This is a genomic window from Paenibacillus dendritiformis, from assembly GCF_015845845.1.
GTDB lineage: Bacteria > Bacillota > Bacilli > Paenibacillales > Paenibacillaceae > Paenibacillus_B > Paenibacillus_B dendritiformis_C.
Genome location: NZ_LDIG01000274.1, coordinates 56390 through 114060, shown reverse-complemented (window position 1 = coordinate 114060; position 57671 = coordinate 56390). Strand labels below are relative to the sequence as shown.

General features: G+C 56.9%; 53 protein-coding genes and 1 riboswitch (2 of these 54 running past the window's edge). Of the genes, 6 read left to right on the top strand and 47 right to left on the bottom strand.

The window, feature by feature from the left end:
• Window positions 1–84, bottom strand: partial view of a putative holin-like toxin gene (locus ABD76_RS31115; RefSeq protein WP_197260041.1) — the 5' portion only. Its footprint begins 30 nt before the window's first position; the window shows 84 of its 114 coding nt (coding positions 1–84); the start codon lies at window positions 82–84; its stop codon lies beyond the left edge, outside the window.
• Between the two features lie 470 nt (window positions 85–554).
• On the opposite strand from ABD76_RS31115, the gene ABD76_RS27255 reads away from it, so the two are divergent.
• The gene (locus ABD76_RS27255) at window positions 555–929 is read left to right on the top strand and encodes a hypothetical protein (RefSeq protein WP_197260040.1); all 375 of its coding nucleotides are present in this window, start codon (window positions 555–557) and stop codon (window positions 927–929) included.
• 82 nt (window positions 930–1011) lie between these two features.
• Here the strand turns inward: ABD76_RS27255 and ABD76_RS27250 are convergent, their stop codons facing one another.
• The 4 genes from ABD76_RS27250 to ABD76_RS27240 form a co-directional block, all read right to left on the bottom strand.
• Window positions 1012–1443, bottom strand: a complete 432-nt coding sequence (locus tag ABD76_RS27250) for a type II toxin-antitoxin system HicB family antitoxin (RefSeq protein ID WP_197260039.1) — start codon at window positions 1441–1443, stop codon at window positions 1012–1014.
• Between the two features lie 12 nt (window positions 1444–1455).
• On the bottom strand, window positions 1456–1785 hold the full coding sequence (locus tag ABD76_RS30040; protein WP_242069842.1) for a tyrosine-type recombinase/integrase: 330 nt from the start codon (window positions 1783–1785) through the stop codon (window positions 1456–1458).
• Window positions 1786–1823: 38 nt separating this feature from the next.
• A complete protein-coding gene (locus tag ABD76_RS30035; protein WP_242069836.1) occupies window positions 1824–2462 on the bottom strand; it encodes a tyrosine-type recombinase/integrase in 639 nt (212 codons plus the stop codon).
• A 222-nt stretch (window positions 2463–2684) separates the two neighbouring features.
• Entirely contained in the window at window positions 2685–3044 is a 360-nt protein-coding gene (locus tag ABD76_RS27240) for a HesB/IscA family protein (protein WP_168179793.1), read from the bottom strand.
• Window positions 3045–3442: 398 nt separating this feature from the next.
• Between ABD76_RS27240 and mqnE the strand changes: the two genes are divergently transcribed.
• Together mqnE and ABD76_RS27230 are read left to right on the top strand one after the other, a co-directional pair.
• A complete protein-coding gene (gene mqnE / locus ABD76_RS27235) occupies window positions 3443–4549 on the top strand; it encodes an aminofutalosine synthase MqnE (RefSeq protein WP_197260038.1) in 1107 nt (368 codons plus the stop codon).
• A 177-nt stretch (window positions 4550–4726) separates the two neighbouring features.
• On the top strand, window positions 4727–5800 hold the full coding sequence (locus ABD76_RS27230; protein ID WP_197260037.1) for an NAD(P)/FAD-dependent oxidoreductase: 1074 nt from the start codon (window positions 4727–4729) through the stop codon (window positions 5798–5800).
• 29 nt (window positions 5801–5829) lie between these two features.
• On the opposite strand, the gene ABD76_RS27225 is transcribed toward ABD76_RS27230, so the two are convergent.
• Entirely contained in the window at window positions 5830–6084 is a 255-nt protein-coding gene (locus ABD76_RS27225) for a YuzB family protein (RefSeq protein ID WP_197260036.1), read from the bottom strand.
• A 90-nt stretch (window positions 6085–6174) separates the two neighbouring features.
• Between ABD76_RS27225 and ABD76_RS27220 the strand changes: the two genes are divergently transcribed.
• Window positions 6175–6420 (top strand): NifU family protein, encoded by a 246-nt coding sequence (locus tag ABD76_RS27220; RefSeq protein WP_006285354.1) that lies wholly within the window; start codon window positions 6175–6177, stop codon window positions 6418–6420.
• Window positions 6421–6511: 91 nt separating this feature from the next.
• On the opposite strand, the gene ABD76_RS27215 is transcribed toward ABD76_RS27220, so the two are convergent.
• The 22 genes from ABD76_RS27215 to ABD76_RS27110 form a co-directional block, all read right to left on the bottom strand.
• Window positions 6512–7369, bottom strand: coding sequence for a carbohydrate ABC transporter permease (locus tag ABD76_RS27215; RefSeq protein WP_197260035.1), 858 nt, complete (start codon window positions 7367–7369; stop codon window positions 6512–6514).
• Complete coding sequence (locus ABD76_RS27210) at window positions 7359–8270, bottom strand: carbohydrate ABC transporter permease (protein ID WP_242069841.1); 912 nt, start codon at window positions 8268–8270, stop codon at window positions 7359–7361. The genes ABD76_RS27215 and ABD76_RS27210 overlap by 11 nt, the downstream gene beginning before the upstream one ends.
• Window positions 8271–8326: 56 nt before the next feature.
• Window positions 8327–9652, bottom strand: coding sequence for an ABC transporter substrate-binding protein (locus ABD76_RS27205; protein WP_197260033.1), 1326 nt, complete (start codon window positions 9650–9652; stop codon window positions 8327–8329).
• 300 nt (window positions 9653–9952) lie between these two features.
• Window positions 9953–10894, bottom strand: coding sequence for a carbamate kinase (arcC, locus tag ABD76_RS27200; RefSeq protein ID WP_197260032.1), 942 nt, complete (start codon window positions 10892–10894; stop codon window positions 9953–9955).
• Window positions 10876–11805: an oxamate carbamoyltransferase subunit AllH family protein gene (locus tag ABD76_RS27195; protein WP_242069835.1), complete on the bottom strand. Its 930-nt coding sequence runs from the start codon at window positions 11803–11805 to the stop codon at window positions 10876–10878. The genes arcC and ABD76_RS27195 overlap by 19 nt, the downstream gene beginning before the upstream one ends.
• A gap of 37 nt (window positions 11806–11842) precedes the next feature.
• Window positions 11843–13102 carry a YlbE family protein gene (locus tag ABD76_RS27190; RefSeq protein ID WP_197260031.1) on the bottom strand — a complete coding sequence of 420 codons (1260 nt, stop codon included), beginning with the start codon at window positions 13100–13102 and terminating at the stop codon, window positions 11843–11845.
• A gap of 28 nt (window positions 13103–13130) precedes the next feature.
• On the bottom strand, window positions 13131–14891 hold the full coding sequence (gene fdrA / locus ABD76_RS27185) for an acyl-CoA synthetase FdrA (protein WP_197260030.1): 1761 nt from the start codon (window positions 14889–14891) through the stop codon (window positions 13131–13133).
• Window positions 14892–14968: 77 nt separating this feature from the next.
• On the bottom strand, window positions 14969–16018 hold the full coding sequence (gene allD, locus ABD76_RS27180) for an ureidoglycolate dehydrogenase (protein WP_197260029.1): 1050 nt from the start codon (window positions 16016–16018) through the stop codon (window positions 14969–14971).
• A 132-nt stretch (window positions 16019–16150) separates the two neighbouring features.
• A complete protein-coding gene (gene allE / locus ABD76_RS27175; protein WP_197260028.1) occupies window positions 16151–16915 on the bottom strand; it encodes a (S)-ureidoglycine aminohydrolase in 765 nt (254 codons plus the stop codon).
• A 24-nt stretch (window positions 16916–16939) separates the two neighbouring features.
• Window positions 16940–18178, bottom strand: coding sequence for an MFS transporter (locus tag ABD76_RS27170; RefSeq protein WP_197260027.1), 1239 nt, complete (start codon window positions 18176–18178; stop codon window positions 16940–16942).
• A gap of 64 nt (window positions 18179–18242) precedes the next feature.
• A complete protein-coding gene (gene allC, locus ABD76_RS27165) occupies window positions 18243–19475 on the bottom strand; it encodes an allantoate deiminase (protein ID WP_197260026.1) in 1233 nt (410 codons plus the stop codon).
• Window positions 19476–20402: 927 nt separating this feature from the next.
• On the bottom strand, window positions 20403–22073 hold the full coding sequence (locus ABD76_RS27160) for a PucR family transcriptional regulator (protein WP_206765822.1): 1671 nt from the start codon (window positions 22071–22073) through the stop codon (window positions 20403–20405).
• A 229-nt stretch (window positions 22074–22302) separates the two neighbouring features.
• Window positions 22303–23448: a glycerate kinase gene (locus ABD76_RS27155; protein WP_197260025.1), complete on the bottom strand. Its 1146-nt coding sequence runs from the start codon at window positions 23446–23448 to the stop codon at window positions 22303–22305.
• Window positions 23449–23511: 63 nt separating this feature from the next.
• Window positions 23512–24780: a GntP family permease gene (locus tag ABD76_RS27150; protein WP_197260024.1), complete on the bottom strand. Its 1269-nt coding sequence runs from the start codon at window positions 24778–24780 to the stop codon at window positions 23512–23514.
• 145 nt (window positions 24781–24925) lie between these two features.
• Entirely contained in the window at window positions 24926–26092 is a 1167-nt protein-coding gene (locus ABD76_RS27145) for a sugar diacid recognition domain-containing protein (RefSeq protein ID WP_197260023.1), read from the bottom strand.
• 190 nt (window positions 26093–26282) lie between these two features.
• On the bottom strand, window positions 26283–27068 hold the full coding sequence (locus ABD76_RS27140; protein WP_197260022.1) for an SDR family oxidoreductase: 786 nt from the start codon (window positions 27066–27068) through the stop codon (window positions 26283–26285).
• Between the two features lie 89 nt (window positions 27069–27157).
• Window positions 27158–27499, bottom strand: a complete 342-nt coding sequence (locus tag ABD76_RS27135; RefSeq protein ID WP_197260021.1) for a VOC family protein — start codon at window positions 27497–27499, stop codon at window positions 27158–27160.
• 188 nt (window positions 27500–27687) lie between these two features.
• Window positions 27688–28536 (bottom strand): MetQ/NlpA family ABC transporter substrate-binding protein, encoded by an 849-nt coding sequence (locus tag ABD76_RS27130; protein WP_197260020.1) that lies wholly within the window; start codon window positions 28534–28536, stop codon window positions 27688–27690.
• A gap of 129 nt (window positions 28537–28665) precedes the next feature.
• Window positions 28666–29334 carry a methionine ABC transporter permease gene (locus ABD76_RS27125; RefSeq protein ID WP_197260019.1) on the bottom strand — a complete coding sequence of 223 codons (669 nt, stop codon included), beginning with the start codon at window positions 29332–29334 and terminating at the stop codon, window positions 28666–28668.
• Entirely contained in the window at window positions 29334–30359 is a 1026-nt protein-coding gene (locus tag ABD76_RS27120) for a methionine ABC transporter ATP-binding protein (protein ID WP_197260018.1), read from the bottom strand. Before ABD76_RS27120 ends, ABD76_RS27125 begins: the two co-directional genes overlap by 1 nt.
• 128 nt (window positions 30360–30487) lie before the next feature.
• Window positions 30488–30638, bottom strand: a riboswitch (SAM riboswitch).
• Window positions 30639–30709: 71 nt separating this feature from the next.
• Entirely contained in the window at window positions 30710–31411 is a 702-nt protein-coding gene (locus tag ABD76_RS27115; RefSeq protein WP_197260017.1) for a Cthe_2314 family HEPN domain-containing protein, read from the bottom strand.
• 15 nt (window positions 31412–31426) lie between these two features.
• Window positions 31427–33211 (bottom strand): UbiD family decarboxylase, encoded by a 1785-nt coding sequence (locus tag ABD76_RS27110; RefSeq protein ID WP_197260016.1) that lies wholly within the window; start codon window positions 33209–33211, stop codon window positions 31427–31429.
• Between the two features lie 259 nt (window positions 33212–33470).
• Here ABD76_RS27110 and ABD76_RS30315 point away from each other — a divergent pair, with 259 nt between their 5' ends.
• Window positions 33471–33605: a hypothetical protein gene (locus ABD76_RS30315; protein WP_261944548.1), complete on the top strand. Its 135-nt coding sequence runs from the start codon at window positions 33471–33473 to the stop codon at window positions 33603–33605.
• A gap of 110 nt (window positions 33606–33715) precedes the next feature.
• Here ABD76_RS30315 and ABD76_RS27105 read toward each other — a convergent pair whose 3' ends face one another.
• Window positions 33716–34666: a COX15/CtaA family protein gene (locus ABD76_RS27105; RefSeq protein ID WP_197260015.1), complete on the bottom strand. Its 951-nt coding sequence runs from the start codon at window positions 34664–34666 to the stop codon at window positions 33716–33718.
• A 224-nt stretch (window positions 34667–34890) separates the two neighbouring features.
• Window positions 34891–35229 carry a thioredoxin family protein gene (locus ABD76_RS27100; protein ID WP_197260014.1) on the bottom strand — a complete coding sequence of 113 codons (339 nt, stop codon included), beginning with the start codon at window positions 35227–35229 and terminating at the stop codon, window positions 34891–34893.
• A gap of 153 nt (window positions 35230–35382) precedes the next feature.
• Between ABD76_RS27100 and ABD76_RS27095 the strand changes: the two genes are divergently transcribed.
• Window positions 35383–36654: a DUF2515 family protein gene (locus ABD76_RS27095; RefSeq protein WP_197260013.1), complete on the top strand. Its 1272-nt coding sequence runs from the start codon at window positions 35383–35385 to the stop codon at window positions 36652–36654.
• Between the two features lie 113 nt (window positions 36655–36767).
• Here ABD76_RS27095 and fabG read toward each other — a convergent pair whose 3' ends face one another.
• From fabG to ABD76_RS27010, 17 genes are all read right to left on the bottom strand, one after another.
• On the bottom strand, window positions 36768–37511 hold the full coding sequence (gene fabG / locus ABD76_RS27090) for a 3-oxoacyl-ACP reductase FabG (protein ID WP_197260012.1): 744 nt from the start codon (window positions 37509–37511) through the stop codon (window positions 36768–36770).
• Window positions 37512–37629: 118 nt separating this feature from the next.
• Window positions 37630–38550, bottom strand: a complete 921-nt coding sequence (phaZ, locus tag ABD76_RS27085) for an intracellular short-chain-length polyhydroxyalkanoate depolymerase (protein WP_197260011.1) — start codon at window positions 38548–38550, stop codon at window positions 37630–37632.
• The gene (locus tag ABD76_RS27080; RefSeq protein WP_197260010.1) at window positions 38547–39593 is read right to left on the bottom strand and encodes a 3-oxoacyl-ACP synthase; all 1047 of its coding nucleotides are present in this window, start codon (window positions 39591–39593) and stop codon (window positions 38547–38549) included. The genes phaZ and ABD76_RS27080 overlap by 4 nt, the downstream gene beginning before the upstream one ends.
• Entirely contained in the window at window positions 39583–39822 is a 240-nt protein-coding gene (locus ABD76_RS27075; protein WP_242069834.1) for a hypothetical protein, read from the bottom strand. Before ABD76_RS27075 ends, ABD76_RS27080 begins: the two co-directional genes overlap by 11 nt.
• Window positions 39819–40835, bottom strand: a complete 1017-nt coding sequence (locus ABD76_RS27070) for a branched-chain amino acid ABC transporter permease (RefSeq protein ID WP_197260009.1) — start codon at window positions 40833–40835, stop codon at window positions 39819–39821. Before ABD76_RS27070 ends, ABD76_RS27075 begins: the two co-directional genes overlap by 4 nt.
• Window positions 40832–41701, bottom strand: coding sequence for a branched-chain amino acid ABC transporter permease (locus ABD76_RS27065; protein WP_197260008.1), 870 nt, complete (start codon window positions 41699–41701; stop codon window positions 40832–40834). The genes ABD76_RS27070 and ABD76_RS27065 overlap by 4 nt, the downstream gene beginning before the upstream one ends.
• A 29-nt stretch (window positions 41702–41730) precedes the next feature.
• On the bottom strand, window positions 41731–42435 hold the full coding sequence (locus ABD76_RS27060; RefSeq protein WP_197260007.1) for an ABC transporter ATP-binding protein: 705 nt from the start codon (window positions 42433–42435) through the stop codon (window positions 41731–41733).
• On the bottom strand, window positions 42407–43213 hold the full coding sequence (locus ABD76_RS27055; RefSeq protein WP_197260006.1) for an ABC transporter ATP-binding protein: 807 nt from the start codon (window positions 43211–43213) through the stop codon (window positions 42407–42409). The genes ABD76_RS27060 and ABD76_RS27055 overlap by 29 nt, the downstream gene beginning before the upstream one ends.
• Window positions 43214–43229: 16 nt before the next feature.
• Window positions 43230–44549 (bottom strand): ABC transporter substrate-binding protein, encoded by a 1320-nt coding sequence (locus tag ABD76_RS27050; RefSeq protein ID WP_197260005.1) that lies wholly within the window; start codon window positions 44547–44549, stop codon window positions 43230–43232.
• 79 nt (window positions 44550–44628) lie between these two features.
• Window positions 44629–48018 (bottom strand): ATP-binding protein, encoded by a 3390-nt coding sequence (locus ABD76_RS27045; protein WP_197260004.1) that lies wholly within the window; start codon window positions 48016–48018, stop codon window positions 44629–44631.
• A gap of 93 nt (window positions 48019–48111) precedes the next feature.
• A complete protein-coding gene (locus ABD76_RS27040; protein WP_197260003.1) occupies window positions 48112–49668 on the bottom strand; it encodes an AMP-binding protein in 1557 nt (518 codons plus the stop codon).
• A complete protein-coding gene (locus ABD76_RS27035; protein WP_197260002.1) occupies window positions 49637–50818 on the bottom strand; it encodes an acetyl-CoA C-acetyltransferase in 1182 nt (393 codons plus the stop codon). The genes ABD76_RS27040 and ABD76_RS27035 overlap by 32 nt, the downstream gene beginning before the upstream one ends.
• Window positions 50819–50997: 179 nt before the next feature.
• Window positions 50998–52974 carry a methyl-accepting chemotaxis protein gene (locus ABD76_RS27030; protein ID WP_197260001.1) on the bottom strand — a complete coding sequence of 659 codons (1977 nt, stop codon included), beginning with the start codon at window positions 52972–52974 and terminating at the stop codon, window positions 50998–51000.
• Between the two features lie 986 nt (window positions 52975–53960).
• Window positions 53961–55595, bottom strand: coding sequence for a putative polysaccharide biosynthesis protein (locus ABD76_RS27025; protein ID WP_197260000.1), 1635 nt, complete (start codon window positions 55593–55595; stop codon window positions 53961–53963).
• 61 nt (window positions 55596–55656) lie between these two features.
• A complete protein-coding gene (locus ABD76_RS27020; RefSeq protein ID WP_197259999.1) occupies window positions 55657–56142 on the bottom strand; it encodes a DUF456 domain-containing protein in 486 nt (161 codons plus the stop codon).
• A gap of 24 nt (window positions 56143–56166) precedes the next feature.
• Window positions 56167–56904, bottom strand: a complete 738-nt coding sequence (locus tag ABD76_RS27015; RefSeq protein ID WP_197259998.1) for a Cof-type HAD-IIB family hydrolase — start codon at window positions 56902–56904, stop codon at window positions 56167–56169.
• A 594-nt stretch (window positions 56905–57498) separates the two neighbouring features.
• On the bottom strand, window positions 57499–57671 hold the 3' portion of the coding sequence (locus ABD76_RS27010; protein ID WP_197259997.1) for an SGNH/GDSL hydrolase family protein. The gene runs 478 nt beyond the window's last position; only the last 173 of its 651 coding nucleotides appear in the window; the start codon falls outside the window, past its right edge — the gene reads right to left on this strand; the stop codon is at window positions 57499–57501.

Sequence of the window (57671 nt, the reverse complement as noted above, 5' to 3'; positions counted from 1 at the left end):
CGTTATTACGAACATCAATAACGCGAATATCCATATTCCAAACTGGAACATAACGAATAGCGCTTCATATACGCTCACAAGCATCGCCTCCCTCCCGGGAGACTAGCCGACCGCCCATCAAGCCATTCTATTGCATGGAAATTATATCCTATTTTTCCCACCTACCTAGTCTTACTCGGAAGAGAGAAGACGGCTAAAATGGCGGGGGCGGGGAATGCAGGACAGCGTTAGGGCAAACTGGTCTGCGCTTGCAGCGAGCTGGTCCCGCATGAAAATGCTGCACAGGCGCAGCTTTTTTAGCCTCAAGAGGCGAAATTCCGAGAAAATCCTGAAAAACTGCAGCATTTCGCCACTTTGAACGCTCTCTACGCCTTGCCGTTGAGGAATTGCTGTATTTTTGCAGCAGTCCTATTTTTCGCAACCTCGTGTCAATAGAATTGCTGCATTCTTGCAGGATTGGTAGAGCAAGATGATCAGAGGTGCGAGAAATGTTGCAGCTTTTGTGGAGCCAAGGAGCTAGAGTGGTGGGTGATACTGCAGCTTAGGCGGAGTGAATGACCCGGAGCTGCAGACGTTCTGCCCGGGAACGGCGGAAGAATATATGGAGATGTATTGGCGAACCGAGCCTATCAGACCTTGAACGGCGTCTTGGAGCGGCTGCGCATCGGCGCGCCGGGCGGATCATCGCCATTGGCTCGCTGCGGTTGAATGATGAATTTTTTGGGTTCTCCGCAGCACCGTCTTTGCCGGACTTCATTCCGCTTCATTTCTATCCGCATGACTATATCGAGAAGGTGCTTCACGCCGAACTGGCCGCTCCGCTACGGCTCCCGTTGCATCCGTACCACCGAATTTTGGTGGGGTTCATGCGGATCTCTCCGAATCCGGATGATTTGCGGGACATGGAAAACCGGCCGCCCATCTCCTAATTTGTAAATATGGATAAAAATGAAAAGTACGCCCGCGGTTGCAGTATTTCGCGGGAGTTTGTCTTCAATCTCAAGCCCCGTGTTATTCAACGGGCCCTTTTTCATATGACTTGCGATCGGTTACGCCAAGATACGATTTCAATCCATCCTGGAGAATTCGCGAGAAATTAACATTCGCCTCTTCCGCGGCGTCGTTAAGCCATTTCGGAATGGTTAACGTTTTCTTCACAGCCTTCTCCGCCATATAGTCACGGAATGGCGGCATCCATACGTCGATGAGAACGGCGGATTGATTACTCTCGAGACTAAGATTGATTGCGCGAGTAGGTTCCGGAATTACCTCGCCGTCCTTTTCCATGCCGTATAGATGTAACGCGAGACATTCCTTTGCCATGTTTAATGCTTCTTCGTCAGTATCTCCGTAAGTCAATGTTCCGGGTAAATCTGGGAATTCAACCGAGATGCCGTCGTCCGCATAGTCGAAGATCGCCGGAAAGATATATCGGTCTTTCATTTACAAGCCTCCTTATATATCTAATATAATACGTATTATAACACGTGTGAATAGGAGTTTCGTTACGGAAAAAATTATCGGTACGTACCGGAAAAAACTGCGTAACAAAGAAACGGCCCCGCCAGCAACGGCAGGGCTTTTCGCGTCATGGTCGTTTCTTATGAGCGTATTCACTGGCGAGTAGCTATCGTGGCTTTTGCGCATGTCGCTCGTATCCATCTGGATGTATCTCCGCATGGTTCGTATGTCCTTCCATCCGCCCATCTTTTGAAGTGTGAACGGGTCGCAGCCGTTAAATATCATGTTCCGCGCCCACGTATGGCGGTAAACGTGCGCTGTCATCATTTTACCAATGATCCCGGCTTTTTCACCGTAAAACTTCAACCGCTATCCGTTCTCCCGGCAATGTAAGATAAAGTTTGGAAGTCGATGTCTGCCGCTCGTAGACTCAATAATTCGGAGACACGCAATCCGCAGTCAAGCATCAGTACGATTGCGACATAGTCCCGAAAGCCGACATACTCGCGCTGATTTATCTGCGCAAGAATTGCCTTTATTTCTTCATCGCTTAGACAGTTTGTCAAATCGACGTCCTGCCGTAGTGTCCTAACGCCCGTAATCGGGTTCTCCCCAATGAGGTTGTCGCGCTCTAATTGGTTAAATATCGCTTTGAGCACGCGAAGGCGAATGTTGATCGTCGTGTCCGATAAGCCAACGCCGTGATCGCGGTGGCCGTTGTATTTATGGCCTGCGTAACGCTTGGCGTCATATTTCATCCAATTAAGATGATCGCGGAAAATAGACGGGGATAATTCGTGTACGTACTCGATATCCGGATGGTGCTCCTTCAACCACTTTAGGAAGTAACCGTAATCCTTCGCGTAATCTTTCAACGTCCGATCACGAAGCCCCTCGGCGCGTTTGGCACTGACGACCATATCCAATGCCTGATCGAGTGTAAGCTCGGGATATGTCACCTCATCGATAACAATTCGCTTTTTCCGCTTTTTCAAAGACAAAATAAAAACCTCCCTAATGGTATAATTTTCAACATTAACCATTAAAGAGGCCGGAATTAACAATCCTAAGTCGCGTAAATTAGGGTTGTTATTGTTCATCATCGGGATTGATAACACGCAATTTTCGCATGTTATTAACAGTACCGAACATGCTTTCGCATGGCTCCCGTAAATGCTGACGAAAAGATATCAACGTCACAAAAACAGCTTAACGGCGCCAACTTAATCGTCGCACTTCTGCGCCTTGCCTTCCGCCAGAGCGGTACGGAAGCTCGCGCCGCAGCCGCAGGTGGCGATGGCGTTCGGGTTGTCGATCGTGAAGCCGCCGGACATTCCCGACTCCTTGTAGTCAATAACGAGTCCGTTCAAGAAAGGGATGCTCTCTTTGTCGACGACGACCTTCACCTGGCCGAACGTCATATGCACGTCATCGGCGCTCTCCTGATCGTCCAGCCCCATGCCGTAAGAGAAGCCGCTGCAGCCGCCGGCATGCACGCCGATGCGCAGGAACAAAGCCGGATTCTCCTCCTGGGCTATCATTTCCTCTATTTTCTCAACCGCCTGATCGCTGATTGTAATCATTCTAATCCCTCCTTGTAGTATTAAGTATACCCATCGCGCCGCATCGTTACAAGAGAACGATTCCCCGTTCCCGCTATCCCGCATCATGTATTGCCCCTTCTGGAAGGCAAGAGTATAATGAAGGTGACTACGGAAGCTGTGATATGTTTCACTGAAAGCTCCGACGGAATTTACATTTCGCCGAGGAGTTTTTATTTTGTTCGGAAATGGATCGCGCCGGCCCTCCGGCTGGCGCAAGACTGCTCTGCCGGGCAAGGCGGCTCTATGCGCACGCCTGGCGGCAACCGGCCTCTCGGATCCGGTGCGACGCTCCCGCATTCGCGTAAGTGCCGAAAGGGATGCCCGCTGCCGGATGCCGGTGACGGACAGGAGCAGATGAATGAGAAGGAGGCCTGTGCATGACAACGGTCATCGCCCGTCATGCGGATACCCGCATGGCCGAAATAGTGGACAAGGTCGAGCGTGGGGAACGCTTGACGCTGGAAGACGGTGTATATTTGTATGAGACGGATGACTTGTTGACCTTGGGTCAATTAGCGAATCTCGCCAATTTGCGCAAGAACGGGAAGAAAGTATACTTCATCGAGAACATGTCTCTCTACTTTACCAACGTCTGCGAAGCGCACTGCGCCTTCTGCAATTTCCGCAAGGATCAGGGAGAAGAAGGTGCGTACACGCTGTCGGGGCAGGAAATGATCGATTATGTCGACCAGCACATTCATCCGGGTGTACGGGAATTCCACATCGTCGGCGGCCATAACCCGCATGTGCCGTTCCAATACTATGTCGATTCCTTGCGCGTGCTGAAGGAGAAATATCCGCAAGTGACGCTCAAAGCGTATACGGCTGCCGAAATCGACTTCTTCACCCGCATCAGCGGCTTGAGCATCGAAGAAGTGCTGCGCCAGCTGATGGACGCCGGTCTGGAGTCGCTGACGGGGGGCGGCGCGGAGATTCTGTCGGATGAATACCGCAAAAAGATGCGCGTGGAGAAGGCCGGTGTCGACCGGTATTTGGAGGTGCACCGCACAGCCCATCAATTAGGCATGAAGACGCACACCACGATGCTCTACGGCGCGATCGAATCCCATGAGGATCGGGTGCGCCACATGATGAAGATTCGCGAATTGCAGGACGAGACGAACGGATTCCAGGTATTCATTCCGCTCTCGATGCAGCCGAAGAGTCCGAAAGCGAGCATCAAGCGGCGCAACTCCGCATACGAGGACTTGAAGACGATCGCGATCAGCCGTCTCATGCTGGACAATGTTCAGCATATCAAGGCGTACTTCATCAACATCGGCACGCAGCTCACCCAGGTCGCGCTCACCTTCGGCGCCTCCGACGTGCACGGCACGCTCGTCAAGGAGCGGATCAGCCATGCCGCAGGCGCGCTGACGCCGGAAGGACTGACGCGCGACGAGCTGATCTGGCTCGTGAAGGGCGCAGGCCGAATTCCGGTAGAGCGAGACACCTTCTACAATGAAGTGAAGGTTTACGAATAGCCTGGGATCGCAGGCCAAGCTATGAATTTGGGAGATAGGAACAAAGACAAATAGATAAAATAGAACAGGCATCATTGCGCGAGCAACCCGTTTTCAGGAGAGGAGCCATACGACGTAGGCGCTGTCGATGACGGCACTTTATCTATTATTCCGGCATCATAGGGGGAAGTCGAACGGATGAAACGATACGTCATATTAGGTGGCGGTTACGGAGGATTGGCCATTATTCAACGGTTGTTGGAGGGCGAGCTGCCCTCTGACGTACAGCTTGTATTGATTGACCGCATGCCATACCAGGGATTGAAGACCGAGTATTACGCGCTGGCAGCCGGAACGGTTCCGGATATCGATATTCGCGTATCCTTTCCGATCGATCCGCGCGTTCAGCTTCATTACGCCAATGTCCAAGCCATCGATTTGGACAACCGGCTGATTCACTTCGAGCATGATGACGCCATGGCATACGATTATTTGGTGATTGGCCTGGGCTGCACGGACAAGTTCCATGGCATTCCCGGCGCGGAACAGTTCGGCTGCAGCATTCAATCGCTCTCCAGCACGAGGCAGACCTATCAGTGCTTGAACGACGTCAAGCCATACGGGCAGGTCAGCATCGTCGGAGGCGGACTAAGCGGGGTCGAGACGGCGGCGGAATTGCGAGAGAGCCGTCCCGATCTGAACATCCGGATCCTGGATCGGGGCGGACGGGTGCTGTCCGCCTTCCCGGAGAAGCTGTCCCGCTACGTATCCGATTGGTTCCGGGAGCATGATGTGGAGCTCCGCTCCCATGTACACGTCAGCCGGTTGGAGAAGGGCGTCATTTATAACCGCGCGGAAGACAAGGAAGAGGAGATATTGTCTCACGCTACGGTATGGACCGCCGGCATACAGCCGGTGGAGGTCGTTCAGGCGCTTCAGGTGCCCAAAGATCCGCAGGGGCGCGTGCTGCTGAATGCGTACCATCAGATTCCGGATTATCCGAACGTATTCGTGGTCGGCGACTGCGCCAGCTTGCCGTTCTCCCCGAGCGCGCAAGCGGCCGGCGCCCAGGGAGAGCAGATTGCCGATGTCATCAAGGCGATCTGGAAGAACGAGACGCCGCATCTGGGCAAGATCAAGCTCAAGGGCGTGCTCGGCTCCCTCGGCAAGAAAGCAGGCTTCGGCTTGCTCGGCAAGCGCACGATGGTCGGATACGTTCCGCGCGTCATCAAGAGCGGCGTGCTGTGGATGTCCAAGCAGCATTTCGGATAGCCCTAGATACAAGAATGGGAGCAGCGGCGTCAATCGGCGTCCGGCTGCTCCCATGCTTTTATTTCCCTGGCTTTCTCCATGATCACATCATATAATTGCTCCGCGGTCTCCGCGGCCACAATCTCCCCGTTCACATACGCATAGGGGAACAGGAAGCATTCTCCGCAATTGCCGAGGCAGCCGTATTCGATCACATCGACATCCGGAAGATCGGCGAGCCGCTTCATCAACTGGTCCGTTCCCTGATGCATGTTATTCACGCATATTTCTATGATCGGACGCATAGATGTTTCCCCGCTTTCATGTCGTGCCTTTGATTTCGATTAGCTTTATAATATAATAAAAGGAGCATGGATGAAAGGAGTTGGCGAAAGATGAGTGAACAAACACAGAACAGCATGTACGATGAAGTGCTGGAAGTGCTCGATAAACTGCGTCCGTTCCTGCAGCGTGACGGCGGGGATGTCGAATTGGTCGATGTCGAGGACGGTATTGTCAAATTGCGCCTGATGGGCGCATGCGGCAGCTGCCCAAGCTCCACAATTACCCTCAAAGCGGGTATTGAACGCGCATTGGTAGAAGAAGTGGAAGGCATTACGGAAGTCGTTCAAGTGTTCTAATTGCCCTCCCTGCATGGACAAGGGATGCCATCGGCCTCAAGAGGCCGGCGGCATCCCTTTTTTGTGCCGATGGCCGGAGCCCTCCCCTCCGCTATTTGAAGGTGGAGTTGGCCATCGCGGAGACGATATGCTTCTGCATGAACGTGAACAGAATGATAATCGGCACAATCGCCATGACGCTGGCGGCCATAATGATATGGAAGTACATCGCTTCATCGCCGGCAATCGAATCGCGCAGCATGCTGATGCCGACGGTAAGCACGCGCATGTCATTCGAATTGGTCATGATGAGCGGCCAGAAATAAGAATTCCAGGCGCCAATGAATTGCAGCACCGCCAGGGTCACGACAGTAGGCATCGTCATCGGGAGCAGGATCCGGTACAGCAGCGTCAGCCGCCCGCCTCCGTCTACCCGCGCCGCTTCCAGCACATCGTTGTTGACCGATTTGAACGCTTGCCGGAGCAGGAAGATGCCGTAAGCGGACGCCCCGTGCGGAATAATCAACGCCCAGAACGTATCCAGCCAGTTGAGCTTCGACATCATGACATAGACGGGCACGAACGTCACCTGATCCGGCACGATCATGGCCGCCAGCACGAGGAAGAACAAGGCTTCCTTGCCGCGGAAGCTGCCTTTGGCGAACGCGTACGCGGCCAGCAGCGCCACATTCAACTGCAGCACGACGATGCCTGCGGACATGAGAAGCGTATTGCCGAAGAAGCGCGCATAAGGAATGATCCGGAACGCCTCGGCATAGTTGCTCCAGGAGAAGGTCTGCGGCCAGAAGGTCGGCACCGCCAGCCGCATCTCCTGCTGCGTTTTCAGCGAGCTGACGATAAGCCAATAGACCGGGAAGAACAGCAAAGCGGTGACGATGACGGCAAGCGCGAGGCGGCCGGCGTACATCAGCTTTCGGTTCCGTTGGCCCGCCATGCGGTTATCCCTCATAATGCACCTTCTTCCGGCTCGCCCACCACTGCAGCAAGGCAAGCGCCAAAATAATGACGAACATCACCATCACGAGCGCCATCGCCCGTCCTGTTTTGAACTCGACGAACGCCATCGTGTAAATCCAATAGACGATCGCATTGGTTGCCTTCAGCGGCCCCCCGTTCGTCATAATATCGATGGATTGGAACACCTGCATCGATGAGATGAACGTCGTAATGAGCAGGAACAGCGTCATCGGAGACAGCAGCGGCAGCGTAATATGCCAGAACTGCCGCACCCGGTCCGCGCCATCGATGGCGGCCGCTTCATAGTACTCCATCGGAATGCCGCGCATGCCCGCGATGAACAGAATCATCGCGAAGCCGACTCCCTTCCAGACAGTGACGGCGACCAGCGCCGGCAGAGCCGTTGACGGCTCGACCAGCCACCCGACCGAGTCGAAGCCGAACGCATTCAACAGGCTGTTCAGCAAGCCATACTGCCCGTTGTAAATCCATGTGAAGACCATCGCCGCGACGACCATGGAAATATAATGCGGCATAAACACAATGCCCCGCATGAAGCCGAACAGGCGCGAAGATGCGACATTGAAGAGCAGGGCGAGCAGCAGCCCGATGCCAAGCGTGCCGGCGACGTCCATCACCGTGTACAGCAAGGTGACTTTGAGCGAATGATAGAAGTCCTCATTGTTCAACAGCCATACATAATTGTTGGTGCCCATGAATTTCTTCGTTGGACGCGTCATGTTCCAGTTCGTCATGCTGATATAGATGGAATTCAGCAGGGGGTAATACAGGAACACCGCCAGAAATCCGAGCGCCGGCAGCGCGAAAAACAGGTCCTTCCAGCTCTCCCGCCGTTGTCTTCGGCCCCGCCGCGAGGGGGCCGGAACGGTCATCGCCGCCTCCTGCCCCGCAGGAAGCGAATGAGTTAACATCTCATCCCGCATGCCCATCACTCATGCTCCGCCAGGATATCATTGATTTTGGCCGCGGCTTCCTTCATCAACGGCACCGGATCCGCCCCGTTCAAAATCATTTCGCCGATCACTTCTTTGTACACCTCGCTGAATTCCGGATAAGCCGGATGCTGCAGGCGCGGAGTCACATTGTCGAAATGATCGAACACCGCCTTGTACTGCGGCCATCTGGAGAAGTAAGCTTGTCCTTCCTCCGAGGCGATGGCCGACTTCCGCGTCGGCAAATATCCGACCGATTCCGCCCAAGCGATATTTTGTTCGGCCGATGTCATGAACTGAATGAATTTCCAGGCGGCTTCCCGCTTCTTGTCATCCTTGATGCCGTCCATCATCACGATGCCGGCGCCCCCGATATTCGAGGTGCGCTCCTGATCTCCCGGCAGGAAGGACACGCCGACCTCAAAGTTGGCATTCTCGCGGTACATCTTCAGCATGGCCGACGTATGCTGCACCATGGCGATCTCGCCGCCGAGGAACATCTGGCGCATATTGTCGGACGCGCCCTTGCCGTAGCCCATATGGACGACGCCTTCCTTCAGCCAGCGGTGGAAGTTCTCCACATACCGGAGCGATTCCGGCGTCTGCACCGCGGCTTCGCTTCCGTCTTCGGACAGGATATGACCGCCGCCGTTGGTGAGCCACGGATCATAATACCACGTATCCCAGCCCGGCACCGAGAAGGCATAGCGGGTCGTCTTGCCGTTGTCCCGCTTGGCGACCTTCGCATTGAAGGCGTCGATCTCGCCCCATGTCTGCGGCGGCTCCACGCCCAGTTCATCGAGCATCGTCTTGTTATAGATGAATACGCTCGTGCTGACGATCAGCGGGAACCCGTACTGCTTCCCTTGATAGGCATACGCCTTCAGCATCCCGGAGGCGAAATCGTCCAGATCCACCTTGTCCCGCTCGATCCAGGGCGTCAGATCGGCGAACACGCCGCCCTCGGCGAAGTTCGGAAGCGAAGCAACCTCCACGTTGGTCACGTCAGGAACGTCATTGGCCGCGACCGCTGCCTGCAGTTTTTTATGTAGATCTCCATATCCTCCCTGATAGACGGCTTCGACCGTAATATGGGGATATTTCTTCTGGAACGCCGCAATCTGCGCGTTCAAGCCTTCGAGCTGGGCTTCCGCATGGGCATGCCAGTATTGAATAGTTACCGGTGTCGTGTCATCCTTCAAGCCGGCAGGCGGCGCCTTCGCATCCGCCGTCGTTCCTGCTCCTTCTCCGCCGGAGCACGCTGTCAGGCTGATGGCGAGCATGCCGGCCAGCAGCGGCCGCAGCCATGATTTCATATCCATTTCGTAATCAAGCTCCTTTTCATGCAGTCCCCCGGACTGTTCGTTCGTGCTTTTCCGGCCGGCAGGCCGGATTTTGCATGCATGCGCGGGACGTTTCCCCCCTTTTTTGCCGCACCTATTCAATGTACGGCCGTATTGTTAACGGGCGATGATCGGATTGTAAAAAACTTGTAAGGGAAAATTTACACTGCCACTTCCACTATATTCAGCGGGACGGGCCGTGATGCAAGGCTTGTATCGACACAAAAAGGCTGCGCAAGCGGTCGTCTTCCGCTTTACGCAGCCTGTCGGTTGCATGCATTATAATGAAGAGATATGCGTTCCGGCCGTTCCTTGAAGAGCCAGAGCGGCATCGTCGAGCGAGCAGATGATGGCGTGCTTGCCAAGTTCCGCAAAGGCCACGGCGGCCTCCATCTTCGGCCCCATGCTGCCGCTGGAGAAATGCCCTTCCCGGACATATTCCTTGGCTTCCTCGCTACGGATATGCCCCAGCGCTTTTTGCTCGGGCTTGCCGTAATGAATAAACACATTTTTCACATCGGTGACCATCATAAAAATATCGGCATTCGCTTCCTGAGCCAATTTGAGGCCGCTGCGATCCTTGTCAATGACCGCCTCGACGCCGCTAATCGTGCCGTCCGCGGCCTGCACGACCGGAATGCCTCCGCCGCCGGCGCCAATGACAATGGCCCCGCTTGCGACGAGCTTCATGATTGTATCCGCCTCCACAATCGATTGCGGCTGCGGCGATGGGACGACGCGTCTCCACCCCCGGCCCGCATCTTCCTGCATGTTCCAGCCTTTGTCCCGCATCAATCGCTTTGCTTCTTCCTCGGTGTAAAAGACGCCGATCGGCTTCGTTGGATGAAGGAACGCTTCATCCTCCGGGGATACTCTCGTCTGGGTGAGCACACTGACGACCTGCTGCGGCAAGCCCCGCTTGCGCAGCTCGTTTTTCAAGCATTGATCGAGCATATATCCGATGAAGCCCTGAGACTGAGCGCTGCACACGTCCAACGGAAAAGGCGGGACAACCTCTTTCGCTTCTTCATTTTGCTGCAAAATCAAACCTACCTGCGGGCCGTTGCCGTGCGTAATAATGACTTCGTAGCCCGCTTCCACGATATCGGCAATCTTCTTGCTGCTGCTGCGCACATTGGCAAGCTGGTTCTCATAGGTTGCGGCCTGATGAGGCTGCAAGATGGCATTGCCCCCAAATGCGATCACAACTCGTTTTGACATGTTTTTTCATACCTCCTAAGGGCTATGATGGCACTGGCGATCCCGAATGCCGTATCGATTCCGGAGCTGTGTCCGGTCTGGAGCATCTGCTCAACATCGGCTTTGAGCCGAGCTGCGTCTTCTATAGCTTCCTTACCTTCCTTTTCTCCCATATCTTCCATTACCATCGCGTTCATCACCCGGGTGACCTTGCCGCTGAAGCGTCCATGCAGCGCATGGAGCAAATACGCTCTGCTGACATCGGTCGTGATGGCTTCTCTCTCCACCATATGATGCAAGACGGCCACACACGCTTCATGAAATGCGCCGGTTAGCTTGTGGACGGCCAGCACGCCGACGAGAAAGTCATCTCCCGACGGCGTCAATCCCGGTCCGCGTCCGAGAAAATAACGCAAAGGCCCTTCGGCCGCCTCAACCTCGCCGGTCAGCAGGGCGTCAAGCAACTGATCCGCCTGCCGCACCACCGCGTATTGCGGTTCGTCCGGCCGATAATCATTGGCGAGAAAGCGGTCCCATTCGACACCGAGTCCGGTCGGCACGCCCCAGGCAAGGCAAGTTTTCAAAAATTCGTTTACGTGAAACCTATCACGAACACGATGATACCGATCCGATCGGATTTCATCCAGGAACGGCGCGGCTTGAGCCAGATCAAGCGTCAGCGGACCTGCCGGATGGAGAAAGCGAATCGTGTCCGGCCCTTCAGTGACGACGGTGTCATCGAGCCTCACATGGCGGCGCAGCCGGTTGACGCTCTCCCGCTCCATGTGGATGCCGAACGGCTGCCTGCCATTCTTCGTCGTGCCGACAAAAATCAACGCATCTCCCATTGCCAGGTTGATTCCGTTCTCGAAGATGCTGTGGACGCGGCCCGTCGGCCTCCGGGCGAGGAGCGCCCCAAGCCGGGCGTCCATCTCCTCTCCCCTGAGACAATACGTACGCTGAGATGCGTTACAGAAGTCCGAGCTTGGCCGCATACGCTTCCAGCGCCTTCTCGAAGCATTCGACAGGCGGACGGACCGTCCCCGCGCCGATCTGTCCCACACCCGGCTCCTTATGAGCGATCCCGGTGTTAATGACAGGCGTAATTCCGGTTTCTACGACCTTTCTCGCATCGATGCCGAGGCAAATGCCGCGGAAATTCCAGGTTGGAACCGTAAAGTTCGGATTTTGGTCGATGGAGATCTCGACCATCTCGTTGCTCGTCGCCAACGCGTCGTGGAAACCGCCGGCCCCGACGAAGCGGGTTACGCCCGGAGCGGCAATCATCGCCATCCCCCCGACGCCGAATGTCTCCGTAATCGCGCTGTCGCCGATGTCCGGGTTGGCGTCCGTTTGCGAGTAGCCGGTGAAGAACAGCCCCTGCGGCGTATTGACCGGCGCCGTGAACCATTCGTCACCCATGCCGCTGATGCGGATGCCGAAGTCGCGTCCGTTCCGGCACATCGCGGTGACCACCGTGCCGGCTTCGATTGTGCGCGCCCCGTCCATCACGGCCTTGGACGCGGCCATCATAATATTAAGGAAGAACTGATCCGTATCCGCCAAAAACTTGATGACGCTCTGCATCTCTTGCTTATCCATATCGAGACTAACGATATAAGGGCTGATTTCCTTCAAAAAGACGAGCGAAGCGGCGATGTTGCGCTGATGGAATTCGTCGCCCATCGTAATCGCCTTCGCGATCATGACGTTCAGATTAAGCCCTTCCTTCGTCGCCTTCAGCGCGCGGGACAGCGTCGGGCCGAGCACGTCCCTCATCCATCTCAGACGCGTGATGACCTCTTCCGAATAAGCGCCGAAGCGAAGCACCTTGCCGATGCCTTCATTCATAATGCAGTACGCTTCATTGCCTTCGGCGCGGTTATGGACGACGAAGACCGGCATATTGCCGGACGTGATGCCTCCCATCGGTCCGACGGCCTTCACATGGTGGCACGGAATGAAGCGGATGTCGCCCCGTTCCAGCATGGCGCGGGCCTCAGCTTCTTCCTTCGCCCAGCCCTCGAATAACGCGGCGCCTACACATGAGCCTTGCATCGGTCCCGTCATGTCTTGGTAGGCGATCGGCGGACCTGCATGCAGCAGCGTCTTGCCTTCCAGTTCCGGAATGACGGTGCGGGCCGGCACTACATCAACGAGGAACGGCGTGCCGCCGGCAATCTTGTCAATCACCGCCTGATTGGCTTCATCTATCGTGTTGAATTTCATCTGTAATTCCCTCCCACGTCAACAGATATTAATTCGCAAACCGGTACTCGTTCAAAAGCTTCAATACGCGCTGCATCTTCGCGCTGCCGCCGGCAACCGGACGCCAATCGTATTGAATCGCCGGGGCGCCGCTTGCAAGGATGGCCTGCGTGAACTTCTGCAGCCCCACATTGATGACGGAAGGCTTCCCGCCAAGCAGCGCCGCGACAGGCGCGGACGCGGAGGTCGCTTCCGGCATGACCGCTGCCGCCGGACGGTGCGTCTTCGGCGCGTCCTCCAGGCCGAGGTTCATCATCGCCAGGACTGTGCGAACCGCTTGATTATTGCTTTCCTTCACCAGCACGCCCGCCTCTTCGAACTTGCGCTTCTGCTCCGCATAAGACTGCGGATCCTGCTGCGTGCCGCACAGAGCGCCGACAAAATACAGGTTGCGCCCTTCCGCCTTCGCCTTGGCCGTTGCCTTCGCAATCGCCGGCGCCAGCACGCTCGCCATATCATCATGGCCCCCGTATCCAAGCACGACGTCGAACAGAATGACCGCCGTCGCCGGATCTTGGGCCGCCTTCTCGATATGCTGGATCCGGGTAGCCGGATCGATCATCGGATGCGGCTTGCCCTGCGTATACATGTCATCGCCCAAATCGACAATCGCATGACCGTTCGATTTGAGGACGTAGCCGTCTTCATGAATAAGTCCGTCCTTCAATTGGAGCGCATCCGCGATAAGCATGGCCGCTTCAGCGGCCAAGGTGCCGCCGGCATACAGGCCCTGAATCGAGGTTTGCCCCGGCTGCAAATCCATCTTCGGCACCTCGAGTGGCACGCTGTACAGCGGCTGCACCTCGGCGCCTTTGGCGAGGTCGACCGCAATTCTGGCCGCTTCCTCCAACGTGTAGGCCTGATAGACATTGCCTTCATGCGCGGACGGCTTCTCTCCCAGGAAAAGGGTGACCGCCGGCTTCGACAGCCCTTGCAGCTGGCGCACGACCTGATCGCGCACCGCCTTCGCCGGCGGCTTGGACACGATGACGATCACCTCGGTCTGTTCGTTGTGCTCCAGTCCGCGGATGCCGTCCAGCATCGTAATCGCCCCGACCGTCTCCGAGAGGTCGCGCCCGCCGGTGCCGATCGCATGGCTGATCCCGCCGCCCATGCGGTCGATAAGCGTCGTCACCTCTTGGATGCCTGTCCCCGAGGCGCCGACGACGCCGATATTGCCCGCCTTGACGCGGTTCGCAAAGGCCAGCGGAACCCCTGACAGTATCCCCGTGCCGCAATCCGGACCCATGACGAGCAGCCCTTTATCATGCGCCTTCTGCTTCAGCTTCAGCTCTTCCTCCACAGGCACATTGTCGCTGAAAATAAACGCGTGAAGGCCGTAATCGAGCGCTTTGTCCGCTTCCGCCGCCGCGTATTGGCCCGGCACCGAAATAATCGCCAGATTGGCGCCCGGGTTCTCCTTCAGCGCACGCTCCCACGAGCGTACGCTCTCGAGCGAGGACGAAGCGGAGCTAACCGATTGGTCGCTTAAAAAGCTGTCGACCGCAGCGAGGATTTCATCCAGGTTGCTCTGCTCCTCTGCATCGATAACGATGCACATGTCATTGGCTCCGGCCTGCTCCAGCTCATCTGTATATAAGCCGGAATTGCTCATAATGTCCTTGTTGGCCGGCGTCCCCATCATGATCGATGCTTGGTTGACGCCTTCCAGCGCCGAAATATGATTTGTCAGAAGCATTAAATTGACGGAATCTTGATACGAATTCTTTTTAATGATCGTATGCAGCATTCTAGTTCACCTCTGGTTGTCCGTTCGGAGTGGATGATTTCCCTCTGGAGGATTGGCTTCCTTATTCTGCGGAAAAGTCACTTCGCAAACGGATCTTTATGGTCGTACGCATTGTTATGAATGACATCGGATACGAGATAGTCATAGATCTCATCCACAATCTCGATGCCGTTCGCTTCATTCTCCTGTTCAATCAGGTCATAATTCTGGCCCGGATACAGCACCTTCTCGAAGCCAGGGGCCGGCTTGATGCCGTTCAGATCGCTCATCGTCTTCGAAATATTGCGCCGGAACGTCTCCAAATCGGTAAAGAAGGACGGATCGATCACGATGTGAAGCTGGCCCAGGTTCCGGCCCTCGGTCAAGTCATGATACATGGAGCTGACCCGGTTCCCGAACGGCAGTCCGAGCAAAATGCCCGACAGCACATCGACCATCATCATCAAGCCGTACCCTTTCGGTCCGGCAATCGGAAGCAGCGCGTTCACCTGGAACGGGTCGGTCGTCGGCACGCCACGTTCATCGACGGCCCACGTCTCCGGAATCGACTCATGCTTGGAACGGGCATGCAAAATTTTCCCCCAAGCCTGAACGGTCGTTGCCATATCGAAGGTCATGAGCGCATTCCCTTCCCCAGGCGCAGCGAAAGCAATCGGGTTCGTGCCATAGTAAGGCTCGGCCCCGCCAAAAGGCACGACCATCGGATCGGACTGACATACCGAAATGCCGATCAGCCCTTCCCGAGCCGCTTGCTGCACATAATAGGACAGGGAGCCGCTATGTCCGATTCGCCGTACCCCGACGACGGCGACGCCATGCTCCTTCGCGATATTGACGGCCTCTGCCATCGCCAGCTTGGCCGCGACATGCCCCGCTCCGTTATCCCCGTCGAACACGGCGGAGCATGGCCCCGTCTTCTTGAAGTCGAAGCGCGGGTTTACGTTCGTTCCGCCTTTGGCAATCCGCTCCGCATAATATTCGACCCGCATGGCGCCATGCGAGTGAACCCCGCGGACATCGGCATGAACGAGCACTTCCGCCACCACATCCGCATGCGCGGCCGATAGTCCGGCCCGGGACAATTTTGTCCGGATCAGCTCATGCAATTTCTGTTTGCTTACTCTCATGTCCATCCCTCTCTGGCAAGTATTCCGCCTTCCTCTTGCTGCCGGGCGGAGCAAGCTCCAACCCGCAGCAGGGAAGGCGGTGTCTGACAGCCCCGCATCTCCCATTGGGAGGTTGCGGTAGCCCTGCTTATCCTACAGGGTGGCGTCCCGGTTGCAATCCTTGGAATACAAGTAGGCGAATGGCTCTCTGCCCACTGCATAGGTCGCTTGCGGAACGTATGGCCCCATATAGAGGTAGTCTCCTTTTTTGATCGGAATCCATTCATTGTCCAGATTGTAGACGCCTTCGCCGGACAGCATAATGGCCCCATGCTCCTGGTAATGCGTCTCTACGAATGGATGGCATCCGCCTGGCTCGAACGACAAAATATGAAAATTCATATCGAAGGCCAGGTCGGTCGGCAGCAAATCCTTCAGCTTGACGTTTGCCATATCGTCGTAATCCACCGCTTCCAGCTCGTGCACATTCCCCGACACGACCCATGGAAGAGAGCTTCCCTCGAGCGGCGCATATTTCTGCTTGTACAGGAACAAGCGCGTATCCTCTGCCTGCTCGTTCTCCAAGTACAGCTTCACGCCCGGCGGGCAATACAGGTAGCCGCCTTCCCGCAGCGAGAACGATTGATCGTCCGCCGAAGCCTTCACCCGTCCTTCCATGCAGTACACGAACGTTTCCACGCCGGCTTCCCCGAAGCCCCGGACATTCTTCCCGCCCTCGTGCATCGTCACGACATAATCGACGAATTTGGCGCCAAGCCGCGGCGATGCCAGAATCGAAATATCGCATTGCTCGAAGCCAGGAACGGTATTTTTGACCAGCCCCTCCGGCGGTATCAAGGCAAAATTGCCGCGCTTGATAAAGGATCGGCTAGACAACAAGTCTTTTGGATAACCCATATTGCACACTCTCCTTCTTCTCAATTAAGTCGTCTGTGGCGTCTTCTTCATATTAGCTATCAGCATCACGGCAGACCCGACCACGATAATGATCGTCGCCAGATAGAAGCCCAATACTTTACTGCCCGTCGCGTCGGAAATCAGACCGGTAACGAACGGAGCTACGACCGATGACATCATGCCGAAAAAGTTGAAAATTCCGAACGTAGACCCGACCCCTTGCTTCGGCGCGATATCCGCCACATACGAGATTAAGATCGGCTCGACGGCCAGCTTGCCGAGGAAGCCGTACAAGATAAGGCAGACGATAAGCAACGTGGTCGTCTGTACCGAGACGGTCAAGTACAGCATCACCGCAGCCAGCAGCTCCAAAATGATGATAAACGTAACCTTCTTATGCATGAACTTGTCCGACATCCGGCTGAACAGCAACGCGCCGGGCACTGCGCTGAACGCAACCAGAGCGGCAGCGAAGCCGATCGCGGTCCCTTCGAAGCCCCGTTCATCCTGCAAATACGACGGCAGCCAGGTCACGATCATGTAATATCCATAGCAGGTCGCAAAATAGAGCACATAGGAGGCGACCATCTTCGGATTGGCCAACAGCCGTTTAAATGTCGCCTTGTCTTGGTTCTCGGCGCCCGCGGTCTCCACAGCCGTTTTCGACTGCGGCGTGTTCTTCTTGATATTTTTGGCAAAAACCAGCATTAAGCTGAAGGCCAAACCTGCCGTAATAAAGAGCAGCACCCGCCAATTCCAGCCGGCATCCTTTACCAGGAAGCTCGAGCCAATAAGACCGATGGCCATCCCGATGGCGGAACCGCTGTTAATGATCGCCGTGGAGATGCCCCGCTTCTCCTTCGGTATCGTCTCCGACGAGATGGAATAGGCCGGACCGTAATAAGTGCCTTGCCCCAACCCGGTAATGAAGCTCGCGACCAGGATGAACATGAGTGAGGTCGAGAACCCGACAAGAACTGCCCCCAAGGTGAACAAAATAAATCCCGGAATGATGATCGTCTTCCGCCCGAACCTATCCGCCAGCAATCCCGACGGAATTTGCATCATCGTATAGGCGAAGAAAAATACACTGAAGATGAGGCCCATGCTTGCATCTGACGTTACATTTAAATCTTGTTGAATCTCGGGAAGAATCGGATTCAAGATGGTGCGGTAGATCCAAATGACCGTCCATCCGAGACAAAGCATGACGATGACTTTTTTCCAATACTCCCACTTGCCCTGTTGGCTGACGTCCCTCATAACTCTCACTCTCCTCAGCGCAGATCGAATTGTGCCTGCCTGCTTGTCCTGTCTTCAATGCCTATCATGCTTGATACGCCAACTCATGCAGCGCGTAGGTCAAAGCGCGAACCCCGTCTGCCAGATGCTCCGGACTCGTATATTCTGCCGGATTGTGGCTAATTCCGTTGCGGCTTGGAACGAACAGCATGGCCGTAGGCACAAATTTCGCCATAATCTGAGAATCGTGACCCGCTCCGCTGTGCATCAGCTTGAACGGAATATTATGCGACCGGCACTGCCGCTCCAGTACGTCGAGAATCCGTTGATCCATCGGAACCGGATCCTCGTCCATCCACATATCTATCTTCAATTCCACGCCGATGGCTGCGGCGGTGCGCTGCATCAGCTCCGTCACCTCATCGGTGAACCGGATCAGCTCCGCTTTGTCCGTATGGCGGATATCGAGCGTGAACAAGGCCTTGCCCGGCACGACATTGACCACATTCGGCTTGACCTCGATCTTGCCGACGGTCGTCACCAGCGGATCGCCATGCTCTTGCGCCAGGTCCAGAATTTGCTGAATCATCCGGCCTGCCGCGTGAACCGCATCCTTGCGGTAACCCATCGGCGTCGTGCCGGCGTGGTTCGCCTCTCCCGCGATCTCGACGGTGAAGCGCCGTTGGCCGACGATGCTGTGAACGACGCCGACGGACAGGCCTTCGCGTTCCAGGACGCTGCCCTGCTCAATATGCAGCTCCACAAACGCTTGAATATCGGTCCGCGGCTTCGCAGGTTCCTGACGGAACCCGAAGCCCGCTTGCTCCATCGCTTCCGTGAAGCGCACGCCTTTGAAGTCGGCAATATCCTGCACATCCTCCTTTTTGGCGACTCCCACGATATTTTTGCTGCCCCAGAACGTATACGGGAAGCGGCTGCCTTCTTCTTCCGCGAACGAGACCACTTCCAACGTGCGCAGCGGCTGTCCGTACTTTTCCTTCAAAGTCTTCATCGCCAACAACGCGGCGAGAATGCCATATTGCCCGTCATACTTGCCGCCGTTCACTACCGTATCCACATGAGATCCGCTCATAATCGTTTCATCCGGGTACTGGCTTCCTTCCAACCGCCCGAACAAGTTGCCGACCTCATCGTAATACGTGGTGAAGCCTTCTGCTTGCATGTACTGGTCCAATGCTTTTTGCGCAGCCGTCCACGCTTCGGAATATAGCAGGCGCGAGACGCCTCCAGCCGGGTCTTCACCGAACTGGCTCAGCCATTCGACAAGACGAACCGTTTCCGTTTGGATATTATCCATGACCATATCTGTCCTTTCTGTAAGATGTGCGCATTATCCAAGCGGGATAAACGGCGTGCCGCTTATCCGTGGCGCAACCTTAGCTGTTCAAACCGCCCACTGATCAACATAAAATCCCTGCAGGTGTGACCTTTTGAACTCGCATAAATAAGGTCGATTTTTGCTTGCACCTTGATTGTAAACGCTTCAAAAACGAATAACATCGAAGCATGTCGATAAAAAACGCCCCTCCTTTTTATCCACTTCGGATAAAAGCAATAAAAAAGCAGCTTTCCTGCAGGTGAAAAGCCGCCAATCGGTTACAGAATTCACAGGTGGTTTCCCATCCACCCAGCTTTTGTAATTTTCTCTTGCGTCTCCCCTTGGGCCACATTTGCCTTCGGTGTCTGCTCTTTGCACCACTCTCCCATTGAGTCAGGTCCGCCCTCCGTTTCGGTTCTTTGCACCACTCTCCCATTGAGTCAGGTTCGCTCTCCGTTTCCGTTCTTTGCACCACTCTCCCATTGAGTCAGGTCCGCCCTGCAAGGCTAATGTTTGGATCCCACTGGGCAATAACTAACCCTGCTATCAATGCTGAAGGCAAGGATAAAATTGAACCATATTACCCAAATCATACGTGCAAGACGTATCTCTGCTTGCTGTGGAGCTTGCAAATAAAAGAGAGCACGCAGATGCATTCTGAGACCTTGGGATCTTGAATAAGGAACTGCGCACATCTTCGCCTTCCTGACTCGATGGGAGATTGTTTATAAGAGCCTACATTCACCTACTCTTCCTGACCGATGGGGAGTTTGCTAATAAGGAATTGCGCACATATATGAGGTTCGATTTGTCGAGACGCCAAAAACTCCGCTATAAGAGAGCTCACTGCTCTCCTAATGCGGAGTCTTAGTGCGGAAGGCGGCGGGCGGCGGTATGCTGTCTTGCTTACACGCCCACAAGCTCTGGATGCGCTGCGACCGGATGATCGTTGAGCAAGACGAGAATTTTCAATCCGACTTGGACCGACAGCATCTCATCCGGGTCATCCATATCCATGCCGGTAATCTCCTTGATCCGTTCTATCCGGTAGGTCACGGTCTTATAGTGGACGTACAGCTCCTCGGCTGTTTTGGCGGCATTTTGATGATGTTCCAAAAACGTCTGCAGCGTTTTGAGTAAATCATCCCGGTTCGGCTGTTTGTAGGCGAGCAATTTTTTTAACGAAAGCGGAATGAACTTCGCCAGCTCTTCCGCATCTTCGATTTGGCAGAGCAAGCGGTATATGCCCAAATCCGCAAAAGCGGAAATCGCGGAATTGCCATTTATCAATGTCCCCAGCTGTAATGCATCTTGGGCTTCCTTATAACTGCGAGGCAGTTCGGAAATCGAGTGGGCCGCGTTCCCGATCCCAACCTGCAAATCGATGCTCTGAATCCGTTTGCAAAATGTGTGCTGGATGTTCCTCGCTGCGGCCTTGATCATGCGCAAGGAGGCTGTTTTATCCGCAGGAGGAGTATCGATTCCCCACAGTACAACGAGCTGATCGTTACGGATCCGGATGGTGCCTTCCGGCAGCTGCCGCTGAATCATATCATACAGCAAGCGCTGATACGGATGATGAAGGCTGTACAGATCCAGTTCCTTCTCGTCGTCCCCATCCCTAGCCTGAAGACGGAACAGCACGACAACATAGGTCTTGTTCAAATCCCAGCCAATCAAGTTGGCCCTCTGGTACACACTCTGCAGCGATTCGATCTTGGCGTTCAGCAAATCATCGATTAAGTCGTCTTTGAATTTCATCTCCACTTCGGCTACGGCATATTGCTTGACGAGATCGAGCGATAAAGAGGTTGCTGCGTTTTCAATTGCAATGAAATCAAGCGCTTCCACGGATTTGCGCGTCTCATGGATAACGAGATGTATCTTGATATGATTTACGGTTTCTACCGGAACGACAAGATGCTCGCACGTCCGGTTCCCCCATTCCGGATATAGCACGCGCTGCCGGTAACAAGCAAATTCCGTATCGATGCGGGCGCCATCCACTTCCTCGTGATCCAGCACCTCAAACTGCACCAGATCCGGGTCGGTCGCCGATATCGGATAAAAGTTCCGGTCATATAAGGTAACCGGGTTGCCAATCAGTTTTTTCAAGGACATGATAATATTTTCCGCACCTTTGTTGGCAAGCGTAAGCGCGATAAATCGGTCATGGACTTCTTTAAAATACTTGAGCTTTACCACTTGATTGTTAAAGAGTAATTCCATCACCGGATACATAATTTCACGATAAGGAACTTGCTTCGGAATCTGGATGATTGGCAGATGAAGCGTCTCTGATGCTTCAATAATGCCTGATGGAATATCATGAACGAATCGTCCCGTTTTGATAACGAGAGCGCTTACTTTTTTATCAGACAGCTGCGCCATGAAGATCTGCTGCTCGCTATAATTGAAAGATTGCAGCGGGTACAGACTGGTCAGCAGCAATTCTCCCCCGTTGATCCACTCGGCGATATCGGGCGCTTCAATGATTGTCACTCCGCGAACAAGGTTGTTCAGACCCTGCTTGCCGCTGACGACGAACGCTTGCTTCAATGTGTCGATCTGTAACAAATCCTTGACCCTGAATTCTATGGTGTCCGCCTCCTCTCGGTATAGAGGTAGATTCGTCGAGCAAAGAAAGGCCAATATCGTATTTCCTTGCTTCTACATTAACAGTATATCATGTAAGCATGAAATTCTTCATTTATCGACATGAGCAAGATGAATATTTTGTGACCGTGACGACATGTAAAGAGGCGGTCCCTTCCAGCAAGGAAGTGTCCGCCCCTTATCATTCGCCTTATTTTGTCAGATTGCCGCCGCATTGCAGCGTCTTCGCAATATTGCGCGCCGTCCGCTCCATATTGGCGGCCGCATGCCGCATCGCCTCGTCCAGGCTGCATACGCCGGGCACGATCGTAAAGACCATATCAATGCCGTGCTCATGCACCACTTCATGCCCGTCCGCCAGCGAGCCCGCGATGCCGATCACCGGCACCCCGTAGCGCTTGGCCGTGTTGGCCACGCCCATTGGCGTCTTGCCGTAAATCGTCTGGCTGTCGATGCGGCCTTCTCCCGTAATGACGAGATCCGCATCCTTCACATGCGAAGCGAGCCCGGTCGCTTCGATGACGATATCGACGCCCCGCTTCAGCTCGGCGTCCAAAAAGGCGAGCACGCCCGCGCCGAGCCCACCTGCCGCGCCTGCGCCGGGAATCCCGGCGACGTCGCGGCCCAAGCAGGCCTTAATCATCGCCGCATAGTGGGCGAGATTGCCGTCGAGCTGCCGCACCGCGTCCGGCCCGGCGCCTTTCTGAGGGCCGAATACGGCCGAGGCCCCCCGCTCGCCGGTCAGCGGGTTATCCACATCGCACGCGGCCACGAAGGCCACTCTCTTCAGCCGCGGATCGGCTCCGCTCACATCGATGCGGGCAATGCGATGCAGTTGTCCGCCGCCATGGCCGATGTCCGCGCCATCGGCGTCAAGCAGCCGCACGCCGAGCGCCTGCGCCATGCCGGCGCCGCCGTCGTTCGTGGCGCTGCCGCCGAGCCCGAGAATGATCGTGCTGACGCCTTCGTCCAGCGCCGACTGAATCAGTTCGCCGGTGCCGCGCGTCGTCGTCGCGAGCGGATTGCGCTGCGCCGGCGGCACGAGCGCAAGTCCCGAGGCGGCCGCCATCTCGATGACCGCCGTCTTCCCGTCGCCAAGCAAGCCGTAGAACGCGGTCACGGGCGCGCCGAGCGGCCCTGTCACCTCGCGGTGGATCACACGCCCGCCCGTCGCATCGACCAAGGACTGGACCGTGCCTTCGCCGCCGTCGGCCATCGGCACATGTACGATTTCCGCCTCAGGGTAGACATGACGCCATCCTTTTTCTATCGCATGACATGCCTCCAGCGCGGACAAGCTCTCTTTAAATGAATCCGGAGCAATGACAACCTTCATTTCTCTCCACTCCCTCTCCTTCAAACCTTAACCAACGGCCTCTGCTCCCCGGTGGAATCCGGGTTACAGGAACCAGCCGAATACGCCGAACACCAATGTCGAGACGATGGCCAGGACAAGGCCGATCACCGTCTCATACGGAATGAGACGCAGCCGCTCCTTCATCGCCATGTTAACGCTTCCGCCCGTCGCGTGGAAGAAGCTGCCGTGAGGCATATGGTCGAGGACGGTCGCACCGGCATGAATCATGGCCGCAGCGCCCAGGGAAGCGACGCCAAGCTCCATAATCGTCGAGCCGAACACCGAGCTTGCGACCGCCGTGCCTGCCGTCGTCGAGGCGGTGGCCAAGGACATGAACGCGCCGCTAATCGGGGCAAGCAGGTAAGCCGGCAGGCCGGAAGAGGCCAGGCTGTCGATGATGACATTTTTCAATTGCGAGTTCGATATAATGCCCGCCAGCGTTCCCGTGCCGAGCAGCATAACGGCTACGCCCGTCATTTTGCCGAGGCCCGATATCGCATATTGATTGATATGCTTGATGCGTCCCATGGACAAGGCGCCAACGAGGCCGCCGGCAGGCAGTGCGATAATCGGGTCGATGACGATGCCGGCCAACGGACGCAGCGCCAGCAGCACAATCGCCGTGAGCGGCGCCATCATCGCCGCCAGGAAGCTTGGAAGCTGCTGCTCGCCATTGTCAACGCTTTCTTCAGCGGCAATCATCGTGCCCTTCTTCGTCAGCCGCTTCGCGATGATATAGGTGACAATAAGCCCGAACAAAGCCGGGATAATGCCCGCCATCATCATCGATGTCAGCGGAATGTTGAATGCTTCCGCCGCCGAGATGGCGTTCGGATTCGGCGACATAATGTTGCCGGCCTTGCCGCCGCCGATCATGGCAAGCAGTATCGCCATGCGGGACAAGCCGGCGCGCTGCGCAATCGCGAGCGCAATCGGCGCCACCGTGATGACGGCGACATCGATGAAGACGCCGACCGCGGTCAGCACCATCGTCGCAAACGCCAGCGCGAACAAGGCGCGCGTCTCGCCGACCTTGCGAACCAGCGTCTCCGCGATCGTCTTGGCTCCGCCCGACTCAATCAGGACGCCGGCCAGCACGCCGGCCGCCAGGATGCGCAGCACGGCCGGTATCATGCCCTTGGCGCCATCCATCATCAGATTCACGGAATCGACCAGCCCGATCCCGCCCACAATCCCGCCGGCGAGCGCGCCAATCATCATGCCGTACGCCGGAGGAACTTTGCGCAATATTAACACAATGGCTACGACCAATGCCGTCAAAGCACCGAGCACAGTTACAGATACGTCCATAGTGTACTCCCCCTAAGGTGTTATATCAAATCCTTGTACGATTAGTGTACCTGTAATGTGAAAGCGCTTCATCGTGCATCGAAATGAAATACAGCGCTTTCCTCAGCATGTTTTTTGTTCAAATGCACAATAGGCGCCGGCCCGCTTACACGCCGCTCTCGTTCTCCTTGTCCCCCAGGGCGCTTAACCAACGGGCCGTCATCAGCGTATATAAATCGCGAAAATGCTTCGGGTCCTTGCCGGTCGCTTCATGGATACGCTGCAGGCGGTAACGGAGCGTATTGCGGTGAATCGCCAATCGCTCCGCGATGCGCTGCTGCTCGCCGTTCTCCTCATAATACGCCTGCAGCGTCTGCTGCAGCTCCCCGCTCTTATCCTCCTGCGCGAACCGCCGCCATAGCCGCCGCAGCTCCTCCCCTATCCATGATGGCTTGACATTGGCAGCGGCTGTCTCGTTCGGCATGTCTTCGCTGTAATATACCGTCTGCTCCGGGAAAATCGCCTGGCCCGCCCGCATCGTATCCTGCGCGGAGCGGTAGGACGCGATTAAGCCGCCGATACCGGAATACGCCTTGCCGACGGCGATGCGGAGCGGCGCAATCCGCTTCTCCTCCAGCAGCCGGCGGATGCGGCCGATGCCTTCGCATATATCGGCCCCGGGCTCCCGCGGATGCAGATGCGGCTTGAACAGTACGATTTGGCGCGTATTCCGGATGGCGATCAGATCGATGGCGGGCCGCCCCTCCAACAGTTCCACCACCCGCTTGAGCGTAGGCAGCGCATCCGCGCTCTCTGTTCCGGTCAGCTCCATAATGCATGCGACCCGCGCCCGGTCCGGATTGAAGCCGATCCGTTCCGCCTGGAGCCGCAGCATGTCGTTATCCTTGCCGTCCGCGTGAATGACGGACAGCAGGAAATCCTCCTTCATCCGCTTGTCCCATTGGGCTTTTTCCAGCAGATCGGCTTGCTCCAGATACATTTCCGCCGTCATTTTCACCAGCTCGCCGTACTTGGTCACCTCGTTCGGATCGCCGGTAATGCCGATGACGCCCACGACTTCGCCCTGGAATTGAATCGCCAGATTCGTTCCGGGCAGCACCCCTTGCAGCTTGCGCGCGCTCTCCTCGTCTATCTCGAAGCGCCCCTTCCGCTCAATCGCGATGAGCGCTCCCTCATGCTTCTGGTATAAGCGCGAACGGTCTCCGGACCCGATAATCCGCCCTCGTTCGTCCATGACGTTCACGTTATAGTGAATGACTTGCATCGTTCGCCTCACGATTTCCTGCGCCAATTCTTTGGTCAGTCTGCTCATCTTGTCTACCACCTGTTCATTTCACGCGATATGAAAAACGCCCTCCATCCGGCTGAAAAGCGCAGCGCACCGCGCTCTTGTCAGGACAGGGGCATTAAGCTCCAGCATAACGCAATATACACCCTTACTAGAGGTTGTTCAAAAAATAAACTTTTAAAACCCGCATTCCCGAGGAAATCGTTCCTCCGGCTTACGTAAGCTTGCCGATATTGGCCCGTATCGGGTCGAGCCCGCCGGACACATTCATGATGTTGCCAGTGAAGAAATCCGATTGCTCCTCGCACAAAAAGCGGATGACCCGGGTCACATCCTCGCCCGTGCCCGGACGGCCGCGAGGCGTCTCTTCATCCGGCACGCCCTGCACCTCGTCGATGCGCCGCTCCTTATTGTCGCCGCGAATATCTCCGGGGCAGATCATATTGACCGTAATGCCGTACGGAGCCTCCTCCACGGCCAGCGTCTTCGTAAAAGAGACGAGCCCGACCTTGGCTGCGGCGTATACGGCGCGGTGCGGCCAAGAACGCGCTTCTCCCGCATGGCCGAATCCGTAATGGATGATTCGTCCCCACCCGCGCCGGCGCATGGAGGGAAGCAGCATATGATCGAGCAGCATGACGCCGGTCAGGTTGCCGTTCAGCAGGAACAGTATTTCCTCTTCGGTATAGTCAGCGAACAGGCGGCGTTCCCGGACGAAGGGTCCGGCATTGTTGACGACGATGTCCGCCATGCCTATTCGTTCCTTCATCGTATGGACGAGCCGCTTGACATCTTCCGTCTTCGAAATGTCGGCTTGCACGAGCAAGCAGCGAACGCCCATGGAAGCTATCCGGCGTTGAAGCTCGGTTGCCTCGCGTTCGCTGTGCATATAATTCAGCACAATGTCATGTCCGGCTTCGGCCAAGGCGAGCGCGGCCATCTTCCCCAGCCCTTTGGCACTGCCGGTAATCAGCGCAATCCTGCGCTCCTGTTCCAACATCATCTCCTCCTCCCGGCCTCCGCATCATTCCTCTTCAGTATATGCGATTTGCCAGGGCAGGACAACTTGGGGCGGTAGGGCACGATACGTTAGAAGAAGCATGCCTCCAGCCTGTTGCCGCAATGATCTTGAAATGAAAACCACTTCACGCCATCTCCTTCCTCCACCGCCGATACCTCGACTCCGGCAGCCCGCAAGTGCCGATGAGCGGCTTCCGCATCCTTCACATAGAAATTGAATGCCGCCTCCGCCGCCGGGCGGAACGATGAAGCTTCCGTCTTCAACAACGTGAGAGGCGTCTCGCCCAGCCCCAGGACGGCGATATGATCATTCTCCCATTTCAGCGCAAGCCCGAGCACCTCCATGTACCATGTCTTGGCCTCCTCCAGATCAGGCACCCGGACAAATACCGTATCGATTCGTTCGATCATGACATCTTCCCCCTAGTAATCGTATTGAGTTCCTACACGGTTTCTGCACCCAGCGCCAATTTCCTTTCGGATTTTTTTAAATGTTTCCTAAAATTCACCACCCTACTTCCGCACGCATGACAAAGCCCCCTTGCAGGGCAAATATGCTGCCGTACAAGGGGGCTGTTCGAGTAGAAGATAAAGCCTTCTTAGAACGCCGGAACGATGGAGCCTTCGTATTTCTCGCTGATGAACTGCTTCACGTCATCCGATTGCAGCGCAGCCAGCAGCTTCTGGATCGCATCGCTGTCTTTGTTGTCGCTTCGCGCCGTCAAGATGTTCGCATACGGAGAATCCTTGTCCTCGATGAAGAGGGCATCCTTCGTCGGATTGAGTCCGGCTTCCAGCGCATAGTTGGTGTTGATGAGCGCCAGGTTGACTTCATCCAGCGTACGAGGAAGCATCGCCGCCTCAAGCTCTTTGAATTTCAGATTTTTCGGGTTTTCGGCAATATCCTTCACGCCGGCGTTCAGGCCAGCGCCTTCTTTCAGCTTGATCAAGCCTTGCTTCTCCAACAGAAGGAGCGAGCGTCCGCCGTTGGTCGGATCGTTCGGAATCGCCACCGTATCGCCGTCCTTCAGTTCATCAATCGATTTGATCGATTTGGAATACCCGCCGAACGGCTCGACATGGACATTCCCCACGCTCACGAGATCATAGCCTTTTTCCGTCACTTCGTTGTCCATGTACGGCTTATGCTGGAAGAAGTTCGCATCGAGCTGCTTCTCGTGGACCTGCACGTTCGGCTGCACATAGTCCGTGAACTCTTTAACCTCGAGTTCAATGCCCTGCTCCTTCAGCTTCGGCGCGATATGCTTCAAAATCTCGGCATGCGGCACCGGCGATGCGCCGACAACCAGCTTCACCGTCTCCTTGCCGCCCTCTGCGCCCGCCTCGTTCGACGAGCCCGTATCCGTTCCGGTCGACGATTTGCTGCCGCATGCCGCGAGCACGCCGATCAGCGCAATCAACGTCAATACATACGTCCATTTTTTCATGTCTCTCTTCTCCTCCCCTTGTTTCCCCATTTAATCATGTCCTGATTTACATTTATAGATGGAAGCCCGATACCGAGCGAATTCCTGACACTTTCCGCGACCGGGCCCTTGCGGGCCATGGCCGGCCGGCTACTTCCGGGTGAAGCGGCGGACGAAGGCGTCGCCAATCCATTGCAGAATTTGCACGAGCAGCACCATAATAAAAATCGAAATGATCATGACTTCAAATTCATAGCGGTGATACCCGTACCGAATCGCCAAGTCCCCGAGACCGCCGCCGCCGACCATGCCTGACATCGCCGTATAGGTGACGAGCGTCACGGCCGTTATCGTCGTGCCGGCGATCAAGCCCGGCATCGCCTCCGGCAACAGCACCTTGCGCACGATCTGCCAGGTGGAAGCGCCCATCGCCTGCGCGGCTTCGATGACGCCGCGGTCCACCTCCCGCAGCGAGGTCTCCACCAGCCGGGCGAAGAAAGGCGCAGCCGCGATAACGAGCGGCGGAATCGTGCCTTCGACCCCGATCGAGGTGCCGACGATCATCCGGGTAACCGGAATGAGCGCAATCATCAAAATAACGAATGGCGCCGAACGCAAAATATTGACGATGAAAGATACGACGAAATATACGGTTCTCCCGGCCGTCCCTTTTGATTTCCCTGTCAAATAAAGAAGCACGCCGAGCGGAAGCCCGATAACGATCGTGAACAGGACGGAGAACAGCATCATCGCCAGCGTATCGCTTGTCGCCGTTCCGAGCTCGTCCCAGTTGATTTTGGAGAAATCGAGATCCTTCATTACGCGATCACCTCCACTTCAAGTCCTCTATCCTTGAGCGCGGAGAGCGAACGCTCGACATCCGTCTGGTCGCCGTCCAGACGAACGACCAATTGTCCGTATGGAATATCCTTCATGCGCGATATCGTCCCCTGCAGTATTGTGAAGCGGACACCCGCTTCGGTGAGGACGGTTTGCAGCACGGGCTCATAGGTGACATCGCCCAAGTAATTGATCTTGACGACGCGCGAATGATCGCCTGCCTGCCCCTGGAAGGCCATCCACGGCTGCAGGTCGGCGTCATGGCGCTCCTCCATAATGAACTCCCTCGTCACCGGATGCTGCGGCTTCAGGAAGACGTCGACCACTTTGCCCTGCTCCGCAATCTGGCCGGCATGAATGACGGCGACCCGATCGCATATCGCTTGAATGACATGCATCTCATGGGTGATGAGCACGATCGTGATGCCGAAGCGGCGGTTAATATCGAGCAGCAGCTCCAGAATCGATTGGGTCGTCTGCGGATCGAGCGCGGAGGTCGCTTCGTCGCAGAGCAGCACCTTCGGATCGTTGGCCAGCGCGCGTGCAATGCCGACCCTCTGCTTCTGTCCCCCGGACAGCTGCGCCGGATATTTATTGCGGTGCTCCTCCAGTCCGACGAGACGGATTAATTCATCCGCCTTCGCCTTCACTTGGGCGGCAGGCGTGTTCTGCAGCCGCAGCGGGAAAGCGATATTGTCGAACACGGTTGCCGAGGAGAGCAGATTAAAATGCTGAAAAATCATGCCGATTTTGCTGCGCTGCTCCTGCAGCTCCCGCTTCGACAGCTTCATCATGTCCACCTGATCCACGAACACCTTCCCGGAGGTCGGGCGCTCCAGCAGGTTGATGCTGCGCAGCAGCGTGCTCTTGCCGGCCCCGGAGTGGCCGATAATGCCGAAAATCTCCCCTTGCTCTATCGTCAAACTGACATCATTCAATGCGAGAGGTCCGGACAGCTTCCCTTTGACTTCATATTGTTTGCTGATATGCTCCAGACGAATCAATGATAGTTTTCCCCTTCCTAATTAGCGGTGACCTGTATCTCTCTGTATTTACGCCAAAAGCCCCCTCTTGGCAGATGCCAAAAGGGGGCTGTCACATTTCTTCCTCATTCCAGGTGGGTTAGCGCCCTTTCTTATCTGCCAGAACTTATCCGTTCTGAAGGAATTAGCACCATTGACACCCTGCAATCTTGCGGCAGCGGTAAGCTGCGAGCAAATACGGGTTGCAGGATCGGTTGCCGGGCTTCACAGGGCCTGTCCCTCCGCCACTCTTGATAAGAAATCGTTATGAAATTATTCAAAGTATATGATATTGCTCGGATATTGTCAATTGACTTTTTTTACCTTACGTTTCAATTTTCCAGGGCAACCAGAGCGCGGAACGAAGCGGTAAGCGCGCCGCATACCATCTGCATGCCTTCTCCCACATCGTCCATATTCGCCTGGATATCCTCCAGCCGCAGCTTGCTGTTCAAGCTGCGGTGCCGCTGCCACAGATCATCCTGCATCTCCGCATTCATATAGTGAATCTCGGTATTCCGGCGCTTGCGCAGGCGCTGCATTGCTTCTCCATGAAGCTGCTTGAGACCGGACAGCTTGTCGGTCAGGCGCGGGTGCCTGCCTGTCAGGTTCAGCCGGCGGAGCACCGTGAAGTAAGAGAAAAATTGCTTCATTTCCTCCGTCTCCAGCCGCAGCACCTCATTCAACAGCGTCCCCAACTTGTCCAGGATGGAGAAGACGCGGATGAATGCATTTTTGTAAAAGTAGACGTGACGGAAATAATCATCCAGTTCATTATCATTCATATCCTCCTGGTACTGCTTCGTCACCCGCTCCGCATACTTGCCGGAAGCATAAATGCTCTGCTCCAGCTCATCGAGCGACGTGCGCAGCCCGACCGTCCAGATTTCGATTTTGCGCCAATAATGTTCCGGATCCCCGCCGTTTTCCATCTGCTTCCTTACATGCGACAGATAGCGGTCTATCGCCTCCATCGCTTCCTTCAACGCGCCTTCATCCGTGCGGGGCTCTTCCCCGAACAGGCTTCGCAGCATCGTGACCACCCCCGATTAGAATCCGTTCGGGAAATAGTCTTTCCAACGATCGTCAACCCGTTGCACGATATCTTCCCGCGGGAACAACTCGTCCGGGTAGCCCGGCTTCATGCGCGCATCAATCACAATCGGCAGTCGATACGCAATGTGGTGATTTCGGACTTCCATCCGCGCGTATATATCAGAAGCAGGGTTGAAGCGGGTGAACACCGTCCACAGGAAAGACAACTGCGTGCGGGCCACTTGCGCATCGTCCACCAGGAATACAAGCGGCCAAGGCGTCTCCTGATCGGCCAACCGCTCCATCAGCCGTTCCGCCAGCTGCGGCTCGGCCTCATAGGACGCTCCGGACATCGTGAGGCAGCCGCGGCAGAACACGGCCACATCCGTGATTTCGTCAATCGGGCCTCCCTCGTACGCATGCGGGAGCTCGCGCACCGGCTCGCCGACCCCCAGCATAATGCCCTTGCTGCCGTGATTCAGCTTGTGCCCGGTATAATCGAGCGTATCATGGGACGTATTGTTCAGGACGTATAGATCCGACTCCGGTTGGAAGCGCTCCAATACGTTCTCCATCAACTGCGCGAAATTGTCCAGATCGACCTCCTGATCGGTGAGCATCAGGAATTTGGTGAGGCTGAGCTGGCCTTCCCCGAGAATCCGGAAGCCGCTCAGCATCGCCTCGCGCGAATAGCTCTCGCGGACGACGGCCGCGGCCAAGGAATGGACCCCCGTCTCCGGATAAGGGTGCACCTTGCGCACGCTCGGCATGACCATCGGAAAGGCAGGTGACAGCAATTTGACCAGATACTCGCCCAAATAATAATCTTCCTGGCGCGGCTTGCCGACGACCGTCGCCGGGTAGATCGCGTCTTTGCGGTGATACATGTGCTTCACATTGACAAGCGGGAAATCATGCGCCCAGGAATAATAACCGTAATGGTCGCCGAACGGCCCTTCCAGCCGCCGCTCATGCGGAGGCACATAGCCCTGGATGACGAACTCGGCTTCCGCCGGAATGCGGTGGCCTTCGAAGCCGCTGTCCACGACAGGCAGCCGTTCGCCCATGACAAAGGAGGCCATCAGCAGCTCCGGCAGCTTCTCCGGAAGCGGCGCGATAGCGGCCGCAATCAATGCGGGCGGGCCGCCGACGTAGATGGATACCGGCAGAGCCTCGTTCCGGAGCTCGGCTTCGTGATAATGGAAGCCGCCGCCCTTTTGAATCTGCCAGTGGATTCCGGTTGTCTTGTCGTCATATATTTGAACCCGGTACATTCCCAGGTTGTGATCGCTGCCCTTGCGCGCGGGATGCTCGGTGTACACGAGCGGGAGGGTAATGAACGGCCCTCCATCCAACTGCCAGCTCGTTAACGCAGGCAGGCCATGCAGCGGCATATCGGTCCGCTTCACGTCCATAATCGGCGCCTGAGCGGAAGATACATCCTTCATGCCCACCTTGAGCAGGCTCAGCAGTTCCTTGACGAGGCCTCGTTCTTCCCACAGTTTCTTCGGCGATGGAGGCATGAGGCGATTCACCGCTTCAATGCATTTGTTGGCGAACTGCTCCGGTCTCGGCCCGAAGGCCATGTCTACCCGCCGGGTCGTCCCGAACAGATTCGTGGCTACGGAGAACGGGCTTCCCTTCACATTGGTGAACAGCAGGGCGGGTCCGCCTTCCTCGATCACACGCCGATGAATTTCGGCGATCTCGAGATACGGATCAACTTCGGCTTCGATGACCGCCAACTCGTTCTCCCGCTTGAGCGTATGAATGAAACTGCGAATATTGGAAAATGACAACGCTAGCCCTCCTTAGATCATTAGCTGGGTGAATAATTGCTGAAAAATCGGCTTGTTATAAGGATAATTCTGTAATAGACGCCACAGTAACGTACTATTATGTAGTATATCTGTTTTTCATAAGAACCTAAAGCGCTACAACCGGACAGCTTACGACAATGTAAGATAAACGTAAGCGGGTTGCATGGCACCGCCCCATCCGTATCGGTACAATAAAAGCATGGTAAGCAAGACCACACTTTACGGGAGGTAGATGTTCATGAGAAGCACGAATCGGGAAACAGAGCGCAGACGTTGGAATGTCCGTTGGCTGGCTGCGGCGAAAGCGGCCGCGTCCGTACTGCTCTTCGGCGCTCACGCCGAAGACGCCCGTCAATTGAGAGAAGGAGCGTAAACCGGCTTATGTTCACTGTAACTCCACGCTATACAAGAAGAAGCAGTTCGCTTGTAGCACGTTGGCCCGCCATGGCGCCGCGCACCGTCAAGTGACTGCTTCTTTTCGCATTATGTCCGTTCCCGGAGCTGCCATACGCGAATGCTCATATGGCATAGCACGCTGAACAGTCCGCAAATCAACACCGCATGCAGCATTCCCGCGAATAAATACAAATTCTCATCCGTTATCGCAAAGACGACGAGCGCCCCGCTTACAATCTGTCCCGCGCACAGCGCAATCGACCATATCCCGCACAGCTGGATCTCCCGATTATTCTTATGATGATGATAGGCGAAATGCGCCATCACCGCGACGACAACGAGCAGCAGCGCCGCAGCCACCCGGTGCATGAAAGCGATTGCGGTTCCTCCCGCCATCTCGGGAATCCACTCGCCATTGCAGAGCGGCCAACCGAGGCAGCCGCCGGATGACTCCGTATGCCGTACGAAGGCGCCGACGTATATCACGATATATGTATATAACCATGTGAACCAGACGCCGTATCGGAACGTATCGCCAATCTTCCCGGCATGTTGGACGATGCCCCGCTCATACCTGCGCAGCGCCAGGCACAGCAGGAAGGATGAAGCAAACGCCAGCAGGGAGATTCCGAAATGCAGCGCCATAACGGGGGGAGACTGGGTAAACACGACGGCAAGCGCCCCCATAATCGCCTGAATGACTGTAAAAATAAGCGTCAGCAACGAATACATGACTGCGTCGCGCCTGTCTCGCGCGTAGCGGAACACAAACACAAATGATGCCAGGACAAGAATGCCCACAATTCCGGTCACCATGCGGTGCGAGTATTCAATCATCGATTCAATGGTATAGGCAGGCACGAATTTGCCGTTGCACAGCGGCCAATCGGTGCCGCAACCCTGGCCGGAGCCCGTCTTCGTGACGAGGGCGCCGTTCAGCACGACGATGAACATGCCGATGCAGGTGGCGTAAGCCAGTAACTTCAATTTACGGTAGATGTTCAAATTCACCAGATTCACCTGACCCGTTAGTCTCATTTGAAATAATCACGCCTCGACCTTATTGAACACGTATTTATTAAAATAATTCTTACCTACAAAGCATGCCAATCGTCCCCATTATACAAGATTTCCTAATCGAATGTACGGCAAAATTGTGACAAATATTACACATCCCCATAAAAACCGAGTCGATGCGCTTCCTTGCGCACATATAAAAAAATCCGCCCCGTCCAAGGGCGGATTATGCATTCTCTTCTGGCTTACAACGCTTCAGACACCGCTATGGCCCGATCCGCGAATTGTTCAATCTCCGGCCGCGTCTTGCGCAGCTTGTTGACGAAGCGAATCGTCTCCTTGCCGTCCTTGAAGGCGACGAAGCTAGGAATGCCGAGAATATGATACTGCTGGGCCACATCGACCAACGCCTCCGCATCCACCTCGAAAAATAGGGCCTTGCCCTCATATTGCGCCTCCACTTCCGGCATGAACGGATCAATAAAATGGCAATCCGGGCACCAGGACGTCTTGAATACGGCGATCGTCGTCAACGGCTGGGCAATCAACTCTTTAAAACGTTCCACGGTTTGTACTTTTTCCATCACGCTTCACTCCCAACTAGGTTGTTTTCAAGATAAACCAATTTGAAATGAAAAGTCAAACGGCAAACAGGTTCACAGGCGGGTCAATTTGGGCATACTAGTAAAAAATAAACGGAAAACAAGGGATTTCCGGGAAAGGAGAGCGCAAATACGATGGAATCCTCGTCCCCAACCCGATGGCGGTACGCCTGGCGATTGCTCCGGCATGCCGTCGACAGCGCCTGCGCCGCCATGCGCAATCTATGGACTAGCATGCGCAGGCAGGTAAATAGCATCCGCTGCCTGCACTCGATGGAATGGAACCGGGCTGCAGCCAGACGAGCGGAGGAGCGTCTGTACCGGATTCTCGCGGAGCGGAGCCGCCCGCATGCCGAAGAGGCCCGAGCCCATGAGCGTCAAAGCCTGACGTCCGAAGAATTGAAGCTTCTCGCTCATATCCGCCATGCGGCAGCGGCCGGGAACCGGAACAATGTCACCCGCGCAGAGGCCTATCTTCGGGTCTATAATGAGCACCCGGAGCTCCACTGGGCGCTGCTGGCCCATACCGTCTGCCGCAATGGAGGCTGGAATATGACGGATCTGCAGGGGGAATGGCTGCCGCGCATCATGAGTCCGGCGCAGCGCCAGTGGTCGTTCCGCATGCTGGAGCGAAGCAATGCCCTGATTTTTCATGACGCCTTCCCGCAGCTGCTGTTATATGACGCCAGCCGGCGCGAAGGGCGCAGCCTGTTCCATCTGCTCCCGCACCTGGGCATATCGGCATTCATGATTCCATTCTGGGACAGCTTCTGGGTTCAGCCGGACAGCCCGCTGCTGACGACCGCACTTATCATCAATGAACAGAACGTCATCGAAGGAAGCGTCGTCCAGAATGAACAGTTCCGCGAGCAGGTCATCGCGAAGTGGGATTTCCGCCTGCACGGTTGGATGCAGATGAATCAGGTCATCATCCCGCTCGGAGTCCCGTCGGTGCAGGAACCGGCCGTCCCCCTCGTCGGCCTGACGCTGGAGAATTTCTCCAACCTGGACGAGCGGATCGCGTTCGGGCGCAAACTATACGCCCTGTTATTCCATGCCCCCGACATTCACGGCCGGGCGTTAAGCTTCATCCGCGGCGTCCCGCATACCGGATCGCGCGCCGACTACTGGCCGCATGCCTTCACTACCCAGGCCACGGCGCCGGATGATGCGAACCTGACGGCGGCGCATCGGGCCTACAGTCCGCGGCTGGCCGATGCCTGGCCGGACGAGCCGCTGCCCCCGGTCGGGGCCGGCGATTGGTTCGTCGACGACCGGGTGCTCAAGCATCTGCAGCCAATGCGCCCTCCTCTCCATGCGGATATGACCTTGCCTCATGATCGGATGTGGAAGGAAACGGCTTCGCTCGCCGGCTTCATTCATCCCGGCCGAACGCAGCCTTCCTGAATCCCGCCCCTGCTGACCGCTTCAACTTAAAAAGGATCTTGCGCCGCCGCTTTGCGAGGGTGGCCAAGATCCTTTGCTTGTTCGAGACGCTATGCAGCAGCTTCGTTCCCTGGTCAGATCGAGAGCCCTCCGTTCACTTCAATGACGGCTCCGTTAATATAGTCCGCTGCGCCGGACGCCAGGAACAGATAGACCTGCGCGACATCTTCCGGTTGTCCGAGCCGGCGCAAGGGCACCTTGTTCCGCATGGCTTCGACAATGTTCTCCGGCATCTTCGCCACCATGTCCGTCGCGATAAAGCCGGGGGCGACCGCGTTTACGCAGATGCCTTTGTAGCCAAGCTCGCGCGCCCATGTCTTCGTCATGCCGATGACGCCCGCTTTGGCGGCGGCATAGTTGGTCTGCCCAATATTGCCCTGCACGCCGACGATAGAGGCCGTGTTAATAATCTTGCCTCGGCCTTGAGCCGCCATATAAGGCGCGGCATGCCGAGTGCAGTAGAACACGCCGGTCAGATTCACATCGATGACATCGCGCCATTGCTCCGGCGACATTTTGAGAAGCATCGCGTCGCGCGTGATGCCGGCATTATTGATCAGCACCTCGATGGCGCCAAAGCGCTCCATCGTCTTCTCCATAAGCTGCTCCACGCTGGCCGGATCCGCGACATTGCATGCCGCGAAGAGCGCGCGCTCCGCTGCGGACGGTCCAAGTTCATTCAGTAGACGCCTCCCCGCTTCTTCATTGAAATCGGCGATAACGACATTCGCCCCCGCGTCCAGGAACAGCCGCACAGCCGCTTCCCCAATCCCGTTGGCTCCGCCTGTAATGATTGCCGTCTTGCCCTCAAGCTTCATGTTCCCCCTCCTGTCTGCTTCCTTGCCTTTACATATGGTTCGTCATCGGTTCCGTCAAACGGGCCGGCAAGCCGCCCTGTCCGCCTTTCCAGCCTCTCCTGCCTTCCCCATCCCCCGGTCATGCTTCCGGCTGCACGGCGATATCCGCCGTCAGGAACGCCTCCACCGCTTGCAGGAGCTGTGCCGGATCGTCGACCAGCGGGGAATGCCCGCAGTCCTTCAGCGGGACGAACCGGGCGATCTCTCCCAAGTCGGCGAGTGTCTCGGCGGCCATCGCTTCGCTGATGACCATGTCCCGATCTCCTCGCAGCACAAGCGCCGGGGCCGCAATTCGCCGAACCGCGCCGCTGCCGGCGGCCGCCTCATGGCCGCACACGCTGACATTGAACGTATTGAGCGCATGATATACGTCCATCAGATTGCGCTGCGTCAGCATATCATCGAGATACGCTTCATAACGGGCTTCCTCCGGCCGGTTCTTGTCATAGATGACCGCTTCATACAGCCGCCTCAAAAATGCGCGGTCGCCCCGTGCGATCGCTTCCGCGATCAAGCGATTGCGCTCCAGCGCCTCGATGCCCGCATAGCTCGCGATCCGTCTGCTCCTGCCCGGCAGTCCGGTGCCGCCATCCTCATAGAACGGATATCCGCGGGTCGATACCGATGCCAATAAAATCAGCTTCGTCACCGCCTCCGGCCAATCCGCGGCCAGTTCCATCGCCACGCCGCCGCCTGTCGACCAGCCCATGACCGCGAACCGGTCCAGTCCAAGCTCCCGGCAGAACAGCTTCACGTCATCGGCGAAGTCGCGCAAAGCGCGGATCGGCTCGTGATACGTCGAGATGCCGAAGCCGCGCAAATCGACCGCATACAGCTTATAGCGGGGATCCAGCCGCTCCAGCGCCACATCCCAGTGGTAAGAAGAATTCATATTGCCGTGAATCAGCAGCAGGACCTCCGCCCCGCCCTCCCGTTCACGGTAACCAAGCGTCTCCCCATTGGGCAGCAGAACCGATTTCAATGCGGCCTTCGCCTTCATACGGATTCCCCCCATTTCAATGTGAGCGCCCCCCAAGCATAGCCGATGCCCGCCGCGGCCAGCACCACTACGCTTCCGGGGCGAATCAGGCCTTGCTTCACGCCCAGCTCGAGGCATATCATCGGATCGAATTGACCGATATGCCCGAATTCATCCAGATACACCGATCGCCGGGCCGGAATGCCCAACGCCCGGAGCACCGCCTCATGGGCGGATCGCTTCATATGAAGCAGACCGATAAAATCGATCTCATCCGGACGCCACCCGCTGTCGCGCACGGAGCGTTCCACCACCTCGGCAAACCGGGCCATCGACACCGCGTCCAATCGGCTTTTCATCAAGCCGGGATCAGGCACCCGGAACCGCGGCTCTCCCTGCGCGATCAGCTCCGACGTTAACGGCCGCTTGGTCCCGCCCGCCTGAATAATGACATCCTCCGCGAAGGATCCGTCCGTTATCACGGCCGTCTCCAGCACTTCCGGATACGCGGCCCCGGCGCCCCGGCGCAATATCATCGCCCCGCCGCCGGCGCCGAGATTGGCCATGAAGCGGGTATCGCGATCGGACAAATCGATGAGATCCCCGTTGCGGTATCCGCCCGCCAGCAGGACGGTCGAAATCCGCGCATCTCCCCGCATCATCGCCTTCGCCGCCTTTACGGCCATCAACGTCGTGCAGCAGCGGGACGACAGATCGAAGCCCCAGGCGTTGACGGCGCCCAGATCGTCCTGCAGCTTCAGGGCGGCCGTCCATACCGGATATTCCTTATGCTCCTCTCCGATATAGATAACCAGATCGATCTCGCCCGGATCGATCGCCGCCCGGGCCAGCGCTTGCCGTGCGGCCCGCACCCCCATCTCGCATGGGTGATCCTCCGGTCCTGGAACCGGTTTTTGCTTTATGCCGAGCTTCGACTCGACGATCTCCTGCGGTATGCCGGATGCCCGCGCGATATCCGCGCTCGTCATCCGGCCTTCCGGGATATAGATCCCCGTGGCCAGCAAGCGGATCGCGTCCGCCGCATCATATTCGTTACCGATCATATGGCATGTTCCCCCGTTTCATTCGCTGCTGCATGAACAGCACCGCCTCCTCCCAGGAAGCGACCGTTCGTTCTTCCTGCCCCTGCACATACGTGACCCGTATGCGCCAAGCGCCACAGGAAGCGTCATCATACCGCGTCTGGCAGCGGAGGACGAAGGAGCCGACCGCCGTTCCGCCATCCGCCCGCTCCGGCTGACGATAGCCCTCCCTGCCGCCGTGCTCCATCATCCGGCTTCCTCCTTCCGCACAGGCCGGGAAGCCGCCTTCCGCTCCTGCCCGGTCCGGCCTCTTCGGCCCGTCCTTATCCAATTGCGCAGCGTCCCAACGATGCCGGCCGGGAACAGCAGCACGACGATAATGTACAGCAAGCCGAAAAAAATGATCCAGCGCTCGAATATCGGATGGAATTTGGCCAATTCCGATAATCCATGATGCGCCCATTCAATCAGGGCGGCGCCGATGATGGCTCCATACAAGGTCCCTACCCCGCCGATAATCGTCATTAACAACGCGTTCAGCGTCATGTCCATCCCGAAGACGGTCGTATTGACGAAGCGCAATGTCAGCACATACAGCGACCCGCTCAGACTGGCCGCCATCCCGGCGACCACGGTGGCCATCACCTTGTAATGAATGATCTCGAAGCCGAGCGACTCGGCCCGCTGCTCATTTTCACGAATGGCCAGCAGCACCCGGCCGGCCGGGGATTGCGTAAAGCGGCGCAGCAGCAGGAAGATGGCAGCCATCGCCGCGAGCGCGGTGAAGTAGAGAACCGTCCGGTCCTTCATCGCGGCCGGAATCGGGAAGGTGAACCCGTCATTGCCGTTCGTCAGCGAGCGCCATTTCTCTGCCAGCACCAGCAGCAGGCCGGAGAAGGCGAGCGTCAGCATCGCGTAAAAATGGCTTTTCAGCCGCAGCGAGAGCATCCCCACGATATAACTGAGCAGCGCGGACAACAGCATGCCGGTCAGGACGGACAAAATGAGCGTTCCGACGGATGGGCCGAGCCGTTCCAGCATAATCCCGCTCGCATAGGCCCCGATGCCGAAAAACATACAGTGGCCGAACGAGACGATTCCCGTATACCCGAGCAAAATATCATAGCTCATGGCAAAAATCGCGAAAATGCAAATCTGCGTCATGACGATGAGAAAGCTGCGCGAATCATTGACCGCGGGCAGCAGCGCCAGAGCGGCGAGCATCGCCAGGAACCCGGCCGTTCCGATTCGGTTCGTTCTCATCCCGCTCCCCCCTTCGCCCCGAACAAGCCGGAAGGCTTAATGAGCAGCACGATGACCATCAGCAGCATATTGGCCGCAAGCGACAGCTCCGGCACGTAATAAGCCATGAAGGCGCCCGAGAGGCCGACAAGCACCGCCGCCAACGCGGAGCCCTGAATGCTTCCCATGCCGCCGATGACGACGACGATAAAGGCCAGGATGGCGAATTGCATCCCCATCTCGGCGAAGATCACGCCCGAATACGGCGCGAGGAGCGCTCCCCCAAGCGCCGCAAGGCCGGCTCCCGCCATGAATACGAGGGTAAACACGCGGCGGATCGGGATGCCCAGCGCCTGCACCATCTCGGGATTCATCACCCCGGCGCGCACGATAATTCCGATTTTCGTCCGCTTCAGCACGAACAGCAGTCCGCCAAAGACGATCGCCCCGACGCCAATAATGAATAAGCGATATTTAATGAAAATGATGCCGCCCATCTCCCAGCTCCCGTTCAGCAGCGGCGAAACGCCGGCCTTGAGCGGATTCGGACCGAACGCGACCTTCAGCAGCTCGCTCAAAACGAGCATCGCGCCCAGCGTGATGAGAATCTGCCGGATCGGATGGCCGTACACGGGCCGGACGACGAGCCGCTCCATGACCAGGCCGAGCAGCATGCCCATCAAGACGGCGCCGATGACGGCAGCGGCGAACGAGCCCGTCGCAGTGTACAGCCATACTCCGCCGTACGCTCCCCAGGCGAACAGTCCGCCATGCGCAAAATTCAGTACGCCCATCAGCCCGAAGATCAGCGTAAGCCCCGACGCCAACAGGAAGATCAGCATTCCCGTCGCCAGCCCGTTCACAAGCAAATTGATAATGCCATTCAATGTTCCTATCCCCCCGTTCCGCGAGCCGGCTATGCGATGCCCAAATATTTGCGCCTTGTCGCTTCGTCCCCCCGCAACTCCGCCATCGTGCCTGCGGCCACGATGCGCCCTTCATCCATCAGGAAGTACCGGTCCCCGATGCGGCTCGCCATCATGAAGTTCTGTTCCACCAAAAGCACGGTCGTCTTCGCCTTCATCTGCTCGATGGCCTGCATCAGCTTCTCCACCATAATCGGAGCCAGTCCCTTGCTCGGCTCATCGATAAGCAAGAGCCGATTCTCATTCACATAGGCGCGCGAGATGGCCAGCATCTGCTTCTGTCCCCCGCTGAGCAGCCCGGATTTGCGATCCCAGAAGGCGCGCAAATCCGGAAACAGCTCCTGCGTCCATTCCAGCCGCGCCTTCGCCTCGCCATCATGGCGCCTCATCGCGATCCGCATCGTCTCTCCTACGGTCAGCTCGGGAAAAATCCCCTGATCCTCCGGAACATATCCGATGCCCTGGCGCGCGATCCGATGCGTGGGCAGCGCTTCGATTCGCTCGCCTTCAAAGCGAATTTCCCCCCTGGATACCGGAGTCAGACCCATGATCGAGCGGAGGGCGGTCGTCTTGCCGGCGCCGTTCCTTCCCAGCAGCACCGTGATTTCTCCCGCCTTCACCTCGAAGGTCACGCCCTGTAAAATATGAAATTGCCCGATATGCGTCTCAATTCCCTGCACTTGCAGCAGCGTCATCATACAGCCCTCCCAAATAAGCCGCCTGCACCGTCTCGTTGCTCATAATCTCCTCCGGGCGTCCGTCCGCCAGGAGCCTGCCGCCGAACAGCACGGCGATCGTGTCGGACAGATCGAGCACCATATCCATCTTGTGCTCGATCAGCACGATCGTGCGCTTGCCTTCTTCCTTCATCTTGCGGATGACCTCCAGGATGGCAGGGACTTCTTCAATCGAGATTCCGGCCGTCGGCTCATCTAGCAGCAGCAATTCCGGCTGCAGCGCGAGCAGCATCGCCAGCTCCAGCTTGCGCTTCTCCCCATGCGCGAGATAAGCGGCCAGCGCCCCGGACCGGCTGCCGAGCAGCACCATGTCCAGCCAATGCTGCGCCTCCTCCTCGAAGCGGCGGAACGCTCTCGGCGATGCATGCCAGTTCAAGCGGACGCCCTGCCGCGACTGAACGGCGAGCCGCACATTTTCAAGCACGGTCAGATTCGGGAACACGTTCGTCATCTGGAAGGAGCGCCCCATTCCCAAGCGCGTGCGGCGGAACGGAGGCAGCGCCGTGATGTCTTGGCCGTTGAAGCAGATCGTCCCAGCCGTCGGCCGCAGCTGTCCGCTGAGCAGATTGAACAGCGTCGTCTTGCCCGCGCCATTCGGCCCGATAATGGACTTGAAGCGATGGCGCTCTATCTTCAGGCTCACATCCCGGACGGCCGTATGGCCTCCGAAGGCAATCGTCAGCCCGTCCGTTGCCAATACAATATCATCGGCACGAGCAGATTCGGTCCCGTTCATGCCCTCACCTCCCTGGCTACCGTTTGTTGCGTATCGGCGGAGCCGTCTCCTCCGGCGACAGCTCGCGAATCAGCACCGGCTCCGGATAATCGAGCCCGTCCCGCTTTTTCAATGTAACCGCATATAAGGTCTGCAAGGCCTGATGATCCTCGGCCCGGAACGTCATCCTGCCCTTGGGCGACTCGAAGCTCATCCCTTCCATCGCCGCAATCAATCGGTCCGTGTCCGCCTCGCCTCCGGTTTTCTTCAGCGCTTCAACAATCGCGATCGCGGCCGACATTCCTCCCGGCGTGAACAGATCCGGCAGGTCGCCATTGAAGCGCTTCTGATGCTCTTCCACCAGCCATTGGTTGACCTCATTGTCCGGCAGCGTGTAATAGTACACCGAAAATCCTTCCATTCCCTCCAACTCGTGCATCGTCTGGAGGGCGGCGATATCCGGCGCGCCGGTCGATATTTTAATGCCCTGCTCCCGCACCTTCATATCCTGCAACTGCTTCCAGGGCGTGTTCGCTCCGGCCCATACGATGAACAAATAATCCGGCTTGGCGCTCACGATCTTCTGAATGTTCGCCGTGAAGTCGGTCGCCGCGGCATCGGCATACTGCTCCTCCACAATAACCGCCCCCAGCTTCTCCGCCGCTTCGATGAACGCGGCGATGCCGTCCCGGCCGAACGCGCCATCGGGAGCGAATGTGGCGATCTTCACGCCCGGCTTCGCTATCGCCGCCGCGCCGGCCACCGCATCCTGCGAAGAATTGCGCGCCGTGCGGAACACATACCGGTTCCAGAGCTCCCCGGTAATGCTGTCGGCAACCGCCGGCTCGACGACCATCACTTTCTCATACTCTTCCGCGAGAGGAAGCACGGCAAGCGTGTCTCCCGAGCTGGAGGATCCGACGAGGAAATCGACTTTGTCGGTCTCGAGGAGCTTGGTCGCTTTCTTGACGGCCACATCGGGCTTCGTCTCCGTATCTTCGATGATGAACTCGATGCTGCGGCCGGCCACGGTTCTCATTCCCCCGGTCGCATAATCGATGCCGAGCTCGAATCCGCGCGTGCTCTGCTTGCCGTACGATTCAAGCGCGCCCGTCATCGAAGCAAGCACGCCGATCCGAATCGGCGGCTGCCCGGCCCCTTCCGCGCCCTCGGCCTGCCCCTCTGTCCCCTTGGCCTCGCCGGAACCGCCGCCGTTCGCCGTCTGGCCGGGAGCGCCGCCATTGCCGGCTCCGGCGCCGCCGCTGCCGCAAGCGGAGACGGCGAGCAGAATGAATGCAAGCAGGCCGAGCACGCATAGGCGCGGCCTGCGCCGAAATTGCACTTGATGATTGAACACGACAAAACCCCCTTACGATTCAATTCCCGTTCATCATAAGAGGGTCAGGTTGCAAATCAGTTGCACTTCAATCCGTTCCTCATTCGGTTACGGCCGCCATCAAGTCCCGAATGCTCGCCATCGGCTCGATGCCAAGCTCATCCTGCAGCGCCGCCGCGCACTTGCGATACCATTTCAGCGCCTGGTTCCGGTTGTTCATCCGGAGATGGCAGGCGATCAAGATGCGGTAAGCCTCTTCCCAGCAGCGATCCTTAGCCGTCATCGCCTCCGCCCAGTGCACCGCCTTATCGTAAGCCTCCGCCGCCATATACTGGCGGGACAGCCGTTCCGCTCCGCGCATGAACAGCACCTGCAGCCGCTCTCTTTCCTCGATGCACCAATCCTCATAGCGCCGCTCCGGCATATAGTCCCCCTGGTACAAGCGAAGCCCCTCCTCCAGCCGGGACACGGCCTCTGCCGCATCATCGGCTTCAAGCCCGCGCGCGATCGCCTGCTCGAAGCGATCCGCGTCCAGCACCCAGCCCGCGGCCGGATTGAGCTGGTACGCCTGCCCCCGCCTCAGAATAAAATAGGGCGCGGATCGGGCGCGGCGACGGGGCTCCAGAGCCGTATTCAGGGCGTTGAGCGCGACCTTGAAATCACGGTTCGCCGCTTTTTCTTCCGCCTCGGGGAAAAGCTCGCTAAGCAGTTCTCCCTTCGAGACCGGGCGATGGCGGCGGGTAAGAAGCAGTTGGAACAGCTCCTTCGCTTTGCCGCGCTGCCAGTCTTTCTCCTCCAGCTCCACATCGCCAAGGCGGACGCGGAACTCTCCCAGCGTCTCGACATAGAGCGTATAGCCGGGATGATACGTCAGGCGGTCCATGCCAAGCTCCGAGAGCAGCGAAGCGGCATACGCGCGGCACAGATCGAGCCGGACCGCTTCGATGAGCAGCGGAATGAGCTGCTGCGTGTCGCTGGGGCCGAACAACGTGCGCCGCGTGAACAGAAAAGCGTATCCTTCCTGTTCGGACAGCGTCAAAAAGCGTTCCATCGAAACCGCGAACCAACTGTCCCGCTCCAGCCGATAGGCAGTGAGCGCCTGCCACATTTCCGCCGTGGCGCAGCCGAACTGATCTCCGCAGGCGACGAAACGCTCCCCGCATTCGCGAAACACCTGCACGGCTTCCTCGCAGCGTTCGGAATAGAACAGGGCCATGCCCATGCTCAAGCGGATGAGCGCGGTCAGCCAGCCATCGTTGGCGCTCTGCGTTCCGTCGCAGGCGGTCTGCCCGTACCGAAGCGCCGTCTCCGGCGAGCGTGCCCGGCCATACAGCAGGCATAGCCCCATATATGGCTCCGCGCTTCCCCGCTTGACCTCCAGCCGCTCCATGATGGCCAATGCCTCATGATAGCATTCCGCGGCCACGCCGGCATCATAGATGCCCATCAGCTGTGCGGCATGCCCCATACGCATCCAGCCGCAGGCTTCCACGAACGGGGCCTTCAAGCGGATGCCGTGCATCATGCCGTCCTCCGCCGCCCGCTTGGCCGGAGCCGGCTCGCCGCGCATGCTGTCGATCATGGACAGCAGCAGATTGATCTCCCGATGCGAACGCGATAAAGTCTTCGGATGAGAGCCGAGGCCGTTATAGCGCGGTCCTTCCCCCCGTTCCAGCTGCTCGGCCCGCAGAAGCTTCGCCCTCGCTTCGCGCAGCCTTCCCGTCCGCAGGCACAGTCTCGCTTCCAAAATCCAATCGCGGCTGTCCCGATCGACATGCATCGCGCGATCATACCAAATCTGCGCCTCCATCCCTCTGCCCGCGTTCAGCATATTTTCGGCCATCATCGCATACAGCCGCGCCAATTGCTGCCGCCCTCCCGCAGTTCCGTGCCATGCCGAGCGATAAGCGGCGAGCGCGGCTTGAGCTTGCGGGTTCGCCCGATTCCCGGCCGGCCCGGACGGCCCCTTTTCCGCCGCCAAGCCCGCTTCCGCCTCTTCCGCTAACGGCGGGTAATATCCGCACAGCGCTTCGGCCAGCGCAATGGCCCGCTCAAGCAAGGGCTCCGCCAGCCCTGGGCGAATCGTATCCAAATATAAAAGCGCCTGCCCTTCGAGAGCCAGCAGCTGCACCATCCGGTTGCCTGCGCTTCCGGCTCCGTACTCGGCCAGCCGATACTGCTCGCCGGAAGCCTCATATTGACATTGATAGCGGAAAATATCGCCCTGCAGAACAAGCAGGTAAGGATGCCGGTGCTTGATGCGCTCCGGCAGCCCCGACAGCGCGGCGCAGACGAGTTCCAGACGGCCGTGGCGGATTAACTCGCCGCCCCCGTCCTGCAGCAGAAGCGCCATTTCCTCCGGATCCTGCAGGACGGACGCTTGCGTTATCGCCAGGTCATACCGCTTGCGGGCAGCGAACACATGCACCGCCTGCCTCAACAAAGACTCGCGCCGCTCCGGCTGCCGTCCAAGCTGTTCCGTAAGGAATTCGCGGAACAGCGTATGATAGCGGAATTGGCGTTCATCGACGGCCGACAGCATGCCGCTGCCGCACAATTGAAGCAGCAAGGCATGAGATCCGTGCCTTCCGCATACCGCGTCGCACCACTCCCCGGTCAGCTCGTCGAAGATGCTCGTCTCCAGCATGAAGGTTCGCATGGACGGGGGCTGCTTCTGGAACAGCTCCAATGCCAAGTATTGAAACAGATCCTCCATCGTTTCCCGGGGCGCCTCCAGCGCTTCCGCAACCGTTCCGTTCGATGCGAGCAAGCGCTGCCAAATCAGCTGTACCGCAATGATCCACCCTTCCGTCTGCTCGAAGATCCGCCGGACTTCACTTGACGACAACGGATAATCATAGTACTCGCTGAACAGAACATCAATTTCTTCTTCATTAAAAGCGAGGTCTTCTCTGGCGAGCTCAAGCAAATGGCCATGGAGACGCATCGAAGCCAGTCTGTCCCATTGGGGCCGGGAACGGGAGGAGATGACGATTCGCAGCTTCTCGCAATCAGGGAGATAGGCAAGCACATACTGCATCCACTGTTCAATGCTGTCCGTCGCTTCCACCAGGTGATAGTCGTCGATGATGAGCAGCGTCTGCCGCGGAAGCGCTGTCAATTCATTCAAAAACAAATCCGCCAACGCATAAATATCCTCGCTGCCGCTCCGGCTTCCGCCTTTCATGTCGCCAAGCATGGTCTCCCCGAATCCGGGCACCGCTTGCCTGAGCGTATAGACGATATGAGATACAAATGGAATGAAGTCATTGTCTTGAGGAGATACGCCGTACCATGCATACGTCAAATCAGAGGATCGAAGAAATGCGGAGAGCGCTGTCGTCTTGCCGAAGCCCGGGCCCGATGTCAGCACCGTAAGGGGGAAGTCCGGGATGCGGGACAACTGCTTCGCGATACGAGGACGGTGAAGCAGCTGCTTTTTCAAGGGAGGCGGCATCAGCTTCATTTTAAGCACGCGTCCTTCCTTCATAACGAACCTCTCTTTCCCATATTCTCCTGTTTATTGTAGCACAATTGATTCGATTGCTAATCTGGTTTCCGCAAAAAAAGCGGCCGACTTGCGTCAACCGCCGAACCATTCCCTCATCCGCTTCTTATCCAATTTGCCCACGGCCGTTGTCGGCAGCTCCCGTACGAACAGATACCGTTTCGGCACCTTGTATTTGCCGATGCGCGCCGAGCAAAAAGCGGCAAGGCCGGCCTCCGTAACCGAAGTGCCCTCGTCCACCGCGACCACCGCCGCAACGACCTCTCCCCATTTATCGTCCGCCACCCCGACGACTGCCGCTTCCTTGACGCCCGGGCAGCTTGCCAGCGTCTGCTCCACCTCCAACGGATATACGTTCTCTCCGCCGGTGATGATCATATCTTTTTTGCGCCCGACGATATAGTAATAACCGTCCTTGTCCCGCGAAGCCAGATCCCCCGTCATGAACCAGCCTTCCCGCAATGCCTCGGAAGTCGCCTCCGGGTTATTCCAATAATGCGAGAACAGATGCCCGCCCCGGAGCGCGAGCTCTCCCACCTGATCCGGTTCCGGCTGTGCGGAATCTCCTGCAAGCGGAATAAGCCTCGCCTCGCTGAAGATCATCGGAAAGCCGACGGAGCCCGGCTTCTGCGCCGCATGCGCCGGATCGATCACGAAGTTGTTCGGCCCCGATTCGGTCGCTCCGTATCCTTCCTTGAACGGAAGCCCTTTCGCTTGGAAGGCTTGATAGACCGGCAGCGGGCATGGCGCTCCTCCCGACAGGAACGACCGCATCGTCGGAAATTCGGCCTCCGCGAACGCGCGGGAGTGGACCAGCATATGGTACATCGTCGGCACCATGAGCGCAATGGTGCAGCGCTCCTCGTTCAACAGGCGGACCATCTCCTCGCACTGAAACGATCGCACCAGGACGACCGTGCCCCCGGCCATCAGGACCGGCATCGTGAGGGCATTCAGCCCGCCCGTATGGAACATCGGCAGCACTGTCGGGGTCACGTCGTCCGCCGTCAGTTGCCAGCTTACGACCGTGTTGACCGCATTCCAAAACACGGAACCATGCGTCAGCACCACCCCTTTCGGCTTCCCGGTCGTGCCGCCGGTATAGATCATCATCCACGCATCGTCATGGGCTGGACAATGGCGCCGCACCGCCGCATAGTCCGTGCTTGACTCCAATGCCGCGACAGACAGCAGAGCGCTGTCCGCAAGCGGAAGCCCCGCCGCAAGCCGCGCCATCTCCGGCTCATCGGCGTCATACACCAGCAGCTTCGGCTCGCTGTCCAGCATAATCCCGTGAAGCTCGGCCACGGACAGCCGCCAATTCAACGGCACCGCAATCGCCCCGAGCATGCCGCAGCCGAGCACCGCTTCCAGCATCTCCGCCTGATTGTGCATCAGGACGGCCACCCGATTGCCAAGCCCGATGCCTGACGACTGCAAGGCCGCAGCCAGCCGCTCCGCGCGGCGATGCAGAGTGCCGTACGTAAGGCGGAGCCCGCGATGCCAATCTACCGCGGCAATCCGATCCGGAGTATGCCGGCACCGATTGTCGAACCATTGAAGCGCGCTGTCATGCATCGCCCGATCCCTCCGTTCCGGTTCAGCTCCGTTCGACAATAACCGCGACACCATGACCGCCTCCTACGCAAAGAGCTGCCGCGCCGTAGCGAATATGCCTGCGCCGCATCTCATGAATCAAGGTGACCAGCACACGCGCGCCGCTCGCGCCGATCGGATGGCCGAGCGCAATGGCCCCGCCGTTCACATTCACCCGTTCGGGATCAAGCTCCATCTCGCTCATCACGGCCAGCGCTTGCGCCGCGAACGCCTCATTGATTTCGAACAGGCCGATGTCCTGCAGCCGCAAGCCTGCCCTGCGGATAGCCTCTGTAAGGGCGAGAACCGGGCCAAGCCCCATCCACTCCGGCTCGAGCCCGACGGCGGCATACCCGCGAATGGCTGCGGCCGGGGCAATGCCATGCGTGTCCGCCGCCTTACGGCCGCACAATACGACGGCCGCCGCGCCGTCATTGATGCCGGACGAATTGCCGGCCGTCACCGTGCCTTGCGCCTTGAAGGCCGGCCTCAGCCTGGACAGCGCCTCCAACGTCAGCCCCGGACGGGGGTGCTCATCCGCCGCGATCAGGCGCGCACCGCCCTTGCGGTCCGCGACGGATACGGCGACGATCTCCTCTCGGAACCGTCCGTCCTCCATCGCCGTCTGCGCCCGCTGCTGGCTCTGGAGCGCGAAGGCATCCTGCTGCTCGCGCGTGAGCCCATAGCGCTCGGCAAGGCGTTCCGCCGTCCACCCCATCGGCTGACTGATAATCGCGCACGTCAGCCCGTCATGCAGCACCGAATCAACCAACTCCCCGTGCCCGTACCGGTAGCCCTGTCGCGCCTTCTTCAGCATGTAAGGAGACTGCGACATATTTTCCATTCCGCCCGCCACAATCACGTCCGCATCCCCCGAACGGATGCACTGGGCTCCCAGCATCACCGCCTGCAGGCCCGAACCGCAGACGAGATTCACGCTCGTCGCCGGAACCCGCTCCGGAATTCCCGCCTGCAGCGAGGCCTGCCGCGCTCCGTTCATTCCAATTCCGCCCTGCAGCACCTGCCCCATATACACCTGGTCTATTCTCTCGCCGGCCGCTCCCGCACGTTGGCAAGCTTCCTTCATCACAATGGCCCCCAGCTCCGTGGCCGCCGTATCCTGGAAGCTGCCCTGAAACGCTCCAATTGGAGTACGCACCGCACTCACAATGAACACCTCGTTCAAGTCGTCCACCTCTCGTTCAGTCTAGAGTCGCCTCCAGTTAACAGGAAAAGGGTTGCAAATCGGTTGCAGCGGCCGCTCGGATGTAACCCTTTATGGACGAATTTCGAACATCGCGGCAACAAAAAGAGCGCCGGCCGCTTGCGGCTCGTACGCTCTTTTGCTGACGCTCTGTCTATCGTTTAGCACTTGAATCGCGCGGATAACTGCTGCAAATCGTCGGCAATGGTTGCCAGGTGATTCGCATACGACGCCATCTCCTGCATGGCGGCATTTTGCTGCTCGCTCGCTGCCGCTACGGTCTCCATTTCTACGAGTGTCACATTGGTCATTTCGCTTGCGGCATCGAACGACTCGATCATCTCGCTGTTGGAGGATGCAAGCTGGGCGCCCAAATCAGCCACATGGCTCAATTGAATGTTCATTTCATCGATAGCCTGGAACATATCCGAGAATCTGTCCGTCACCGCCTGCGTCATCGCTTGCCCCTCGGCCACCGTCTCGACTCCGTCCTGCATGGCGGCCCATACGGAGTCGGAGCGCTCTCTCATTTGCTGCACGACGCCCGTAATCTTTCCGGCCGCTTCCTTCGTCTCCTCCGCCAGCTTGCGGACCTCGCCCGCGACGACCGCGAAGCCGCGACCGTGTTCGCCGGCCCGGGCCGCTTCAATCGACGCATTCAGCGCAAGCAGCTCCGTCTGTGCGGCCACCTCTTGAATAAAGGTTACGATGCGGTGAATATCATGCGACTGCTCATTCAACCGTTCGGTCTCCACCTTGGCCTGTTCCGTGTTCTTTGTAATGGCCTCCATCTGCTTCCGCACATTTTCGAGCGCCTTCTCCCCATTCACGGCCCATTCGCTCATCTCATGCGCCGCATGGGAGGAATTTCCGACCAGCTCGACGACGCGCTTGAGATGCGCCGCAGACTGATGCGCTTGGGACGTTGCGACATTCAAGCGTTCATTCAATTGGGCCGACTGCGCCGACACTTGCTGGTAGGATGCCGATACTTCTTGCAGGGAGCTGAGATTCTCCTCCGAATTCGCCGACAGTTCCTCTGCGGAAGCCGCGACCGATTCGGATACTTCGCGTATTTGCGTCATGATTTCGGCTAATGCCTGCGACATGGCATTGAAATTTTTCTCCAGACGTCCGATTTCATCCGTCCGGCCGCTTGTCGGAATGCGGACCGTGAAATCCCCGGCCGCGATCCGCTCCGTCGTTTGCTGTATCCGAACGACAGGGCGGATAATATTGCGGACAAATCTCCACAGAAATAATCCAATAAGCCCGATAAGCACGACAAGGAACACCGAAGCGATAATGACGATCTGATTCGCTTGCTGATTGATTTCGCCAAGGCTAAGAACCGAGACGATATTGATGCCGAATTTATTCCGCTTGTCGAAGCTGATGAACTCGTTCCGCCCGTCCGCACTCGACAGAAACTCTCCATATTCCTCTGTCAGCAGTTCCTTATATTGCTCCTTGTCCACTTGAGTGCCTTGCTTATATTCCGGGTGGAATAAAATGCGGTTATCTTTGTCGATGAGACTGATATATCCGCTGTCTCCGACTTTGAATTGGCTGACCGATTGCTTGATGTTATCGATCGAGACATCGATTCCCGCGACACCGGCTCCGTTAGGCAGCGAGTGCGAGAACGTCATAATCAGTTTTCCCGTAATGATATCCTCATAAGGCTTCGAGACAATGACCTCGCTCGGGCGCTGCAAGGCCAACTGATACCATTCGCGGTGGGTGGCATCATCAATGCTGAGCTTGCTGCCGTTGCTGTCGAGATACTTGTCTCCCAGCACCACATAGGCATTTAAAATCGTGTTGACGTCTCCTGCAAGCTCCGTCACCCGATGCTTGATTCGCTCGATGTCCTGCGGGTACTCGTTAATCGAATTGGCCAGGCTGCCAATCATATGAGCATTCGTCTCGTACGATTGATTCAGCAGCCGCGAGATCGACTTCGTCGCTTCATTGACCTCGTCATACATCATATTCTTGGTGTTGTTCGATGCCGTAATTGTCAATACGACAATAAGAATAATCGTTGGAACGATGATAAAGCAGGTGAGCAGCAGAATCATCTTTTTTTGCATGGAATGCCGGATCGACCGTGCCCAGTTTTTACCGTATTTCACTGTAAAATCTCCTCTTTGTCCGTTTTAAATTCAACTCTGTACGTATATCGGACATTTTCGCTATACTTTTTTATACTTTTCAGAAAAAAGTCAAAAGGTAATTAAAGGTAATCAAATAAATTTATCCTCTCCTTGGCACCTTATGTGCGCTCTCCCATTCGCTCAGCCCTTCCCTTCCTGCGGCCTTATCGACATTCTCCCCTTTGGTCAGGTTCAACCTGCCCCCAACCGCCTTACCGGCACTATCCCCTCTAGTCAGGCTCTGCCTATTCCAACTGCCTTATCGGACACTATCCCTTCTGGTCAGTTACCAATTTTGTATTAATCATTATTTCTTACGATTAGTACTTTCGTTTTTAATTCAATCAGCGGGTAACAAGTTTATTGAAATTATCAAACCATTTCTTACATCTATTTGAAAATCACCAACACGATTTGATTGAAATCCATCAGATCGAAAACATCGATTAACAAAGTAGAGAAAATCGATCCTGAGTAATGGGGAGATTGCGCATAAGAGGCCGGGTACATTATCACGGAACTGAATCAATGGGATAATGCCTCTAAGGGAACATACACACTCGTTCACGGCATCCCTGACCCAGGGGGATAATAAACCTAAGAGAATGCAAACATGATTTCACGACCTTATCAAGCAGGATAATGCCTATAAGAGAACGTTCATACTCCTTCACGTCGTCTGTGAATCAAGGGGATGATGAAAATAAAAGATACACTCACGATTTTCGCTAACCTGACCGAGCGGGATAATAGCTATAAGGGGCGTAGATACTCGTTCATGGCATCTCTGAGCCATTGGGATACGAGCGAACAAAGTGAGAATAAACGATTTGACCTTAGAGGAAATGGCAGCGATAAGGCCGTCTTTAACGACCAAATAAAAATGGCCTAATCCCTCTCTTTCGAAAGGGACCAGGCCAATATCCGATCTAAGCCAGTGTGATCAGAAGAGAACGAAAGCGTGGCTATCTTCGCGTGCGTCCGCGTGCCGCCCCGCCCTGCAGGCGCATTAATGGGCGCAGCGCCTTCTGTACTAACCGCGGGTAGCTTCCGAGCTCATCCTGGCGCACGACGCGGAACGCGACGAGGCCCACGACGAACAACGCAACCACGACCAACGCTACGATTCCGGCGGTGAGCATATAGACTAGCTTGGCCGGCAAGATGACGACCAACTGCTCTCCCAATTGCTCGACACCGAAGCCGATACCGCCGGCCAGCACGCTCGTCAACAGGAACCCCGTCCAGCGGTTGCCGAGCACCTCGAACGGAACGACCTTCTTCATGACCCGCAGGTTAAGCCATGTAATGATGAGGAAGCTGATCATCGTACCAGCAATAATGCCGTATATGCCGAAGTAATTGGCGAGCAGGAAGCTCGACAGCAGCTTGATCAGAATGCCGAGCGTTACGCTGATCATGGCGATGTACGGCTTGCCCAATCCGATAAGAATCGAGCTGGATGTCATCATCGTAATCTGGAATATCGTTCCGATCGTCAGCATCGCAATAATTTCCGATCCGTCCAGCGAGCTGAACAGAAAGCCATTCACGGAGAATGCGCCAACGGAGAGAGCAAGCACAATCGGCATGCCGCTCAGGACGGAAATTCTCATCGCAAGCGAGGTTTGACGCTTCAGATGATTCATGTCCTTTTTCGCATAGGCCGCGGAGATAACCGGGATAAGCGAGGTACTGAGGGCAATCGCCAAAATCGGAGGAATCCCGGCGATCGACTGGGCCCGCTGTCCAAGAATCGCGTACAAATGAGCCGCCTGGGCTTGTCCCACATCCGGGGACAACAGCGGAATCGTAATCGACGTATCAATGAAGTTCACGGCTGGAACAGCCAGCGACGACAGTACAATGGGCACCGACATGGCGAATATCGACTTGAAAATATCGCTCAATGGCACCTTCTTGGCCCCGGATCGCCGGGCGCGGACGCCAGCTTCCCGATCTGCCTGCCGCAGCTTGCGCAAATAATGGATCATGACGGCGAACGCCCCGATGCTTCCCAGCACTCCGCCGAATGAAGCGGCAGCAGCCGTCCACTCCTGGGACGCTCCCGACTGCAGGAAGATGAAGGCCAATCCTATCGCCGTGATGACACGCAAAATCTGCTCCACAATCTGGGACATGCCGCTCGCCTGCATCATATTGCGGCCCTGCGTATATCCCCGCATCATGGCGATGACCGGGAACAGGAGCAAGGCAGGCGCGAGCGCCCGGATCGCCAGCGCGGCTTCCGGAAGCTGAATCATATTGGCATACAACGGCGCGAACAGTAACAGCAATATCGTCACGATCAGGCCGGAGCCTAGACCGAACAGCAGTGCCGCATAATAGACGCGCTCCGCTTCCCGAACCCGGTTCAGCGCGTAGCGCTCCGATACCATTTTGCTCAACGTGCTGGGGATGCCCGCCGTCGCGACGGCCAGAATCAGCAAGTAGACCGTCTGCGAGGCGGCGAAGGAGGCATTGCCCACCGATCCGAGCATATGCTCGAGCGGCACGCGCTGGACCAGACCGAGGACGCGCGCCACCAGCGTTGCGGCGGCAATGATGATCGTTCCTTTTATAAATGATTCCTTTGCCAAACGTTTCCCTTCTTTCTGTATGCCGTCTTCACCGGATGATGCTGCTATTCACCGCTTTCCATTAGAACATGAACACCCATGTGAAGAACAGGACGATCATCACGATCTGAAGAACAATTTTTACGGCAATGCTGGAGAACAGCCCGACGACGGCGCCCCAGGACGATTTCAGGGCCTTTTCCGCATCGGCTCCCGTAAAAATCTCGCCAAGAAAAGCGCCGAGGAACGGTCCAAGGACAAGACCGAACGCCGGAATGACAAAAGGGCCGATAATAATGCCGATCGTGCTGCCGACTACCGAAGCTTTCGAACCGCCATAGCGCTTGACCCCCCAGGCGTTGACGACATAGTCCGCGACGAACAGCATGGCCACAATCAATGTCTGTATCGACCAGAACCAGAACCCAAAGGACCCGAACCCAAAAAACAGCCCGTACACAAAGAATGCGGCATAAATGGCGAGCGCGCCCGGCAAAATGGGATAAATCGCGCCAGCCATCCCCACCGCGAATAATACGAGCACACATAACCAGCCTAAGAAGGTCATAGACAAGGGCCTCCTCGTTCAGACTTACTTCAACACATACTCCCAAATGGCCTGGGCAATCCCGTCCTCATTATTGGATCGCACGACGGCATCCGCCGCCCGCTTCACATCATCCTGGGCATTCCCCATCGCAATCCCGAGGCCCGACGCCTGGATGGCGGCCAGATCATTCAGGCTGTCGCCGATGGAGACCGTCTGGGACATCGTGCAGCCGATCAGATCGCATACCGTCCGCAGACCGGATGCTTTATGAATTCCGGATGGATTGATTTCGATATTATCAGGCGAGGAATTCGACAGCTCAAGGCCGCCTATGACGCGCAGCTCCTTCCAGAGCGAGCCGAGCACATCCTTGTCCTCATTGAAATAACCGAACTTCAGCCAATCCTCGCTGTCAATGTCGGCATTCCAATTTTCCCGATTATATTGCCGCTTCGTGGAATAAGCCCAGAACCAGGTGTCATGCGACTCCGACAAGGCCACCAAACGCTTTACCGCCTCTCGATCCAGCAGATGGCGGATATAAATCTGATGCGGCTTCTTCCATACTTCGCTCCCGTTCACGGTGACCATTGGGGAATCGAGACCCAATTCCTCCGCGTACGGCACCGCATTTTCGAACGCGCGTCCCGTAGACAAGATGACCGTGATGCCCGCTTCGCGCGCGTCCCGTATCGCCTCTGCCGTCTTTTTGCTGATGCGGTGATCGTCAGTCAGCAACGTGCCGTCCATATCAAGAGCTAACAATCGATATTTACTCATGTTCGTATCCACTCCTCAAAAAAACACGCCAAAACACATAACGACATTGTACCATAACACAGCATCAGCAACAAAGACTTCCTGCCTAGATCTTCTGCGCTCTGCCGTTTAGTGCTAGCATGGAAGCTGCGCATCTGCGCTGCCCCGCTTCCTAAACCGCCCGGTCACGAACCGCCTATCGTCCTCCGATTTCGCTGCCGGAAACTTTCGCCACGGGATGATGGCGGCCGCAGCTGCATCCTGCCTGTATAGGCGAGCTTCGAATCCGGTTCAGGCGGTCAATCCGATGACGGCACTCAGGAACAGGAGGGTCATAATGAACCGCTTAAACGCCGAGTTGCATTTCGACTGCTTTGGCTTCATCGCTGCCAACACTCCTTTATTCGAACATATGCAAGCTGATGTTACTTCCTGACTCGCCCAATTATTTAACAGGGCCAACTCTATTGGATAGGGGCAACTTTTAGGTTGCAAAAAAGAAAGGGCGTTGAGATATCGTATGCGGACCACCCCTGGCAGGTGACTCGCATGACGGGTTATCCCGCACGCCCGGTCTTGCTGGTTTGGCTGTATATCGTCTCCATTCTGGCTCCTCTATGCTTCGGTGATGGCAGCGAGCTGTTCCCCAACGCAATCGGCATAGATTCGATGTCCCCATGCCGTTGGATGGGTGCCGTCGTCCTCCCCGCTATTGTCCTTCGTGCGCAACAAATCAGCCAGCCGTGTGCCGGAATGCAGCTCGCGGTCCCACCGCTCCGCGATATCCG

Bases quoted from the DNA above. Each gene is read 5' to 3' on its own strand.
- mqnE (WP_197260038.1), top strand. From the start codon at position 3,443: ATGACAACGGTCATCGCCCGTCATGCGGATACCCGCATGGCCGAAATA.
- ABD76_RS30315 (WP_261944548.1), top strand. From the start codon at position 33,471: ATGAGAAGCACGAATCGGGAAACAGAGCGCAGACGTTGGAATGTCCGT.
- ABD76_RS27105 (WP_197260015.1), bottom strand. From the start codon at position 34,666: ATGAGACTAACGGGTCAGGTGAATCTGGTGAATTTGAACATCTACCGT.
- ABD76_RS27230 (WP_197260037.1), top strand. From the start codon at position 4,727: ATGAAACGATACGTCATATTAGGTGGCGGTTACGGAGGATTGGCCATT.
- ABD76_RS27060 (WP_197260007.1), bottom strand. From the start codon at position 42,435: ATGACGCTGCTGCAAGTGCAGGGAATTGAGACGCATATCGGGCAATTT.
- ABD76_RS27015 (WP_197259998.1), bottom strand. From the start codon at position 56,904: ATGAGTAAATATCGATTGTTAGCTCTTGATATGGACGGCACGTTGCTG.
- allD (WP_197260029.1), bottom strand. From the start codon at position 16,018: ATGAGAGTAAGCAAACAGAAATTGCATGAGCTGATCCGGACAAAATTG.
- fdrA (WP_197260030.1), bottom strand. From the start codon at position 14,891: ATGCTGCATACGATCATTAAAAAGAATTCGTATCAAGATTCCGTCAAT.
- ABD76_RS27130 (WP_197260020.1), bottom strand. From the start codon at position 28,536: ATGAAAAAATGGACGTATGTATTGACGTTGATTGCGCTGATCGGCGTG.
- ABD76_RS27070 (WP_197260009.1), bottom strand. From the start codon at position 40,835: ATGAGAACGAACCGAATCGGAACGGCCGGGTTCCTGGCGATGCTCGCC.
- ABD76_RS27075 (WP_242069834.1), bottom strand. From the start codon at position 39,822: ATGATGGAGCACGGCGGCAGGGAGGGCTATCGTCAGCCGGAGCGGGCG.
- ABD76_RS27020 (WP_197259999.1), bottom strand. From the start codon at position 56,142: ATGACCTTCTTAGGCTGGTTATGTGTGCTCGTATTATTCGCGGTGGGG.
- allC (WP_197260026.1), bottom strand. From the start codon at position 19,475: ATGGATAATATCCAAACGGAAACGGTTCGTCTTGTCGAATGGCTGAGC.
- ABD76_RS27095 (WP_197260013.1), top strand. From the start codon at position 35,383: ATGGAATCCTCGTCCCCAACCCGATGGCGGTACGCCTGGCGATTGCTC.
- ABD76_RS27140 (WP_197260022.1), bottom strand. From the start codon at position 27,068: ATGTTGGAACAGGAGCGCAGGATTGCGCTGATTACCGGCAGTGCCAAA.
- ABD76_RS27045 (WP_197260004.1), bottom strand. From the start codon at position 48,018: ATGAAGGAAGGACGCGTGCTTAAAATGAAGCTGATGCCGCCTCCCTTG.
- allE (WP_197260028.1), bottom strand. From the start codon at position 16,915: ATGGGTTATCCAAAAGACTTGTTGTCTAGCCGATCCTTTATCAAGCGC.
- ABD76_RS27115 (WP_197260017.1), bottom strand. From the start codon at position 31,411: ATGCTGCGAAGCCTGTTCGGGGAAGAGCCCCGCACGGATGAAGGCGCG.
- ABD76_RS27040 (WP_197260003.1), bottom strand. From the start codon at position 49,668: ATGGTGTCGCGGTTATTGTCGAACGGAGCTGAACCGGAACGGAGGGAT.
- ABD76_RS27255 (WP_197260040.1), top strand. From the start codon at position 555: ATGACCCGGAGCTGCAGACGTTCTGCCCGGGAACGGCGGAAGAATATA.
- ABD76_RS27195 (WP_242069835.1), bottom strand. From the start codon at position 11,805: ATGGACGCCCGGCTTGGGGCGCTCCTCGCCCGGAGGCCGACGGGCCGC.
- ABD76_RS27220 (WP_006285354.1), top strand. From the start codon at position 6,175: ATGAGTGAACAAACACAGAACAGCATGTACGATGAAGTGCTGGAAGTG.
- ABD76_RS27100 (WP_197260014.1), bottom strand. From the start codon at position 35,229: ATGGAAAAAGTACAAACCGTGGAACGTTTTAAAGAGTTGATTGCCCAG.
- ABD76_RS27205 (WP_197260033.1), bottom strand. From the start codon at position 9,652: ATGGATATGAAATCATGGCTGCGGCCGCTGCTGGCCGGCATGCTCGCC.
- ABD76_RS27125 (WP_197260019.1), bottom strand. From the start codon at position 29,334: ATGAAGGATCTCGATTTCTCCAAAATCAACTGGGACGAGCTCGGAACG.
- ABD76_RS27210 (WP_242069841.1), bottom strand. From the start codon at position 8,270: ATGACCGTTCCGGCCCCCTCGCGGCGGGGCCGAAGACAACGGCGGGAG.
- phaZ (WP_197260011.1), bottom strand. From the start codon at position 38,550: ATGAAGGCGAAGGCCGCATTGAAATCGGTTCTGCTGCCCAATGGGGAG.
- ABD76_RS30040 (WP_242069842.1), bottom strand. From the start codon at position 1,785: ATGACAGCGCACGTTTACCGCCATACGTGGGCGCGGAACATGATATTT.
- ABD76_RS27240 (WP_168179793.1), bottom strand. From the start codon at position 3,044: ATGATTACAATCAGCGATCAGGCGGTTGAGAAAATAGAGGAAATGATA.
- ABD76_RS27135 (WP_197260021.1), bottom strand. From the start codon at position 27,499: ATGATCGAACGAATCGATACGGTATTTGTCCGGGTGCCTGATCTGGAG.
- ABD76_RS27225 (WP_197260036.1), bottom strand. From the start codon at position 6,084: ATGCGTCCGATCATAGAAATATGCGTGAATAACATGCATCAGGGAACG.
- ABD76_RS27150 (WP_197260024.1), bottom strand. From the start codon at position 24,780: ATGGACGTATCTGTAACTGTGCTCGGTGCTTTGACGGCATTGGTCGTA.
- ABD76_RS27145 (WP_197260023.1), bottom strand. From the start codon at position 26,092: ATGAGCAGACTGACCAAAGAATTGGCGCAGGAAATCGTGAGGCGAACG.
- ABD76_RS27080 (WP_197260010.1), bottom strand. From the start codon at position 39,593: ATGATCGGTAACGAATATGATGCGGCGGACGCGATCCGCTTGCTGGCC.
- ABD76_RS27155 (WP_197260025.1), bottom strand. From the start codon at position 23,448: ATGAAGGTTGTCATTGCTCCGGATTCATTTAAAGAGAGCTTGTCCGCG.
- ABD76_RS27190 (WP_197260031.1), bottom strand. From the start codon at position 13,102: ATGAAATTCAACACGATAGATGAAGCCAATCAGGCGGTGATTGACAAG.
- ABD76_RS27250 (WP_197260039.1), bottom strand. From the start codon at position 1,443: ATGAAAGACCGATATATCTTTCCGGCGATCTTCGACTATGCGGACGAC.
- fabG (WP_197260012.1), bottom strand. From the start codon at position 37,511: ATGAAGCTTGAGGGCAAGACGGCAATCATTACAGGCGGAGCCAACGGG.
- ABD76_RS27170 (WP_197260027.1), bottom strand. From the start codon at position 18,178: ATGAGGGACGTCAGCCAACAGGGCAAGTGGGAGTATTGGAAAAAAGTC.
- ABD76_RS27215 (WP_197260035.1), bottom strand. From the start codon at position 7,369: ATGAGGGATAACCGCATGGCGGGCCAACGGAACCGAAAGCTGATGTAC.
- ABD76_RS27055 (WP_197260006.1), bottom strand. From the start codon at position 43,213: ATGAACGGGACCGAATCTGCTCGTGCCGATGATATTGTATTGGCAACG.
- arcC (WP_197260032.1), bottom strand. From the start codon at position 10,894: ATGTCAAAACGAGTTGTGATCGCATTTGGGGGCAATGCCATCTTGCAG.